This is a genomic window from Streptomyces sp. HUAS 31 (assembly GCF_028198125.1).
Lineage (GTDB): Bacteria > Actinomycetota > Actinomycetes > Streptomycetales > Streptomycetaceae > Streptomyces > Streptomyces chartreusis.
In genome coordinates, this window is sequence record NZ_CP116353.1 from 1 (window position 1) to 57,671 (window position 57,671).

Annotated in this window: 47 protein-coding genes (1 of these 47 running past the window's edge); 23 read left to right on the forward strand and 24 right to left on the reverse strand. The window is 68.6% G+C overall.

Annotated elements, in window-relative coordinates; translation table 11 throughout:
- Both PGH47_RS00005 and PGH47_RS00010 read right to left on the reverse strand, forming a co-directional pair.
- The coding region (locus PGH47_RS00005) for an SRPBCC domain-containing protein (RefSeq protein ID WP_271661585.1) at window positions 1–346 on the reverse strand (346 nt) is incomplete at its 3' end.
- Window positions 347–829: 483 nt separating this feature from the next.
- Window positions 830–976, reverse strand: coding sequence for a hypothetical protein (locus tag PGH47_RS00010; RefSeq protein ID WP_271661586.1), 147 nt, complete (start codon window positions 974–976; stop codon window positions 830–832).
- Between PGH47_RS00010 and PGH47_RS00015 the strand changes: the two genes are divergently transcribed.
- From PGH47_RS00015 to PGH47_RS00040, 6 genes are all read left to right on the forward strand, one after another.
- Window positions 975–1,817, forward strand: coding sequence for a hypothetical protein (locus tag PGH47_RS00015; RefSeq protein ID WP_271661587.1), 843 nt, complete (start codon window positions 975–977; stop codon window positions 1,815–1,817). The two genes, PGH47_RS00010 and PGH47_RS00015, sit on opposite strands and share 2 nt — an antisense overlap.
- 620 nt (window positions 1,818–2,437) lie before the next feature.
- Window positions 2,438–3,277, forward strand: a complete 840-nt coding sequence (locus PGH47_RS00020; protein WP_271661588.1) for a DUF899 family protein — start codon at window positions 2,438–2,440, stop codon at window positions 3,275–3,277.
- 566 nt (window positions 3,278–3,843) lie between these two features.
- The gene (locus PGH47_RS00025) at window positions 3,844–4,779 is read left to right on the forward strand and encodes an SDR family NAD(P)-dependent oxidoreductase (protein WP_271661589.1); all 936 of its coding nucleotides are present in this window, start codon (window positions 3,844–3,846) and stop codon (window positions 4,777–4,779) included.
- A 73-nt stretch (window positions 4,780–4,852) separates the two neighbouring features.
- Window positions 4,853–5,479 carry a TetR/AcrR family transcriptional regulator gene (locus tag PGH47_RS00030; protein ID WP_271661590.1) on the forward strand — a complete coding sequence of 209 codons (627 nt, stop codon included), beginning with the start codon at window positions 4,853–4,855 and terminating at the stop codon, window positions 5,477–5,479.
- A gap of 276 nt (window positions 5,480–5,755) precedes the next feature.
- The gene (locus tag PGH47_RS00035; RefSeq protein WP_271661591.1) at window positions 5,756–7,672 is read left to right on the forward strand and encodes a hypothetical protein; all 1,917 of its coding nucleotides are present in this window, start codon (window positions 5,756–5,758) and stop codon (window positions 7,670–7,672) included.
- Window positions 7,673–8,244: 572 nt separating this feature from the next.
- Window positions 8,245–8,511, forward strand: a complete 267-nt coding sequence (locus PGH47_RS00040; RefSeq protein ID WP_271661592.1) for a hypothetical protein — start codon at window positions 8,245–8,247, stop codon at window positions 8,509–8,511.
- Window positions 8,512–8,586: 75 nt separating this feature from the next.
- On the opposite strand, the gene PGH47_RS00045 is transcribed toward PGH47_RS00040, so the two are convergent.
- The 11 genes from PGH47_RS00045 to PGH47_RS00100 form a co-directional block, all read right to left on the reverse strand.
- Window positions 8,587–8,832, reverse strand: coding sequence for a hypothetical protein (locus PGH47_RS00045; RefSeq protein WP_271661593.1), 246 nt, complete (start codon window positions 8,830–8,832; stop codon window positions 8,587–8,589).
- 162 nt (window positions 8,833–8,994) lie between these two features.
- Window positions 8,995–10,344 (reverse strand): glycoside hydrolase family 18 protein, encoded by a 1,350-nt coding sequence (locus PGH47_RS00050; RefSeq protein ID WP_271661594.1) that lies wholly within the window; start codon window positions 10,342–10,344, stop codon window positions 8,995–8,997.
- A 154-nt stretch (window positions 10,345–10,498) separates the two neighbouring features.
- On the reverse strand, window positions 10,499–10,723 hold the full coding sequence (locus tag PGH47_RS00055; RefSeq protein ID WP_271661595.1) for a hypothetical protein: 225 nt from the start codon (window positions 10,721–10,723) through the stop codon (window positions 10,499–10,501).
- 50 nt (window positions 10,724–10,773) lie between these two features.
- Window positions 10,774–12,711, reverse strand: a complete 1,938-nt coding sequence (locus tag PGH47_RS00060) for an RNA polymerase sigma factor (protein WP_271661596.1) — start codon at window positions 12,709–12,711, stop codon at window positions 10,774–10,776.
- A 293-nt stretch (window positions 12,712–13,004) separates the two neighbouring features.
- Window positions 13,005–14,504, reverse strand: a complete 1,500-nt coding sequence (locus tag PGH47_RS00065; RefSeq protein ID WP_271661597.1) for a caspase family protein — start codon at window positions 14,502–14,504, stop codon at window positions 13,005–13,007.
- Window positions 14,504–14,884, reverse strand: coding sequence for an effector-associated constant component EACC1 (locus PGH47_RS00070; protein WP_271661598.1), 381 nt, complete (start codon window positions 14,882–14,884; stop codon window positions 14,504–14,506). The genes PGH47_RS00065 and PGH47_RS00070 overlap by 1 nt, the downstream gene beginning before the upstream one ends.
- Before the next feature lie 701 nt (window positions 14,885–15,585).
- Entirely contained in the window at window positions 15,586–17,121 is a 1,536-nt protein-coding gene (locus PGH47_RS00075) for a DUF6056 family protein (RefSeq protein WP_443048453.1), read from the reverse strand.
- Between the two features lies 1 nt (window position 17,122).
- Window positions 17,123–17,557 (reverse strand): GtrA family protein, encoded by a 435-nt coding sequence (locus PGH47_RS00080; protein WP_271661600.1) that lies wholly within the window; start codon window positions 17,555–17,557, stop codon window positions 17,123–17,125.
- Window positions 17,554–18,555, reverse strand: a complete 1,002-nt coding sequence (locus tag PGH47_RS00085; protein WP_271667926.1) for a glycosyltransferase family 2 protein — start codon at window positions 18,553–18,555, stop codon at window positions 17,554–17,556. Before PGH47_RS00085 ends, PGH47_RS00080 begins: the two co-directional genes overlap by 4 nt.
- A gap of 992 nt (window positions 18,556–19,547) precedes the next feature.
- Window positions 19,548–20,033 (reverse strand): GntR family transcriptional regulator, encoded by a 486-nt coding sequence (locus PGH47_RS00095; RefSeq protein ID WP_271661601.1) that lies wholly within the window; start codon window positions 20,031–20,033, stop codon window positions 19,548–19,550.
- Window positions 20,026–20,835 (reverse strand): hypothetical protein, encoded by an 810-nt coding sequence (locus PGH47_RS00100; protein ID WP_271661602.1) that lies wholly within the window; start codon window positions 20,833–20,835, stop codon window positions 20,026–20,028. Before PGH47_RS00100 ends, PGH47_RS00095 begins: the two co-directional genes overlap by 8 nt.
- A 412-nt stretch (window positions 20,836–21,247) precedes the next feature.
- On the opposite strand from PGH47_RS00100, the gene PGH47_RS43180 reads away from it, so the two are divergent.
- Window positions 21,248–21,745, forward strand: a complete 498-nt coding sequence (locus tag PGH47_RS43180; protein WP_443048454.1) for a hypothetical protein — start codon at window positions 21,248–21,250, stop codon at window positions 21,743–21,745.
- A 20-nt stretch (window positions 21,746–21,765) separates the two neighbouring features.
- Here the strand turns inward: PGH47_RS43180 and PGH47_RS00110 are convergent, their stop codons facing one another.
- On the reverse strand, window positions 21,766–22,806 hold the full coding sequence (locus PGH47_RS00110; RefSeq protein WP_271661603.1) for a hypothetical protein: 1,041 nt from the start codon (window positions 22,804–22,806) through the stop codon (window positions 21,766–21,768).
- A 590-nt stretch (window positions 22,807–23,396) separates the two neighbouring features.
- Between PGH47_RS00110 and PGH47_RS00115 the strand changes: the two genes are divergently transcribed.
- The 8 genes from PGH47_RS00115 to PGH47_RS00150 all read left to right on the forward strand — a co-directional run bounded on the left by PGH47_RS00115 (window position 23,397) and on the right by PGH47_RS00150 (window position 32,710).
- A complete protein-coding gene (locus tag PGH47_RS00115) occupies window positions 23,397–24,146 on the forward strand; it encodes a hypothetical protein (protein ID WP_271661604.1) in 750 nt (249 codons plus the stop codon).
- 203 nt (window positions 24,147–24,349) lie between these two features.
- Entirely contained in the window at window positions 24,350–25,045 is a 696-nt protein-coding gene (locus tag PGH47_RS00120) for an AfsR/SARP family transcriptional regulator (protein ID WP_271667927.1), read from the forward strand.
- A gap of 334 nt (window positions 25,046–25,379) precedes the next feature.
- Window positions 25,380–26,096 (forward strand): peptidoglycan-binding protein, encoded by a 717-nt coding sequence (locus tag PGH47_RS00125; RefSeq protein ID WP_271661605.1) that lies wholly within the window; start codon window positions 25,380–25,382, stop codon window positions 26,094–26,096.
- An 8-nt stretch (window positions 26,097–26,104) separates the two neighbouring features.
- On the forward strand, window positions 26,105–26,788 hold the full coding sequence (locus tag PGH47_RS00130; RefSeq protein ID WP_271661606.1) for a M23 family metallopeptidase: 684 nt from the start codon (window positions 26,105–26,107) through the stop codon (window positions 26,786–26,788).
- A 13-nt stretch (window positions 26,789–26,801) separates the two neighbouring features.
- Window positions 26,802–27,503 carry a hypothetical protein gene (locus PGH47_RS00135; RefSeq protein WP_271661607.1) on the forward strand — a complete coding sequence of 234 codons (702 nt, stop codon included), beginning with the start codon at window positions 26,802–26,804 and terminating at the stop codon, window positions 27,501–27,503.
- 297 nt (window positions 27,504–27,800) lie between these two features.
- A complete protein-coding gene (locus PGH47_RS00140) occupies window positions 27,801–29,864 on the forward strand; it encodes an endonuclease (RefSeq protein ID WP_271661608.1) in 2,064 nt (687 codons plus the stop codon).
- 855 nt (window positions 29,865–30,719) lie between these two features.
- The gene (locus PGH47_RS00145) at window positions 30,720–31,895 is read left to right on the forward strand and encodes a hypothetical protein (protein ID WP_271661609.1); all 1,176 of its coding nucleotides are present in this window, start codon (window positions 30,720–30,722) and stop codon (window positions 31,893–31,895) included.
- A 152-nt stretch (window positions 31,896–32,047) separates the two neighbouring features.
- Entirely contained in the window at window positions 32,048–32,710 is a 663-nt protein-coding gene (locus tag PGH47_RS00150; RefSeq protein WP_271661610.1) for a pyridoxamine 5'-phosphate oxidase family protein, read from the forward strand.
- A gap of 115 nt (window positions 32,711–32,825) precedes the next feature.
- Here the strand turns inward: PGH47_RS00150 and PGH47_RS00155 are convergent, their stop codons facing one another.
- From PGH47_RS00155 to PGH47_RS00170, 4 genes are all read right to left on the reverse strand, one after another.
- Window positions 32,826–34,544, reverse strand: coding sequence for an acyl-CoA dehydrogenase family protein (locus tag PGH47_RS00155; RefSeq protein WP_271661611.1), 1,719 nt, complete (start codon window positions 34,542–34,544; stop codon window positions 32,826–32,828).
- Between the two features lie 107 nt (window positions 34,545–34,651).
- Window positions 34,652–35,218, reverse strand: coding sequence for a PadR family transcriptional regulator (locus tag PGH47_RS00160; protein ID WP_271661612.1), 567 nt, complete (start codon window positions 35,216–35,218; stop codon window positions 34,652–34,654).
- Between the two features lie 152 nt (window positions 35,219–35,370).
- Window positions 35,371–35,592 carry a helix-turn-helix domain-containing protein gene (locus tag PGH47_RS00165; RefSeq protein ID WP_271661613.1) on the reverse strand — a complete coding sequence of 74 codons (222 nt, stop codon included), beginning with the start codon at window positions 35,590–35,592 and terminating at the stop codon, window positions 35,371–35,373.
- A complete protein-coding gene (locus PGH47_RS00170; RefSeq protein ID WP_125524142.1) occupies window positions 35,592–36,083 on the reverse strand; it encodes a DUF2975 domain-containing protein in 492 nt (163 codons plus the stop codon). The genes PGH47_RS00165 and PGH47_RS00170 overlap by 1 nt, the downstream gene beginning before the upstream one ends.
- Before the next feature lie 223 nt (window positions 36,084–36,306).
- Here PGH47_RS00170 and PGH47_RS00175 point away from each other — a divergent pair, with 223 nt between their 5' ends.
- On the forward strand, window positions 36,307–37,077 hold the full coding sequence (locus PGH47_RS00175) for an SDR family oxidoreductase (RefSeq protein WP_271661614.1): 771 nt from the start codon (window positions 36,307–36,309) through the stop codon (window positions 37,075–37,077).
- A gap of 70 nt (window positions 37,078–37,147) precedes the next feature.
- Here PGH47_RS00175 and PGH47_RS00180 read toward each other — a convergent pair whose 3' ends face one another.
- The 4 genes from PGH47_RS00180 to PGH47_RS00195 form a co-directional block, all read right to left on the reverse strand.
- Window positions 37,148–38,044 carry a LysR family transcriptional regulator gene (locus PGH47_RS00180; protein ID WP_271661615.1) on the reverse strand — a complete coding sequence of 299 codons (897 nt, stop codon included), beginning with the start codon at window positions 38,042–38,044 and terminating at the stop codon, window positions 37,148–37,150.
- A 133-nt stretch (window positions 38,045–38,177) separates the two neighbouring features.
- Window positions 38,178–39,818 carry a TlrC/CarA/OleB/SrmB family ABC-F type ribosomal protection protein gene (locus PGH47_RS00185; RefSeq protein WP_271661616.1) on the reverse strand — a complete coding sequence of 547 codons (1,641 nt, stop codon included), beginning with the start codon at window positions 39,816–39,818 and terminating at the stop codon, window positions 38,178–38,180.
- Between the two features lie 274 nt (window positions 39,819–40,092).
- Complete coding sequence (locus PGH47_RS00190; RefSeq protein ID WP_271661617.1) at window positions 40,093–43,431, reverse strand: S8 family peptidase; 3,339 nt, start codon at window positions 43,429–43,431, stop codon at window positions 40,093–40,095.
- A 188-nt stretch (window positions 43,432–43,619) separates the two neighbouring features.
- A complete protein-coding gene (locus PGH47_RS00195) occupies window positions 43,620–44,501 on the reverse strand; it encodes a helix-turn-helix domain-containing protein (protein WP_271661618.1) in 882 nt (293 codons plus the stop codon).
- Between the two features lie 87 nt (window positions 44,502–44,588).
- Between PGH47_RS00195 and PGH47_RS00200 the strand changes: the two genes are divergently transcribed.
- Complete coding sequence (locus PGH47_RS00200) at window positions 44,589–44,978, forward strand: nuclear transport factor 2 family protein (protein ID WP_271661619.1); 390 nt, start codon at window positions 44,589–44,591, stop codon at window positions 44,976–44,978.
- Between the two features lie 17 nt (window positions 44,979–44,995).
- Here the strand turns inward: PGH47_RS00200 and PGH47_RS00205 are convergent, their stop codons facing one another.
- Complete coding sequence (locus tag PGH47_RS00205) at window positions 44,996–45,838, reverse strand: GntR family transcriptional regulator (protein ID WP_271661620.1); 843 nt, start codon at window positions 45,836–45,838, stop codon at window positions 44,996–44,998.
- Between the two features lie 267 nt (window positions 45,839–46,105).
- On the opposite strand from PGH47_RS00205, the gene PGH47_RS00210 reads away from it, so the two are divergent.
- From PGH47_RS00210 to PGH47_RS00230, 5 genes are all read left to right on the forward strand, one after another.
- Complete coding sequence (locus PGH47_RS00210; protein WP_443048455.1) at window positions 46,106–47,374, forward strand: extracellular solute-binding protein; 1,269 nt, start codon at window positions 46,106–46,108, stop codon at window positions 47,372–47,374.
- A 126-nt stretch (window positions 47,375–47,500) separates the two neighbouring features.
- Window positions 47,501–48,484 (forward strand): carbohydrate ABC transporter permease, encoded by a 984-nt coding sequence (locus PGH47_RS00215; RefSeq protein WP_271661622.1) that lies wholly within the window; start codon window positions 47,501–47,503, stop codon window positions 48,482–48,484.
- Complete coding sequence (locus PGH47_RS00220) at window positions 48,481–49,344, forward strand: carbohydrate ABC transporter permease (RefSeq protein ID WP_271661623.1); 864 nt, start codon at window positions 48,481–48,483, stop codon at window positions 49,342–49,344. Before PGH47_RS00215 ends, PGH47_RS00220 begins: the two co-directional genes overlap by 4 nt.
- Before the next feature lie 122 nt (window positions 49,345–49,466).
- Window positions 49,467–50,999 (forward strand): beta-N-acetylhexosaminidase, encoded by a 1,533-nt coding sequence (locus tag PGH47_RS00225; RefSeq protein WP_271661624.1) that lies wholly within the window; start codon window positions 49,467–49,469, stop codon window positions 50,997–50,999.
- 46 nt (window positions 51,000–51,045) lie between these two features.
- A complete protein-coding gene (locus PGH47_RS00230; protein WP_271661625.1) occupies window positions 51,046–52,479 on the forward strand; it encodes a cellulose binding domain-containing protein in 1,434 nt (477 codons plus the stop codon).
- 129 nt (window positions 52,480–52,608) lie between these two features.
- On the opposite strand, the gene PGH47_RS00235 is transcribed toward PGH47_RS00230, so the two are convergent.
- A complete protein-coding gene (locus PGH47_RS00235) occupies window positions 52,609–57,048 on the reverse strand; it encodes a SecDF P1 head subdomain-containing protein (protein ID WP_271661626.1) in 4,440 nt (1,479 codons plus the stop codon).
- 113 nt (window positions 57,049–57,161) lie between these two features.
- Here PGH47_RS00235 and PGH47_RS00240 point away from each other — a divergent pair, with 113 nt between their 5' ends.
- A protein-coding gene (locus tag PGH47_RS00240) for a hypothetical protein (RefSeq protein ID WP_271661627.1) crosses the window boundary here: on the forward strand, window positions 57,162–57,671 show its 5' portion. It continues 6 nt past the right edge of the window; only the first 510 of its 516 coding nucleotides appear in the window; the start codon lies at window positions 57,162–57,164; the stop codon falls past the right edge of the window.

A 57,671-nucleotide genomic window follows, 5' to 3' on the forward strand; every position in this document is an offset into this window, starting at 1 on the left:
CGCGGAACCCGGTCTCGGTCATCCGCACCAGGGTCCCCTGGTCCCTCGCCGTCAGATCGAAGGTGACCAGCAGCGAGTGCCCGGCGCGGTCGGCACCGGAATAGCACCACCTGAAGGAGAACCGCGACGGCGGGTCGACCTCGACGACGGTGAGCGCGACCGTCATCGTCTCGCCGGTCGCCTCGTCGCGCCAGAAGAGCTCACCGGGCGCCCCTGCCACGGGTTCGAACCTGGCCTCGTCCGGCCACCACTCCCGCATGTGTTCCGGGCGGCTGATGACCTCGAAGACCACCTCGGGTGTCGCGTCGACGTGGATGTCGCGCTCGATACTGCCGTACTCCTCCATGACACGACCCTTTCGCAACCTTTGGTTGCATGTCAGCGTACGCCGCGGGACACCAATGCGCAACAAAAGGTTGCGGATCGCGGAGTGTCCGACCTCGGCCGTAACGGCGCACGAAGGGCAGCCGGCTGCGGTCCAGTGCATACACCCCGACCCGAGACGACCCTGCCAGGACCACCGCTTGCCATGGACCTGGTCGAACAAGGGGCCGGTGCGCGAAGGTCGCGCCCGCACCCGCGCCACTTCCACGCCATCCGCAACGGGAGGATGTACATGGCTCTCCGCACACCCCGCGCTCTGCTCGCCATAGCCACCGCCACCGTGGCCCTGATCGTCACAACCGGCTCGGCCTCCGCCACGGGCGCCGCCCCCGCCCTGGCCGGCCCGCAGGCCCGGCTCTTCATGGTCAACCCGGTTCAGTCCCGTCCTCAGGCCATCAGTCCCTCACCGACGGCAAAGACGCTGCCGCCGCGGCCCCGCCACCGCCTACGCCACCGTCGCGCCGCGCAACCTGGACAGCAGCAGTGGGCCCTCCCGCCGCTGGGCCCCGGTCCGCTCCGACACCGGCACCTGCGCGCGGATCGCCGACACCACCTCGTACAACCGGCACGACGACCAGTTCGAACAGGTCATGGCGTACTTCTGGGTCAACGAAGCGCAGCAGTACCTGCAGGGCCCCGGCTTCGGCAGCGAGCTGCCCGGCGCCAACCACCGCATGCAGCCGGTTCGCATCAACCAGTGGGCCGCCGACAACTCCTTCCTCACCGACAAGAAGGCCGAGATCCGCCTCGGCAAAGGAGGCGTGGACAACGCCGAGGACACCGAGGACACCGAGGACACCGAGGTCGTCGTGCACGAGTACGGCCATGCCGTGCACCACGCCCAGGCGCCCGGCTTCGCCAGCTCCATGGAGACCGGCTCCATCGGCGAAGCCCTCGGCGACTACCCGGCCGTCGCCGTCGACGAACACGCCGCCCCACCCTACGGCCGGCCTCTGAAAGCCGACGTCGCCTGTGTCGCCTGTGCCGCCGACTGGGACTCCGTCACCCACAGCAACGCCCCGCACTGTCTGCACCGGATCAACTCCGACCAAACACACGCCGACCGGATCAGCAAGGTCCACACGGACAGCGAGATCTGGTCCCGCGCACCGCCCGACATCCACACCACCCCCGGCCCCCGCATCGCCGACCAGATCACCGTCAACGCCCAATTCGGTTTCTCCCCCGACACCAGCTTCACGGCTGCCGCGCAAACCACGGTCGCAACAACGCAGAAAAAGCACGGCAAGACCACGGCAAACCCGGCCCGCACCGCACTCCAAACTCAAGCAATCCCCCGCCCCACCCGACACCCCGCCCTCACCTCACACACCGCCCTCAACTCACACACCACCACCCGGAGCCGACCGGCCCACTGCCCCCAAAACCGCGGCCGTCCCGGCCGCCGCCCACAAAACGGTCGGGGGGAGTGATGGAGGCGTTTCGGGGCCTGCGGTGCACGGGTTCCGCAGGGAACCTTCACGCCGAGGTCAGCGACAGGCCAACCCCCGCCTGAGGACGACCGGCAGCCGAGGGGCACACATCGTGGTACCTAGCCGTGGTCCAGCAGGAGCACCTCGATCCACTCGTACGCGTTGCCGTCCACCGACAGCGTGTGATTCCGACCGTTGGCCATGTGGGCGGGCAGCATCCGCAACTGGCGCACGGTGCCTTTGGCCTGGCGCCGTGAAACGGGGCGGCTGGCCCTCAATGCCAGGGCTGACGTTGCTGGACCGCGAGTTGCGCCGCCATCGCCCGTCGTCGCTGGACCACTGACGCCAAGGAATAGTCAAGACATGTGGATCGGCGTGTCTTACGACTTTGTGTTCTCCTCTGGTTTCCCGGGCCGCTCGACGAGTGTCGGCTTCTCGTACTTCGCGCCAGCCCGAACCGCGGGACCGGGGGGCGTTGGTACGCCGGCCCGCCCAGCGGTCGCTGGCATGTTCGGAGACGATAGAGCCAGGTCGGATTGCGCATGACGGCGATCCCGACCTGTGACTACGTTGCTGAGGAATGGTCCGTAGTCGCAACTGAGCGATCCCAGGAGCCTCCGATGTCCGAGAACTCGAGCAGGGCGCAACCGCCGGTCGTCGACCGTGCGACCTTCGAGCAGCAGTTGGAAGGGTTGCGGGCGAGGGAGAAGGCCCACACCCGTGAAGGCGACGCGATCGCCGCCTCACGCCGCAGGCTCCCGATGGTCGAGGTGGCCGCGGACAGCCCGTTGCTGGGGCCGGGCGGTCCCATGACGCTCCTGGATGCATTCGAAGGGCGACGTCAGATGATCGCCTACTACTTCATGTGGTGGCCCGGTCGGCCAGCCGCTGAGCAGTGTGAAGGCTGTACCTGGGTGATGAGCCACGTGGGCGAGCTGGCTTATCTGCACTCCCGCGACATCACCTTCGCCGTGTTCTGTCAGGGGCGGAACACGGCCTACGGCTTCGGAGATGCGCAGACGTCGTACGAGGAGAGCCTGCGCTACCGCGCCTTCATGGGCTGGGCGATGCCGTGGTACTCCGCCCAGCCCTCGCTCGAGTCGCTTCTTGTCGGCCGGGAGCTCGGCTTGTTCCACCTGGTGTGTTACCTGCGCGACGGCGACCGTGTCTTCGAGACGTTCTGGACCAAGCGTCGCGGGGCCGAGGCGGTGGACTACAACTACGCGCTCATGGATCTTACGGCGTTCGGGCGTCAGGAGGACTGGGAGGACTCACCGGCAGGCTGGCCGCGCCTCGGGCAGGCCACGCGGACCCTGGGCGGGGCTCCCGACTGGCCGCCGCTGTGGGAGTGGCCGGGTGGACGTCCCACAGCACAGTGGCCGCGTGTCGACGCCGACCACTCCGATGACCTGGGCGCCACCGGCACCGGCCCGGCGACCGAGCCCGGTCACTGCCACTGATCGCGTGACGCGTGATCAGGCAGCAGCGGCCTCCTCGCTTTCGACCGGGGCCTCGTTCTCATGCCGCGCGCATCCCGGCTGAAACCACCACCTGCATAGGAGACGGACGGCTCCGGAAGTCATCGCGGGCCGCTCCAAGACGAGCCGGGACGAACCGGTCAACGCGCCCTCTCCCAGATCGGCGGGCGCAAGAAGGGCGACTGGCCCTGCCTCGGCGACATACAGACATGAAAGCCCAGCTCAGAGCCCGGTGATCGATCTACGCCGACGCCAGTCGTCTCTGGACGAGCGCCAGGACTTCCGTCCACATCGCAGCCGGCACCTCGGCGCCCCTCACAAAGCGGGCTCTCGGCATCGACCAGCCAGAAAACCGTGGCACCGGCCACTGCCTGCCTGACGCCGCACGGCAGGCCACTCCGTCCTACGCCGCCTGCCTCCAGCTCCGACCTCAACGTACATCATGTCTGAACACACTGTATGGTTACTCGCGCGAAGGTCCTCCGGCAGCAGCCCGTCGGACACCAACGCCCGACAACCAGCCACCCCTTCAAGGCAGGACACAGGCCATGACGCTGACAACCACTCCGTTCGGGATGCGTGCCACCGCCGCGGAGGTCCTCGACGGCCTCGATCTGAGCGGACGCCGGATGATCGTCACCGGCGGGTCCTCCGGACTAGGCGTCGAAACGGTGCGCGCACTCGCCGGTGCCGGAGCGCAGGTGACCATAGCCACGCGGAACCCCGAGGACGCCAAGCCACTGCTCGACGAATTCCCGGAAACCCGCGCGGTCGCGCTCGACCTTGCCGACCTGGATTCCGTCCGCGGCTTCTGCGACGCCTGGAGCGGACCGGTCGACGCCGTCATCGCCAACGCCGGCGTGATGATGCTCCCCACACGGCAGGTCACCGCACAGGGCTGGGAGATGCAGCTCGCCACCAACTACCTCGGCCACTTCGCTCTGGCCCAGGGCCTGCACTCCGCCCTGCGGGAAGCCGAGAACCCGCGCGTCGTCGTGGTCAGCTCCGGCGCGCAGCTGCGCGCGGGATTCGACTTCGACGACCCGCAGTTCGAACGGCACCCCTACGACCCGTTCCTCGCCTACGCACAGTCGAAGACCGCCGACGTACTGCTCGCCGTCGGCATCAGCCGCCGATGGGCCAAGGACGGCATCACCGCCAACGCCTGCGCGCCCGGCTGGATCCACACAAACCTGGCCCGCCACCTCGACAAGGCCACCTTGCAGTCCCTCGGCGCCATGGACCCGGACGGCAACCTCATCACCCCCGACTACTACAAGACCCCCGCACAGGGCGCCGCCACCACAGTGCTGCTGGCCGCATCCCCCCTCCTCGACGGCGTCACCGGACGCTACTTCGAGGACAACCAGGAATCCGAAACCGTCGACGGCGGCCCCGACGTCATGGCCGGCGTCGCCAAGTGGGCGGTCGACCCCGCCGCCGCCGACCGGCTGTGGGACTACGCTCTGCCCGTAATACGTTGATCCACTGCTCCCGCAGGCCGCACCCCACGAGCCGTGGACCGGACGAGAACGAAGACACACCAGAAGGTTCCCGATGAGACCCGTGACCCGACGCCAGGCCGACCACCACGCCGCACGCTCGGCCGCAACCGTGGCCCAGGTCATGTCCACCCTTCAGCGGCTCCTCGATTCCGGCGAAGCCTTCTCCGAGATCAGCGTCCAGCGCATCCTGGAGCAGGCCGGGATCTCCCGAGCCACGTTCTACGCCCACTTCCCCAGCAAGTCCGACGTCCTGATACGGCTCACCAACGACCTGCGGGAGTCTCTGCTGGCACTCGCCCAGCAGTGGAATCCCTCCGCCGGCCCCGACAAGCTCGCCCGGTTCTTCGAAAAAGTGATCACCATCCACCGGGCCCACCAGAGCGTGATCACCGCAGTCCGCGAGGCCGCCGCCTACGACCCCACGATCGACGACTTCTACACCGCCGACCTCGAAGGCTTCGACGAAACGGCCCTCCAGTCCCTCCTGGCCGACCAGGCCGCGGGCCTCACCCCGACCGACCTCGACGCCGTCTGCGCCAGCCGCATCATCGTCTGGGGAGGCGCCCAGGCCATCGCCCACCACATCCGCGTCGACAACGGCACCGGCGACGCCACCTTCGCCCGTGAACTCGCACAGATCTGGTGGCACGGGGCCTACCGCCGCCCCAACAGCACCTGATCGCCCCGGGACGGGTGCATCCGTCCCGTCCACCCACCCTTCGAGGTCTTGCCAGGACGGCCGGCCGGCAGAGCTCACATGTCCCCCAAGACGTCTGCGGTGCGGCAAGCCCATGAGCAGCGAGGGCCAGCCGGGCCTGGAGCGGCATACCGACTCGACATCGACCACCTGAACCCCGGAAGGCGCATTTCGCCGCTTCCCCCGACACGAGTGGGGGCCGGTCGGGCCCGGACTCAGGGCCTTGTACCCCTGGGAGCCGACGGGGATCATGATCGCGTGCAACGCCGAGAAAGACTCCACGACCTCCTCACACGTGCCGGACTCACGGTCATCGAGGAGGTACGCCCGGGCAACCTCTTCCCGCCGGAGGCCGGCTGGCGGATCGCGCGAGGAATCGCGACACCGGACGGCGCGGCCCCGCAAGAACTCGACGCCGCGTGGTGGCGCCGACTTAGCGATGCCGACGGCGAGTTCCTGGTGGCCGTCCACAGGCACCGGATCGGCGGCAACGACGCATGGTGGACCCGGGTCCGGCATGCCGGGAGCTGTGTGCCGGAGTTGACCGGCGACCCCGGGTTCGTGGCGCTCTCCCCCGACGGGCAGGTACTGCTGGCAGCCGTGCCCGGCACGGACGGAACCCGGGTAACGGCCCTCGATCGCCTGCCGGAGCGGCTGGAGGAGGCCGCCGCGGCCGCCGTGCACGAGACGGAGGCCGAGCGCGCCGAGGTGTGGGCGGCGGTGCCCGGCCGACCTGCATGGCCTCTGCACTGGACGGAGGGGCTCGGGTTCAACCCCGCCGCGACGGACGAACTGCTGATCCGGCTGCTGGATGTGGACGAGGGCTTCCTGCACGGATGCGACCGGCCCACCGTCCTCGACGCCGCCGTGGCACACCCCGATCCGCGCGTGCGGTCAACGCTCGCCGACACCTTCCGACCCAAGCTCACACCCGATCAGTGGACACACCTGATCCGCGCCGAGCCGTCCCCCGCACGACGCGTCCTGTGGGCGGAACGCGCCCGCGCCCGGGGCGCCGCACTCCCCGAGGTCCTGTACGACGACCTCCTCACCGGCCCCTCCCGCGCCCAAGCCGCCCAGCTCCCCGGCCTCCCCGCCCGGCACCTCCCCGGCCTCGCGAGCGACGCCGATCCCCGGCTACGGGCGGCCGCCTGCGCCCGGTGGGAGGAACTCGCTACGGCGCTGCGGGAGCGGCTGCTGGCCGACGCCGACAACACGGTGCGAACGGCCGCGCTCCTCGCCCACCACACCGGAGCACCCATGCCCGCCGAGGTCTTCGCCGCCCTGCCCGACCCACAACGGGCGATCGAACAGTGCCGCCTCGCACCCGAGCTGGAAGCCGAGCTGGTCCGGAACGCCGACGCGAACGTACGCCGGACACTGGCCGCCAACCCGGCCCTGAGCGCGCACAGCGTCGCCATCCTGACACAGGACCCGCACGACGACGTCCGTTCCGAAGTGGCGCTGCGCCCCGACCTCACCGAGAAACAACGTGCCGCGATCCGCCACGACTTCGACCCGACACTGATGTCGCACACCCTGCCCTGGGTCGAGGACCTGCACGGCGACGCCGACGCCATGCGCCGCCTCGCCGCGTCGTCCCACCCGCTGATCCGCCGCAGCGTGGCCCGAGCCCGGCACCTCCCGCCGGATGTCGTGGCGCGCCTGGCGCAGGACGGGGACCGGGTGGTCCGCCTGTTCCTCGCCGAATCATGCGAGGACGCCCCGGCCGACATGCTCCTGGAGGTCTGGCGCTGGTGGGACGGCAGCTTCAGCCACCCCGGCCGCCCCCGCAGCCACCCCAACTTCCCCCGCTCCGGCCTGCTCCGCTACGCCACCGACCCCAGCGGGCGCATGCGCCGCCTGGCCCTCGACGACCCGCAGTCCACACCGGCCCACGTCGCACGCCTGGCCCGGGATCCCGAAGCCGAAGTACGCCGCCGCGCGGCCGAGGACCCCCGGCTCTCACCCGCCGACGCAGTACGGCTCCTGAACGACCCCGAAGCCCACGTCCGCGACACCGTAGTCCGCAATCCCAGGCTGCCCGCCCGCGTCCTGGCCGGGCTGCTACACGACCGCGACACAGCAAACACCGCCGTCACCAACCCAGCAATCCCCCTCCCCGTCCTCCACCGCATCCTCAACACAGCCGCCACAGCCACGGCCACACGCTGAACACCAACACCCCACACGACACCAGTAGTAGTCCGACACCACCCTCACGGCACTGGGGCATCGGTCCAACTCGTTTTGGAGTCCCGCCCGGGCGTGCACAGGTTCGGGTGGGCCACCGTGCCCGGCTCGAGATCGAGGTCCGCGGCAAGCCGGCACCCCGTCGCCACGCCATCCCCAACGACCAGACCGCCCCTCTGCCCCCACCGACCTCTCCGCCGCACGAGCCAGCCGCATCATCGTGGAGATGCACCCAAGCCACCGCCCACCACATCCGCACCGACAACGGCAAAGTGACCGAGGAGCAGGGCCTGACCCCCGTCAGGAGGCACGGGACGACCATGACGGACCAGCTGACGACTCACCCCGGCTGGATCTGCGAACAGCCGGGGTGCCGGACTTCGATCAGGAAATCCGGGAGCTGAGGACCACATCACGATGACGGAGCCGCGCCGGGAGCTGCTGAGGGGCGTCATGTGCCCCTCGTGGGCGGGCACTTGGACCGCGCCCGGCGACAAGGAGCTGACCCTCACCCTCTCGCGCGAGGAGCGGCTCAGGCGGCGCCGGGAGGAGGGGTGCCCGAGTTTCCGGAGCCCGTCCGCACGGACGCGGCGTACCAGTACGAGCTGGGCTCCTGCTCCCGGTGCCGCCGCAACGGCACACAGGTGACCCGGATCGGCGACATCACGAGCGGGGACGGCGAGACCCCGCTGTGGCCCTCCCGGGAGTGCGTACAGGAGCTGCTGACCAGGCACGAGCGCACCATGGAGCGGATGGACACCAGGCCGCGCGTAGTACAGCTCGCACGCATCCAAGCCCCTCGCGGAGTCGAGGCCGACTGATCACAAAAAGCTGCCCCAAACCAACCCGCGAGGATGAGCGCCCCGGTCGGCCCACCGACCGGGGCTCTTCGCGTCTCAGCCCTGCTCGTCCCGCGTGAAGAGGACCTCGGGCTCCCCGATCCAGCGGTATGACCAGTCCAGCTCGGCCGTGACCTCTTTGATGCTCCCCTCGGGAAGCTGCTCGGTGGCTGCCGCCAGGGCCGCTTCGGCGGCTGCCCTGTAGGCCGCCCTAACCCTGGCCTCGCTCACCGTGGAGTTGGCAGTCTGGAGGTCGAAGTCGAGGGTGATTGTCAGGTGCTTCGGCGCGGGATCCTGTGCCATGGTCCCTCCCCCTGGATGACGTACAGGATCGTCAGTATCGGCTCGGTGCCCGATCACCGCTATCGAACAACCTGAATACCTCCGTGTAGAGGTGCTCTGGCAAGAATATGGTGCGGGCCCGGCGCGCATCGTGTGTGCCGGGCCCGGTGGGTGGGTGGTGGGTCAGCGCTGGCCGTTGAGCCCCTTGTCCACTGCTGCTGTCAGCTCACCGTCCGCTGTGTCGCCGTCCATCGACCAGAACATCGCGCCGCCCAGCCCGAGCTTGCGGATGTACGCCGACTTGGTCTTCAGCACCTTTGGGTCGTCGTACGTCCACATCGTGGTGCCGTCGAAGATCCACGCGCTGCCGTTCCAGCGGTCCCGGTACACGGTGTACGCCCCCGAGGCGGCCAGACCCTTGAGGACCTTGTAGTCCTCGTAACCGTCCGCGTACGTACCCTTCGCCGGACCCACGGCAGGCTGGCCAAGGCCATCCCCACCGCCGCTCACACCGGTCCAGCCCTGCCCGTAGAACGGCATGCCGACCACCAGCTTGCGCGGCTGGGCACCCCTGCGCACCCAGTCACGGACCGTCTGGTCCACACTGAAATCGCCCGGGGCGAAAAGCGCCGACTGCTGGGCCGTCGTGGCCTGGCCCGACACGTGGTAGTCGTACCCCTGGGGGTTGACGAAGTCGAAGTCCCGCATGATCCGCGGGATGTCGAACCCCGCGTCGATCGCGTTCGGCGCGGCCGGCACGAACGCCGTGAGGTCGTAGTGCCTGGCCTTCTTGCCACGCGACGCCTGACTCTTCGCGTAGGCGTCGAGCTGAGTACGGAACTCGTGCACCAGGGCGGTGAAGTTCTTCTTGTCCTCGGGCCGGTAGACAGTGTCCGTGTCACCCTGCGAACCGGGCCACTCCCAGTCCAGGTCCACGCCGTCGAACAACCCGGCGGCCGAGCCCGCGCCACCCCGTGCGCCGTCGACCGGCAGGTTGCCCTTGATGTACAGGTCGATGCAGGACGATACGAACTTCTTGCGCGACTGCGCGGTCAGCGCGGCGTCGGAGAAGTGCGTGGACCAGCTCCAACCGCCCAGCGAGATCATTACCTTGAGACCCGGGTGCTTCGCCTTGAGTTCACGCAGCTGGTTGAAGTTGCCGGCGAGCGCCTGCGTGTCGGTGTCGGCGACGCCGTCCACGGAGTTCTCGGCGTCGAGCGGGCGCGCGTAGTCGGCCCAGGCATCAGCCTCGCCCGGCACGTTCCCGGTGAAGCACTCTCCCTCGGCGTTCACATTGCCGAAGGCGTAGTTGAGGTGCGTCAGCTTGGCTGCCTGACCGCTCGTGTCCAGGTCCTTGACCTGGAAGTCGCGACCGTAGACGCCCCACTGCGTGAAGTAGCCCACCCGCTTTCCGTACTTGGCCGTGGCGGAGTACGACTCGGTCGCGAGAGCCGTTCCCGCCGCAGGAGCGAGCACAGCGAGCATGGACATCGAGCAGGTGGCAACAGCCAGTCTTCTCAGGGGTATTCGCATGCCCGGAAACGTATTGGTATGGACCATTGCCGTCAAGTGCGGTCCGCCATGGGCGAGTTACAGAGCCACTCCCGACCGCACGCCGGTTGCGCACACTCGGCGTACTCCTGAGGGCGGGCCACCTCATGCCGGCGACCCGCCCCCGTGGTGTGCCTCAGCGGATGAGGGTCCGCAGTACCGGAACGCTGCCTCCGGCACTCAGGGCGCCGGCGAGGACGGCGCCCGCGGCCGGTGTGCCGTTGAGGAAGGTGAGGCCCGCGACGATCAGGCCGATGACCAGCGCCGTCAGAAGGACGAGGGCGGTGTGCTGGGTGATGAACGGGCCGGGCGGGGAGTTCTCGGGTGGGATCGGTGGCTCGGGAGAGGGTACGGACGTCACGTGCTGCTCCGGGGTGGTGGATCTGGATGGGTGTCTGGGCAGACGGGTGGTCAGCCGGGTTCGCCGCACTCGTAGAGCGGCAGGGTGCCGAGGTCGGCGTCGGTACGGTTGCCGTTCGTGTCCTTCGCCCAGGCGGTGAGCCGCAACTGCACTGTTTCCAGGGCTTTGGGGCCGGTGCGGTAGGCGGGGATGTCGAACCGGACTGCGTCGCCGTCGGCTACACCCGTGCTGGATTCGTAGGTGCCGTCGGTGGGGTGCTCAATGGACAGGACGAGGCGGTAGACGCCCGACGGGTCGGATGCGGCCACCCACACGCTGTAGGTGGTGGGGGTGCCGCCGGGACCGCAGGTCTGCATGAGCGAGCCGTGATGGTCCACAACTTCCTGGCCGACGGCACTCGCGCTGATACCGGCCAGGCTGACGCTGGGGCCGGTGACGTCCTCCGGCGGGGCGACGACCCCGCCCTCTTCCAGACGGATTTCGCCGTCCCCGCCGTCTTCATCACCGCTGATCCCGTCGCCGCCGTTCTCATCGCTGCTGTCACCGCTGTCCCCGTCGCCGCCATCACCGTGGCGGCCGCTGCCGGGGTCGCCGCTGCTGCGGTCGCCGTCCTCACGGCGGTCGTTTCCGCCGCCAGCGCCGCCGTCCTGGCCCCGGTCCCGGCCGCTGTCGTCGTCACCCTTGGCCCTGCCGGCGTTGCCGCCCTCAGCGGCAGTACCGTTCGAGTCGCCGCCCAAGTCGTCACCGTCGGCCTGCTCATGGCCACCGGGGCCGGCGAACGCTCCCACTCCGGGAACCTGTCGAAGGCTCGGCAGGCTGATGCCCGCACCGCTTTGATCGGTGAGGACAAGGGTGATGAGTGAGGCCAACAGAGCCGCCCCGGCCGCCTTGGCCACACGGCGCGCCGGCCGGCGCCGCGGCACTGCACGGGGGCCGCCGACGAACGCTCCCCTGGAAGGGGGCGGGGTGTACCGGCGGGTGACCGTCCGCCGGGAGCCGCCAGCCGGGGCGTCGGTGTTCTGCCGCGTCTGCGTCTTCTTCTGGTGTCCCAGGCGTACTTCGGCGCAGACCTGCCGCATCCGCTCACGCAGCTCCGGCGAGGGCGCAAAGATCACCAGACCCTCATAGGGAAGCCGCAAGGACGCGTGCTGCTCCTCCTGGCGCTCGCAGTGGCGGCACCTGCTCCGCCCCTCCTTCTCCAGGTGCAGGGTCACCTTGTCCACGACGCTCTGGGTGAGCCACTCCTGCTTCGTGACCGCCCTCTTCTCCGCTTCGGTGAAGATGCGTTCCAGGTCGGCGCACCGGCGTTCCTGCGGCCACATCCGCAACACCCGCAGCACGGCCCGCGCCCTCCGGCAGGCCCGCTGCCGGCGCTTTTCGTACGCGTGCACGGACACGCCCAGCCCCGCCGCCTCATCGCTTGCACTCGCCCCGTCAGCCAGGCGGGTGATGAGCAGCTGCTCCTCCGGCGTCAGTAAACGCTTGACGTCCTGCCAGGTCCTTCGCGCCGCCAGCTCGCCCTCGGCCGGCTCAGTGGACGAACCCGGTGGCACGGCCATCAGCTCGTACGGGTCGGCCGCCCATACCTCGCGCCACGTACGGCGGTAGGCCGACACCGCACGGCGGTCGACGTAGGTCCGCAGCCAGCCACGTACGCTTTCGATCTCCTTTCCGGCCATCGCCAGTTCGTAGAACGCCTCGACGACGACGTCCTCGGCCGGCTGGCGTCGCCCCAGCCGCTGCCATGCCACGGACATCAGCCCGTTCCCGAAGTGCCTCAGCAGCGTGTTCCAGGCCAGCCAGTCCCCCTGACGAACGCACGCCACCAGGACCCGTTCGGCTTCCAGACGGTCGGCGCGGTCCGGGCCGTCAAGCTGGTCGACGACCCGCGTCCGGACTTCCTGGTCCCCTCGCATGAACTGCTGGACCAGACTGCGTTGGGCATCGTTCAACGCCATCACTTCACTTTCCCGCCCACCCGGCGGCATCGTGCACGGCCGGCCCCTCCGTCGAGGCCCTTCACTAAGAAGTCGCACCGGCGGGTCAACCCCGGACACCCGACTTTTCCGCCGCCGCTCCCGGCCTCGCCCCACTCCCCGGCGCCCATCATCGCGGCCCGCCCCATCCCCAGGGCGCCACTATCCGCAATCGCGATACTGCAGAGAGCAAGGACACGTATGAGGGCACACACCCATCCACGTCCACCGGTCAGAACCCCCACCCACACCCACCAGCCGCATCCAGCGCAGACAGTTGCTGGTCGGCGGTTCCTACCGGAAGATCACGACGAGCGCGGGTAGTCCGAGGCCGGTCGTCCTGTCCTCAGCGTCGGATCGAGAATCTCGTGAGGCGCAAACCGGCGGAGCACGGAGAGCAGTTCGGCACTCTCGTAGCCGAACCAGCCATAGGGACACAGGGGAAGCAGCTCGGGCGTTCTGCGCGCCGCGCGGGGCAGCACGATCCGTACATGCCTGCTCGCGAGCGACGAGTCGAGGAGCAGTTCGAGATAGTGCCCGTCCTGGGTCGGGTGAACCGAGCGGATGGCCGACCAGGGCACGTGGATCCATAGCCCGAGGCGCTCGATGTAGATCTCCCGAGGACCGATGCACACAGCATTGGGCGGATGCCGTAGCCGCCGTTCATGGCGCGCCATCGTCACGAGATAGCCGATGGCCAGGATCGACGTGAAAATGCCCAGAAACGGCCAGGTGTCAGGCACCGCCATCGCTTCCACGCACGCCGCCGAGACCAGGTACGCGCACAGTACGTACAACAGCGTCTTCAGGCAGCCACGTGCAAGGGGACGCCTGCCCAGGGGCTCCTCGCTTCGCAGCACGACCGCGTTCTGCGCCGCCAGTTCACGCTGCAGGACGGCGAGCCGCACCTTCCGCAGCGGCTTGCCCGCGACGGCGCTCAGCACACCAACCCGACGCCTGCCGGCCTTGTCCGAAACAGCAAGAGGTACCGGGGCCGGCGGCTGCAGCACGGGCGCTGGAGCTTGATGCCGCCCGCTACCACGGTCATCCCCCTCGTTGGCCGGGTCCGTTCTGCGCACCGCGCGGTTGTGGGCCAGCACGATGCCGTGTCCGGCATTGCGCGCACGCTGCTGCGGGACCGGACGTCCCTTGGCAGACAGTTCACGCCGTACCTGCCAAAAAAGCGCGTCCATGGTCAGTAGCGGACCAGCACCAGGAACCCCTTCGGCGAGCACCTTCACCAATTCGCCCGTGAACGCCGTGTACCGCTCCCCTGCGGGAGCCCAGGCGAGCTTGGTCTCAGCCGAGGCCGTCATCAGATAAGTGCCGTCGGCCCTCGCCTGATCTGCCAGGTCGGGTACCGCCCCCATGTGCCCCTGCAGCGCACGCCCGCTGTAACAGCAGTCCAAGATCGCCACACGGCTGGTGGCGGAGCACGTGTCCACCAACTCATGCCGGAGAAGGCCGTAATCGACCGCCCGGTACAACCTCCCGGGATCCGATCCAGGCAGGGCCAGGTGCAGATCCGCGTGTGCGGAGATCAGCCCGTGGCCCGCGAAGTAGACAACAAAGGCGTCCCGCGCCAGGGCAGCAGCCTCATTGACCACGTCGAGGACCTCATGACTGGTCCGGGGGTTGTACAGCACCGCACAGTGATCAACGGGCAGCCCCCACACTGTGGTGTCTTTCAGCAACTCAGCCAGTTGAGCAAGGTTGTTACGGACCGCCGGCAGCGACTCCAGGACCTCGTAGTCACCCACCCCGATCAGCACAGCACGGGAACTGAGCGGGTCCGGCAACCCCATCACTCAGTCCCGGGGTCGTGTTGCACGGGAGGCTCCGCCGACGGCAGGGAACGCAGCACGCTCACAATGCGCTGCACCGACTCCTCAGAACCATCCTGAACCGTGACCGACACACCGTCGACCGAGACAGTCACCGGCGGGGCCCCAGGGCGGGCGCTGCGCCATGCGGCATACGCCAAGGCGAGATTCAGGGCCGCGATTCCCTGTCCGAGAACCAGATCGATGACCTCGATCGCTCCCATGGTCCCGCTCACGCGCTCAGCGGGCACCAACTGCACCTCTCCATGGCGACGGACGTCATCGTCCAGCCGCAGCCATCGGTAAAGGTCGCGGACCGTCACGCCGCTCTCGTCCGCCGGGACACTGATCCGAATCTGCACGACACGCTCCCCCAGTTGGACTGGCCCAGCTGCATGGAGAACGACATCGCGACGGTCACGCAACGGCGAAGAGCCCTGCGGAGAGTGTCCTGAAGAAAGAATCAGTCAGGGCAGCAGCTGAGAGCCCACCCCGAGTCGCCCCGATTTGGGGCTTCCCGTGGCAAGGCAGCCGAACTGCTGAAGGAGGCCCGCCAGCAAGCCGACCGGCCCTCCCCCCAACAGCGAGATGGCGGTGAGCGGTCCCTGTTAGAAGCTGCCCGTACCACCGCAGCAGGCAATCGTCGCGGTCTGGTCAGCGCCGGCGAACGGCGCCACCGCGAACACAACCGCCACTGCCACAAACAAGCCCACCAAGCACCCTCTGGGCACCGTGCTGGCGGCCGGCACGGAGACGAGGAGCGCGAGCGCGCCGAAGGTGGCGCCGCCGGTTCCTTCCTCGCGGAGAACGGGCTCGTTACCGACGGCTGAACGCCGGCCGCCGGAAACGGGGCCAGAACCGGCTCCTCGCTGCTGGAATCCCAGGCTGCCATGGAGTCTGCCTCTGGCAGGGCTGGACGCTGCTCATCGGGCCCAAGCGATCATTGATTTCCGCGCCACCGGGCTGGGCATCGGCGCGCCGAGGATCTGACGCGCGAGACGTACACGGGCGCAGTTGCCGCTGCGCGTCCCCTGAAGCACTTCGCAGCCGGTCACGTTGAGCATCATCGGGTGCCCCGACCTGTGGATGCGGCTCCGCGGCCGGGCAGGTCGGCGGAGTGGGTGACCTTCTCCAGGTGGTAGTAGTCGGCGACGCACTGCGCCGGCCACACCCTGCGCCCCCCGTTACTGAACGGCTCCAGCATCTTGGACACCGGGAGCGGCTTGTACGGTGCCACGCTCGCGCCCCGCTCCGCCTGCTCGCGCAGGTAGCGGTCCTGTTGGTCCCAGTTCGCGGCCCGCACCCGCATGTCTTCGCCGAGCCCGTGCAACGGAACGAACAGGGCCAGTACGGCGGCGGTGCACAGGGCTGCGGCTGCGGTCGCGCTCACGGTGACTCCGGTGCGGCGGCCACGGCGGCGCACCGCTCGGCCCGCAAAGGCGCCGGCTGCGGTCAACACGAAAATGTAGGGCAGGAGATAGTCGTTCCAGGTGCGCTCCGTGGTCACCACCCTCGCCCCGAAGACCGGATACGTGATGACGGTGCAGAGGTATCCGGACACCAGGACAGTGAGGGCCCCGAGGGCCGTGAGCAGCATCGGCCGGTACGGCAGGAACACGCCGTGCCGATCGGTCCGGCCTCGGACGAGCAGGCCGATCAGCACACCGACCGCGATCGCAGCGAGGTACTGCCACGTGGTGAGGACGGTCTCCAAGATGCGTACGTATCCACGCAGGGAGTTCATGAGGCTGTCGGGGGCGAGCATGGATGTCCGGTCGGCGTCGTAGCGGGTGCGGCGGGTGCGGAATCCGGGAGAGGTCACCAGCAGGAGTGTGCCGATGCCGATACCGGCCATCGCCGTCAGCGACCAGGCTCGGACGAAGCGCCGTAGCCTCGGCACGACGATGTGGTGGGCGCACAGCACCAGAACCGACGACGTCACGAGGGCGACAACCGAGGCCTCCTCGGAGAGCGTGCCCATGAAGACGCCGGCCGCCAGCACGGTGCCCAGGGCGATGCAGCGGCCACGGCTGCCACGGGCCCGCAACAGCGGGATCACGGCCGCGCACGCCAGCACGGGCGCCAGGGTGTGCGAGACGGAGGCCGCGGGCCAGTAGAACGTCTTGTACGTGTTCGGAGTCGCGAAGAGGAAGACCGCTGTCATCGTGGAGGCGGCCAGGAGTGCCGTGCCCGGGGGTGCCTCCACAGCCGCGGCGCGCAAGAGTTGGGCGGTCACCGCCCACAGCAGCGCCAGCATGACAACGCCGCTGACGGTCGCGAACCATTGGTGTCCGGCGACCGGGAATTGGGCGTACAGGCCGACGAGCAGTCCATTGCCGAGGCGCCCGTTGTCGGTGAAGTAGAAGGTGCCGATCAGGCCTGCGATGCCGTGGTCGCGAATATTGGGGATGAAGCACCATTCGTCCGCGCTGGGGCGGACGTAGCGGCCTGACCATGACGCCATGGCGAGGAGAGCGAGCGGTGGCAGGGACAGTGCCGGCAGGCGGAGTGTGCGCCACAGGGGCATCGGAGTCCGTCGGGAGCTAGCGGGGTCGGTGGATGGCTCTGTACGGGGTGCGCTGGTCGCCTCGGTGGTCATGTCACCGCTGCCCTTCGTGCATGTGCGGTCGGATGGTCCCAGCCGCGGGCGGCGTGGAGGGCCGACCTGCGGTGATGGCCCAGCGGGCCACGAGAAAGGAGAGCGGTGTGGTCAGCAGGCCGGCGACCAGAGCGGCAACGTTCTCGTCCATGCCCAGTGCTCTCACCGCCAGATGAAGCACGAGGCCGCTCGCCACGACATTGACCGCACCCGAAAGGGGATACCGGGCGAAGCCCCTCCAGGTCGGCTTGGTGCGCAGGGTGATCCAGGAGTTGAGCAGGAAGGAAGCGCTCATGGCGACGGCGTAGCCCAAGGCATGGGCAGCCAGATAGGGCAGCCGGAGGTTCACGGTGATGTACACGGCGTAGTAGATGGCCGTGTTGACGACACCGATCGCGGCGAAGGATGCGAATTGCCTGAGTCCGCGTGCGTTCATGAATGCGAGGGCGCCTGTGCGACCGGTTCGAGGCCATGGGCGAGGGCAGGGGTGGGGGCGGGAGTGGGCGCCTCGTCGGATTCGTCGGTCTCGCTCACGACATAGTGCGGTCGTCGTTTGGACTCGTGGTAGATGCGGCCCACGTATTCGCCGACAACGCCGAGGGTGGCCAGCTGAAGTCCGCTGAGTCCTACGATGACCGTGACCAGCGTCGCGTAGCCAGGGGTGTCCACACCGTGGAGTACGACGTTCGCGATGATCCACAGTGCGTAGCCCAGCGCGGCCAGGAATAGCCAAAGGCCGGTATGGATCGCCATACGCAAGGGCCGGCTGTTGAAGGAGAGCAGGCCGTCGATGCCGTAGTTGAGCAACCGACGCCCTCCCCATTTGGACTGCCCGGCCGCCCTCTGCACGTTGGTGTAGGTGAAACTGACGGCCTCAAAGCCGATCCAGGAGAACAGCCCCTTGGAGAAACGGTTGCTCTCAGGTAAGGAGAGCACGGCATTCACGGCGCGGCGTGACAGCAGCCGGAAGTCGCCGGCGCCGTCTGCCACCTCGACTTCCATGAAGCGCCGGACCATGCGGTAGTAGGCGCGGCTGAACACCGTGCGGACAGCTCCTTCTCCGGTGCGATCGCGCTGGGCCACCACCTGGTCGCTGCCGCTCTCGTACAAGTCCAGCATCTGAGGGACGAGCTCGGGCGGATGCTGGAGGTCCGCGTCCATCAGCACCACCGCATCACCGCGGGTCATACGGAGACCGGCCAGCATCGCCGCCTCCTTGCCGAAGTTGCGGCTGAAGGATGTGTAGCGCACGCGGGAGTCCGCTGCAGCGAGGAATCGCAGGCGCGCCCCTGTCACATCGCTGCTGCCGTCATCGACGTAGCAGATCTCGAAGGGTCTCCCGGTCGGCTCCAGAGCCTCGACCAAGGCCGTGTGAAAGGCGTTGATCACCTCGCTTTCGTTGTAGCAGGGGACGACGACGGAGACTTGGGGCACTTTCACGCTGGTGGTTCCTTTTCGCTTCAACCGGCGCTGTCGGCCATCTGGCGATGCGCGTCAGCGCCGTCGGGTTTGGCTTTCAGTTCCTGCCGCTTCGAACAGCACGTCGCAGGCGAACTCCCACTGCGGGGCGAATGTGGCCGGCCGTGTACAAAGCCGGTCGGATCACGCCGCCCGCCCGGATCCGTCATGGCGCGGGTCCGGGATCGCGGTCCAACTCGGCCTTGCACGTGCTCAATTCCTCAACTCAGGCGTGGCGACGGCCATTCGTACGATGAAGGTGGCCGCAAGTGCGCAGCCGGGCCAGGAGCGGTCGGCGGGGCCCCGCGTTGCGGCGGTTCGGCTGCGCGCAGCCCGCGTCGTAGCCACTGCGTCCGCCAGCGGTAGACCTGGTGCCGGTACATGATCTGGCGGACGTAGGACTCTGGTTCGTCGCGGTCCAAGCGGCCAGCTGCCTTGGTCAACGCGTTCTGCAACAGGTCTTCGCCCGCGTGGGTGTCGCCACAACTCGGCAGGACCGAAGTCGTCACCAGTGCTGGCGACCGGTGCGGCGCCAACTTGCGGAATACGTCATGCGCCTCGGCATCCATCGTCACCTTGCTTCCACGGGCCGATCCTGCGCGTCGGCTCCTCCATTCCTAATGACAAGCGTGGAGGTACTCCGCTATGCCGCTGAACGACTGAAATCTCAGAAATGATCTGGCGGCATTGCGCCAAGGATGTCGCCGGGAGACTTGGTGCCGGTAACGCACGGCCCGCACCGGGATTGCGGCGCCCGGCGAGAAGGAGCGCCTCGCCGCAGTTCACCCGCCGTTGGCCAGTGAGACAGTCGCGGGAGCGCGGCCCTGCGGGTTCAGCCTGAAACCGAGCGCACCACTGCTCTTTCCTCGGTGACGACGTCCGGCAGCCGCTCGACTCAGGCACTGGGCAGGGTACGGAGGTCTGCGTGTCGCTGAAGCTGCCTGCGTTTCGGCTCGCGCCTCCGACGACTACATCTGCTGCTCAGGCCCGTACCGCACACCTGTGACCTTCACCGACGCTCCAGCAGCCCTCGGGCCATCGGCTGCGCTGTCGAGCCTCGCCGGAGAGTCGGCCGGATCCGAGTTCAGGGCGTTGCGCACGGCCGTCAGGATGTCCTCCGTGCCGGCGCCCAGCGCCCGGGCGGCAGAGGTGAAATCGCGGGCCAGAGTGCCGAGTTGGTGGGCATCATGCGCATACGGTCCGGACGGAAGCGCTGCCACCCGAGTGCCCGCGCCGCGGCGAGTGCGGATCAGCTCGGCGGCCTCCAGCTCGCGGTAGGCGCGGGCCACGGTGCCCGGAGCCAGATCGAGGTCGGCGGCGAGCTGACGCACGGTCGGCAGGCGCTCGCCCTCGCTCAGCCGGCCGGTGCGGATCAGTGCGGCCAGCTGGGCACGGATCTGCTCGTACGGTGGCACCTGGCTGGTGGTGTCGACACGGACTGCGCGCTCACTCATCGTCGAAGATCCCATCGTCCGCAGCCTCGTCGTCAACCGCCCGTGGTGCCACCACAGTCACCAGGGACCATCCGAACGTGAACACGCTCAGCAGGCCCAGGGGGCAGATCGCCACGATGGTGACGGCGCCCAGCGGGCCGGCGCAGGCCCCGTCCGTGAGCGCGATGAGGAGCATCAGGACGACGAGGATCACCTGACTCGACACCAGCAGCCCCCAGGCTCCCATGATCGCCCATGCGCGATCGCGGCGCTGCTGGTGGTCGCCGGGCCCGAAGGCGATGCGGCGCAGGGCCCAGACGCAGGCAGGGGTTCCGACCGCCAGGGCTGCGAACATAGGGCCGCTGTAGTGCAGGCCGGGCCAGGGGCCGAGGGATGTACTGACCCCTTCGCAGGCGACGACCATGACACGTCCCGCGCCATCTATCCGGTCGGGGCCGGAGGAAGCCGTTGCGGCACCCATGAACAGGAGGACCACGAGGGAGGCTGCCTGCAGAAGCAACAGGGGTGCCATGCGGGGCGGCACATGGTCACGGATCAGACGCGGGGCGAGACTCGCGGTGCGGACCGCTTCCTGGGGACGCAGCGTCAGGGCGTCGCCGAGCAGGACACCTCCCACCGCGCACAAGCCGAATGCCGTGATGGCCAGCACCAGGGGGGTTGTGATGTCGTCGCTCTCCATCGTGACCAACTGCTGTGCGAGCACGATTCCGATGGCCAGGCCGGACCATCTGGCGTAGTGGTCGGCGTGGTCGAGCAGCCGGGACTGGAGCGGGACGGTGTCGAGCACGTGGAGATCCCCCATCGTCATCTTGTACCAAGCAGTGGGTACAAGATGCCCCTGTCGGAATCTTGTGTCAAACCCTCGACACAAGTCACCGAACTCCTCGAACACCGAGCCGGCACAGGCCAATTCGCCAAGCACCCCGTCCGAACAGAACGGCCGCGGGCTGACCAATCTCACCGGCCAGCCGCGGGTGTCTTCGCCCAATGGCCGATCAAGCCTGGCCGTGCCGCCCGGTCGGGCCGTGGGCCTGTGCGACCGGATCGCGTGCGCATCAGCATCGAGGGCCGAAGACGTAGCGGACCTCACCAGTCGTCAGCTACCGAGCGTTTGCAATGCATTGACGGTGCATTGCGTAGGCTCTACCGGCCATCTGATGCGCTCTCAGACTCCACTTCTGTCCGCTGTGGGGGCACGCACCCTGACCCTGCTATTGGGGGAGAGAGACCCGCACGCGTCGCGTACGCGGAGCCGTCCAGGCCAGGCGCCGCATCGCAGCCGAGATGCCTCGCTCATCGCCGGCGGCGAGAGTGTCTTCCTCGACAGCGGCACGACCTGTCTGGAGGTCGCCCGCCCGCTGCGCCGGCGGCCGGCCACGATGATGCCCCTGTCCTTGCAGGCCATCCATGGACTCGGCGAGGGCTCGAGCCGGGCCACCACACGTCGTCTCCTCCTGTGGAACCTGACCGGCCGCGCCGCCTCGGTCGCCACCGGGATCGCGCTCGGACTCATCTGCGTCACCTGGCTCCAAGCCAGGGCATCCCGCCGATACCTGATCTTCCTGTGCTGCACACCTCGACGCCTGCCCTGGCGCCTGGGAGCCTTCCTGCACTGGGCATACGAAGCCGGACTCCTACGCATCTCGGGAATGGCCTACCAATACCGCCACCGAGAGCTCCAGGACTGGCTCACCGCACACCGACACCTCTAGTACGGGATCTCAATCGGTGATCAGGGCTCGAATCCCCGGTTGGGAGCCCTGACATTGTCCAGGACGAGCTGGCCCTGCTTGTCGACCGCGCGGGTCACCGTCTCCTGGAGTATTCCGAACGCCGCCGCCCAGGCGACGATCTGGGCCTCGCTGTCCAGGCTGCTCAAACCCGGCAGGAACTCACCGCTGATCAGCAGAATGCCCAGCGCTGCACTCAGCGCACCCACCGGCAGGCGCAGCACGAGCAGCAGCACCGCGATGCGGTACGGCCCGGACGTGCCGCGCATGGAGCGCAGTGACACGGCACCCGCGAGCGCAGCCGCGAGCGCGCCGATGAACAGCACCAGAAGCAGATCGCTGCCCTGGGCGGAGTGGCCGATGGGACAGACCATCCCCTCCGGCGGTGTGAAGCAGAATTTCTCCGCGACTGCGGGGACGACGTAGCCCCACGCAGCGAATAGCGCGACGATGACCGTCATGATCACGATGGATGCGGCGATGATCTGGCTGAAACTGCACGCCCTCGCCCGCTCCGCCTCTTCGGCCTGTTGCGCCGCGTGGAGGGTGCTCACGGCCAGCTCCCGCAGGTCGGGGGTGAGGACGTTGTTGTTGCGCTTCAGCGCGGCCTCCAGGTTCACCAGGCGCTCGTCGTCCGCGGCGAGGTGCAGGCGGGCCTGGGTGATTATGCGCGACCCACGCCACCCCAGTTCGTCGGCCGGCAGCAGCCGCAGTATCGCGACCTCCGCCTCATGGACGTTGGCCAGCGCTGCATCCGCGTACAGTCCGGTGATCCGTTTGACGAATCTGTGCTTCTTGCCCAGGACGCGCCGGGCCGCCGCGAGTTGTTCACCGGCCTTCGCCGCCAATTCGGCATCGGCGGGCGCGAGTCCGAGCTTCACTATCCGGTTGATCTGTGACTGGAGTTCCGCGATATGGGCGCCCAACCGCGCGCACCAGGCGGACTTCATCTGTCCGGCCACGTCCCCGTCGTCGTCCATCGCGATGACCCTTTCGCCGGAAAAGGGCAGTCCGCTATCGCTGCCCGTCGCCTCGGGCCTCATTGACACGGGTGGTTTTTCGGCACTGGTGGCTTCCTGGGCAATGCAGCTGGTGTTCGCCCTTCTCGAAGTCCCGCAGTACTGGCGGAGTGCTGGTGAAGGGGACGCTTCCCGGTCGATCGGCCGACGCGGAGTCGTCGTGTGCGGCGCCTTCGGCAGCTCTCACTGGCACTGTGGTCAGAGGTGCTGCTGACATATGACTGCCACCTCTTGAAGCGTATGCCGCTGGGATGGCGATCGCATCTCGGCGTCGGCTGACGTCACATCAGGGATCTGCTGCTCAAGGGCGCATTCGTCGCACCTTCGACCTCACGCTCAATCACGATCCGCGACACGTGTTCACTCTTCGCAGGACGGCCAAAGGACCAGCCGGGTCGTCGGTATCCCGGGCTGCAGCGGCAGCATCGTGTGGATAGCCTGAGGTGAGACGGAGGACGGGCATCGCTGAAAAGCTGACAGATGCCTGTTGAGAGCCACCTTTTGAGGGTCCGCTGCGTTTATCAAGGGTCCGCTGCGTTCGGACCGACGCGAGTGACCCCGAGTTCAGGGCGATGTGGGCCCAATCGGCGGCCATTAGGCACGTAGGAGCAACGATGGACTTGTTGCCGGTCGAGATAAAGATGAATGTCGAGGGTGACGTGGCAGCAGCGCTGTCCGCCCTTGGCGCGTCGGGGCGCGCGACGACCGTGCGTCACATCTGGTTCGCTGAGGACCGTGACGGCGTCGCCGAGGGGCAGGTGCTCCTCTTGGAGAGCGGCGTGATCCTGCGTTTCAGGATCGGTGGCGATCCGGACGACCTGACGGTCAAGTTGCGTCCGTGCCGCCGGTCGCAGCTTGTGGGCCGGTTCTCCGCTCCGTTCGAGGCGAAGCCGTTCACGTACAAGATCGAGCAGGACTGGTCAGCGAACGGGCGTGTGCTGGCCGCCTCTCTGGTGCATGGTCATGCGCCTGGGGTGCTGTCCGGCGCGGTGGCGCCCGGCGGCGATCCAGCGACGGTGGTCGACGCCTTGGAGGACCAGTTCCTGCACGCATGCACTCCCTCCGTCCAACTCGATGGACTGGTCGCCCTGGGGCCGGTTCGCTCGACGAAGATCGACGACGTTCCGCTCGACGACATGGATGTGGACCTGGAAGCGTGGTCCGCCGCCGGGCTCGACTTCTTGGAGGCGTCGATCCGGGTCAAGCCCAAGGATGAGGATGACGCCGAGAAGCTCGCGGAGCGGGCCGAGCGCAAGCAGAGAAAACTCAACGAGGCCGTGCGGGCGCGTGGGGTGGTGCCCTCCGAACACCCCGAGAACAAGACTCAACGCATCCTCACTGCACTTGCGAAGGCCGACGCGTAGAGCCGGCACGGGGCCGTCGGCGCGATGTCCCGCGAACCCACCTGCGCCGGAGTTGCACCGCTTGTTCGAACGCCTGAAACTGGTAATGGCGCGCCTTCTCGAAGCGCGTGTCCGAACCTCGAAGTGCACACCGCACGATTCCACGCTGCCATGCGCCCGCGCGCGAGGCGATCACATTGGTGTCACCACCCCCTCAGTTGCGGCTGCTCGGCCAGTTCCGACTGGAATTCGGGTCCGAGGCGGTCGAGCTGTGCCGCAATGGCCAGCGGTTGATGGCGTTCGCGGGGCTCCGGGGGCGAGCGTCACGCACAGTCCTGGCCGGGACATTGTGGCCGGAGGTTTCCGAAGAGCATGCAAGGGGCAGCCTGCGCACCACCCTGTGGAAACTACCCCGCGGCGACGCGGCGCCCCTCGTCCACTGCTGCGGTGACTACCTCGCACCCGCGGCGGACCTTTCCGTGGACGTGCACGCCCTCGCCGAAACCGCACTCGATCTCATACAAGAGTGCGATCGGCCGCTCAACGGCAGCCCGACGCTGGCCATGCTCTCCGGCGAGGACCTACTGCCAGGCTGGGACGAGGACTGGGTACTTCTGGAACGTGAACGACTGCGCCAGTTGCGCCTGCACGCGCTCGATGCGCTCGCCGAGTCCCTGACCCGGCAGGGGAAGCCCGCGCTGGCGCTGGAGGCCGCATGGGCGAGTGTCCGCAGTGAGCCCCTCCGCGAAAGCGCCCATCGTGCGGTCGTCTCGGCTCATCTCGCCGAGGACAATCTCGCCGAGGCGGTGCGTCACTATCACGCGTTCCGGTGCCTGTTGCATGACGAGTTGGGCGTCGAGCCCTCTCCCGCGTTCGCTCGAATGCTCCCGCCCCGGGCGCGCGGGGTGACGCCAGGATGACGCGGGGCTGACGGCGGTTCCGTAGCGTCGAATTGACCGTCTTCGGCGCTGACGGAAGGACAACGCGTGCAAACGAGTACGAGCGCCACAGCGCCATCGAAGCGGTCGTGTGCCAACGCCGCGGCGAAACCGACACGGAACGCCAGGTCTGGCACGCAGAGATCGAACCGCCGATGCTCCGCACGCCGATCATGATGCACCGACGAGTGGGCTTGCGCTGGTGCCCGGTCCGAATTCAGGACGGTCCTGATCGTCGACGTCTGTCTTTCGGCCGGAACACGCGGTTATCGCGCTCTTGAACCCCGCAGGGCATGACGAGAGAAGGCGAATTCTCATGGTGGCCCTGTCCAACGTCCAGTTCGGCAAACGCAACGAGGACGTACGCACCGTACAGAAAGCGCTCATAGCCCGCGGCCGCAAGATCCCCGACGGCCCCACCGGCCTCTTCGGTGCCCAGACCAAAGCCGCCTACCGCGCCGAACAACTCGCCCAGGGCTTCAAGGGAGCCGACGCCGACGGCAACCCCGGCTGCACCTCACTCACCACCCTCGGCCGCCACGCCCACTTCAAAGTCAACTGCGCAGGCGTCCCGGCCACCGCCAACGGAAAACTCCCCCTGGCCAAGGTGACCTATTTCGATCCCGACGACGACGCCGGGGAAGCAGCTATGCGGCGTTATGCCAAGAAGGCGTGCGCACTGACGGGAATGGACCCACGGTTCGGAGTTTCGGCTCTGGCCACCATCGCCAAACGCGAGTCCGCGTCGAATCATCCGAAGTTCCGGGTGAACCGGACGGATGTGAACGCGCACGGCCCCATCATGTCCGACGGCCATCCGCGGAACTGTTCCAGAGGCGCCACGCAGTGCATTCCTCCCACGTTCGCCACCCATCATCAAGCGGATACGGCGACTACGCCCTACGACGTGGTCGCGGACATGTGCGCCACGGTCAACTACGTGCGCGCCCGCTACCACGTGAACAAGTCCGGATCGAACTTCGCCGCCCGCGTCCAGCAGGCCGATCCGCACCGGCCCGCCCACCCGTACTAGGAGCCGTCATGGTGGCCCTGTCCAACGTCCAGTTCGGCAAACGCAACGAGGACGTACGCACCGTACAGAAAGCGCTCATAGCCCGCGGCCGCAAGATCCCCGACGGCCCCACCGGTCTCTTCGGCGCCCAGACCAAAGCCGCCTACCGCGCCGAACAACTCGCCCAGGGCTTCAAGGGAGCCGACGCCGACGGCAACCCCGGCTGCACCTCACTCACCACCCTCGGCCGCCACGCCCACTTCAAAGTCAACTGCAAGGGCGCACCCGCTGCATCCCATCCCAGGAAGCGGGTCCCGTCGCCTGTGCCCGGGCACAAAGTGACCTTCGGCTTCTACGCGCGCGGTCCGTATGCCTGGAAACCGGAGCCGGACGGGATCGGCCGCCACACAGGCCAGGACTTCGCCGCCAAGCCCGGCACACCGGTGGTCGCCGTGCGCAACGGCACCATCGCGTGGTCGAACAAGGCCGGCGGAGCGTACGGGCAATGGATCGGGCTGCGCGCGGACAACGGCCACATGTACACCTACTGCCATCTCTCACAACGGCAGGTGAGGACCGGTCAGAGGGTCAGCGCCGGCAAGCAGCTCGGGCTGGTCGGCAGCACGGGCAACTCCACAGGACCGCATCTGCACTTCGAGATGTCGAAGAGCCCCACCTGGTCCTACGGCAATGTCGCCAGGCCCAATTGGTAAAGGGAGATCGGTGATGACTCAGCACAATCCGCATTCGGTACCGACCGAGCCCGGCGTGTTCGTGCCGGTCGGTGTCGAAGGCTGGCAGGACGGCTACGACGAGGCCATAAGCTCGCCGCCGAATGTGCCCAGGACTCCGCTCGTGCGTGACCCCGATTACGCGGATGCCTGGGCACAGGGCGCTCTGGCCGGCAATGCCGACGGGCGGACCGAGGGCTGGCGCTGGGCATACTTCGACGGCAAGGTGCGCCCCGAGCCCAAGGGCGAGACCGACGGCCGGTACGGACCGCGGGACAGCGGCGAACCGGAGGAGGCTCCCTTCTCCCTGCCTCAAGCCTGGCCGTGCGTCGGCGAGGGGCCGCTATTGGTGATGCTGGAACAGTTCGCTCCCGGCGAGAGAGGCGGCGACGGTCTCACCGGTCGGCTGCTTGCGAAGGCCTGCGCGGACAAAGGCGTCCGGCAGCTGTACCTGCCGGTCAGCCTGTCCCCCTCGCCGCCCCCGGAAGAGCCGACGGGCGACCCGCTGCGCGACAGGGGTTATTGGCACGGAACAGTGGCCGAGACCCTGGAGGACGTCGTTCGCCAGGCGGTGGCACAGGTGACGGTCCCCGCCCCCGACAACACGGGCCTCGTACGGTACGCGCCCGCGGCTGAACACAATTTCATTGATCTGCTGCCGGTGGGCGGAAGGCTGCCGCCGGAGCGGGTGGGCTGAGGCGCGGAGCGTTGGAGATTCGGAGATTCGGAACGTCGAGTCGCGGCCCCCGGCACGCGGCTGCGTAAAGCCTGTAAGCAGCAACAGGAAGGAGAACCGGACGAATCCAAACGTGCAGACGTGTGTTGAACACCACCGCCACCATCACCAGGCGCCTGGAGGCGAATCATGGCCACGGCGGAACTCGCATCCGAACGTCAATCAGACTACCTGTCACAACTGACGATGGCCGCAGCCCGCTATGCGAATCGCACCGAACGGCGTGAGGGGAATCAGTCCGTTCTGGAGTCGCGTGGCGTGTTGTATGCAGACACCCCCGAGCGGGTCGAGAAGCGGCTGGCACGTCTCGGCGCGGACTGGGCCATGGCGCGGGCGATCGAGCGGACGCAGACGCAACCGGCCAGCAGTGCGGGAAGCACTCTGGGGCTGCCCCCGGAGGGTTTCACCAGTGACGCACTGGGGCTGGAGCGCCTGATCGGACGCAACAACCTCACCCCGGTCGCGTTCCTGGAAGAGGGTGTCCAGGTCTCGCGTTCTGTCGGCCGGATCACCATCAGCGGACCCGGGGGTGGGCATGGAACCGGATTCATGGTCTCGCCATCCCTGTTGCTCACCAACAACCACGTACTGCGTGACAAGGAAGACGCGACTCGCAGCAAGGTCGCCTTCGCGTTCCAGGACAGCGTCGACGGCAGCCCACTCGTTCCGGCGGTCTTCCAACTGGAGCCACTTCGGTTCTTCGTCACCGACCGGGCGCTCGACTACAGCCTCGTCGCCGTGGCTCCGCGTGGCGCGCAGGGAGAGGCGCTGTCGTCGTTCGGCCGGTTGGTCCTCAGCGAAGCCCAGGGGAAAATCCTTATCGGGGAGTTCGTCAACATCATTCAGCACCCCAGGGGCGAGCCGAAGCAGATCGCTCTGCGCGAGAACCAGATAGTCGACGTTCTGGAGCGGTTCCTGCACTACGAGTGCGACACCCGTGAGGGTTCTTCGGGCTCTCCCGTCTTCAACGACCAATGGGAAGTCGTCGCCCTGCACCACTCCGCCGTCCCGAAGACCGACGCCGAGGGCCGGCCCCTCAGTGTCGACGGAGCGGTGTGGCAGCCCGAGCTGGGCGACCAGCAACTGGCCTGGCGGGCCAACGAAGGGGTGCGGATCAGCCGTGTGCTGGGGGCACTGCACGAGATACCCCTGACCGGAGAGGCGGCACGGCTGCGTGACGAGGTGTTCACCGCCGAACTCACCCCCTCTCCCGTGCCGAGCGCCCCAAAGCTGGCCTCCATCAACGGCAAGCCCCCTGTGCCGGGTACCAACGGCTCCCAAGCCCTGACGGCCCAGGAGACCGCCAACGCAACGCAGTTCCTGCTTCCCCTGCGGATCAGCATCGGATTCGATGCCCCGTCGTTCTCGTCGGCCGCCGTCCTTACCCCGCCGCCCGCTCCCGCATCGGTTCCGCAGGCCACGCCGCAGCCGCCAGCGAGGGCTCCGGACGTCGTGTCGGCGGTCGAGAAGGAGGTCGACGCGGCCCTGACCAACCATCGGGTCGCACGGGACCGTCCGTACTACGACCGCGTCGCGGACGCAGCCGCGCGGGAGGCGTACTACGCGAACATCCGCACTGAAACCGGCGACGCGCTGCGCCGCGCCCTGACAGGACTACTGGCGGACAGCCACGAGCCCCAACCGAGGTACAAGCCGATGAGGCTGGTCTATCCCTGGGTCGACCTGCACAAGGACGGACGCCTGCGCAGCATCTACTCGGGCAAGGACTTCTCCGCCGAGGAGCTCATACGGGCCGACGCGGCCGTGGCCCAGGCCCGCCTGGCTCGCGTGCAGGAACTCCTGCTGCTGGAGAGCACGGCGGGACCGGCCGAGTTTGAACAGGAGTTCGATGCGCTGGAGGCATCGATGCCGTTCAACTGTGAGCACGTGGTGCCGCAGTCGTGGTTCGACAAGCAGGAACCGATGCGAGGCGATCTGCATCATCTGTTCGCCTGCGAGGTCGGCTGCAACAGCTTCCGCGGCAACTTCCCGTACTTCGACTTCCCCAACTTCGAGGAAGCGGTAAGGGAGGCGTGCGGGATGCGAGAAAGTGTGGGATTCGAGCCGGAGGAGGGCAAGGGCGTGGTCGCCCGTGCCACCCTGTACTTCCTGCTCCGCTATCCCGGGCAGGTCGGCGACGTCGCGCGCGAGTTCCCCGAGGATCGGCTGCCCGTCCTGCTGCGCTGGCACGAGAGCGAGGCGGTCAGCGAGTACGAACTGCACCGCAACGCGGCCATCGCGGAGATCCAGGGCAATCGGAACCCGCTGATAGACCATCCCGAGTGGGCCCGTGAGATCGACTTCTCCGGTGTCTGGTCCTGAGCCGCTCGGCGGGCATCGGCTCAGGCTTAACGTCAGCAGACCGCTGCGGGCATCACATAGCGCTCCTCGCCGGACCTGTCGCTTCGCCCGCGACGCGCGTCCGTGGTGCGAGGGAACTGGGGGCGGGCGGAGCGACGCCGAAGCGAACGAGTGTCGCCGCCTCGGCGTCGCTCCGCCCGCCCGCAGGGCCTGCCCTGGATCGGGCCGACGAGATACTCGCGGCGAGCTGACCCGCCGCTGAGCAGCCCGACGCAGTGAGCCTCAGCCGCGCACTGACGGAGTCCGTCTACGACGGCCTGAGCTTGGGCCGCGAGATCATAGCCGCACCGGCGCAAGGGGCGCGGTGAGGCCATTCTCCCCGCGACCGGTTCGAACGACTGCTGAATGCGCGCGAGCAGCCGGCCGTCGAGAAAGGACTGGGGCAAGTGGACGCCGGAGCGTGAGCGTGCACAAGCCCAACGAATCTGGCTACAGCCATTCGGACGCCTACGTGATCGACGACTGGCGCTGAGTCACCACCACACTCTGCTGGCCGGCTGCCACCGTCCTATTGACCACACTTTATCGGCGCACTCGCGATTGCCTTCGAGTTCCTCTGCAAGCTGCGTCCCGGTTTCCTATGACCGAGGATGGAGGGAGTGACTGGGGCCGGCGCCGGCTTCACAGTCACCGCCCCCCTGGGCGCACAGCGGCGGAGGGAGGTTCGCCGTGGACCCACCCGCCTCCTCCGGTCCGGAGGAGAATGGGCGAGGTGAGCAGAGCGGACCGCTGGACGATGCCGAACGAGCTGAGTACGAGCGACTACGGCGCACTCTCGGCCAGCGACACAGGCGCCTGCGGCTCTGTGGAGCATCCTTGCTTCTCACGCTGGCCGTTCTGCTCGCGCCTGTCAGCGTCATAGCCACATGGGTAAATTCCGAGGTCAGCGACGTTGATCGGTATGTGCAGACCGTGTCGCCCCTCGCCAGGGACCCCGCCGTCCAAAAGCTGGTCGTCGATCGTGTCACTGACGAAGTGATTGAGAACATTGACGCTCGCAAGATCACCGACGCGGTCGCGGACACTCTCGCCGACCACGACGCACCCCGCTTCCTTGTCGATGCGGCAAGGTCGCTCGATGAAGAGCTAAAGGGCGGACTGACGACCGCCGTGCGCTTCGTGGTCGAGAAGGTGGTGAAAAGCGAGGCCTTCGCTGACGCATGGGACAGCATCCACCGCGGTGCACACACGGTCGCGACGAATGCCCTCACGGGTGACGGAAGCGGGGCGCTTGCCGTGAAGGGCGACACCGTCACGCTGAACGTCGGCATTGTGGCTGAAGAATTGCAGAAGCAGCTGATCGGCGTGACGCTTGTCAAGGCAGAAGACATTCCCGGTGCCGACAAGCCGATCGTCCTGGTTCGGAACGAGAATCTCAGTGAGGCCCGGCAGGGTGCCCGCTGGCTCGCCGCTGTCGCCCCGTGGCTGCCTCTGACGGTAGTCGTGCTCGGCGGGCTGGGCATTTGGGCGGCACCTTCACACCGGGTGGCGCTGATGGCCGGCGGGATCGGCACGGGCGTGATGATGTGCGGGCTCCTCGTCGGACTGGCCATCATGCGCCAGATCTGTCTGGACGCGGTGACTCAGACGACCCAGTCGCAGGATGCCGCAGCAGCCGCCTACGACATCCTCGTGAGGTTCCTCCGGCAGACCACCCTCACGGTCCTCGTCATGGCTCTGATCACTGTGATCGCGGGGTATCTGTACGGACCGGGCCGCGGTGCGGCCGCTGTGCGCAATGGCGCGGCCCGAAGTACCGAAGCCGCCGGGCATGCGCTGACCCGGACCGGGCTGACGACAGGGGCGGTCGGGCAGTGGCTGCGCAGGAACCAGCCCCGCACCTCGGGCGCCGTCATCGGCGCCGGGGGCCTCGCTCTCCTCCTGTGGAACTACCCCACACCTGCCTCAGTGGCTCTGCTGCTCCTGCTCGTCGTGGTGGTCATGGTGATCCTGGGCGTCCTTGCGGCTGCGGATGAACCGGCGCGACGTTGAAGAGGCTTCGTGTGCATTGAGGTCGAGTAACGACCTATACCTTCGTCGTCAGTCGCTCACGTGTACCGAGTACGACACCGTGCTCCATCCAGCGTTAGAGTGCCGTCGCTCCCCCACGCCCAGCCGAAGGCCATAGGAAGGCAGCGCATTCCGTGACTCACCCCCACAAGTCCACCGGATCCGCCGGCGAGCGCCGCCTGCAGCATCTTCTCGGCACCGCCGATCAGGCCGCCACCTTCTACGACCGTCAGGTACAGGACCGTCTGACCCCGCAGATGGCGGACTTCATAGGGCGGCAGACCATGGCGTTCCTGTCGACGGCGGACGCCGGCGGAGCCTGTGATGTCACGTTCCGTGCCGGTCCCCCGGGATTCGTCACCGTGCTGGACGACGGCACCCTCACCTATCCCGAGTACCGCGGGAACGGGGTCCTCGCCAGTGCGGGAAACATCACCGAGAATCCGCATATAGGCCTGCTCTTCGTCGACTTCGGCCAGGACCACATAGGCCTGCACGTCAATGGAGCCGCTCGGCTCCACCGGGACGACGAGCAGCGGCGGGCCTACCCCGGCCTTCCCGTGGATACCGCTCCGGGGCGCCGGCCCGAATTCTGGGTGCACATCACGGTGGAGGAGGCGTATGTGCACTGCTCCAAGCACATCCCCCATCTCGAGCCCGCGCCGCGTCCACGTCCTGCGGCCCAGCGGCCGAAGGACGCCGACTACTTCGTCTCCCGCGCCGAGCACCAGTCACCGTTGTACGAGAGCGAGCAGACTGCGGGAACTCACACGGGATCGCTGCCGGGCAGGGGTTGACCACTGACTACCGTCGTGGCCTCCGCGCGGCAGGTCGCGCGGAGGCCACGGTGCAGGCGTCACTGAACTCGGAGGTCATCGCCGGCACGTGTCGGTCAGTCCCTGGGGCGTGGTGTCAGGGCGCCATCTCGTACGCCCCGGACAGCGCCTCGACCCGCTCCCAGACACGCCCCGAACGTGCTTCGTCCACGACGGGACGCCGGACCGTGCCGAGTGCCCAGTTCTGCTGAGCCTCGGTGGCGGAGTCCTTGCCGTGCAGTTCGATGGCGTAGGCGGAGAAGTCGCGAACGAGGACGGAGAAGAGTTCGTCGAGGACGTCCTCGTCGAGGTCGGTCAGGCGGGCCTGCTCAAGGATCAGCTGGCCGTGCACCACCAGGGCGAAGAGCTGGCCGACGGCGAGGAGGAGGTCGAGGTCTCGGCTCTGCTTCTCGTCGGGGGCAGCGGTGGTGACGAACTCGCACAGGGCGTCGGCCTGTTCGCGGAAGCGGGCGACGTTCGGTACGGCCGCGTATGCGTCGTAGGCGGGGCGCCAGTCGTGGAAGCGTACGGAGCCGAGGCCGCGGGCGGGTCCCTGCTCGAAGAGGAAGGTGTCGTCGGCCGCGTCGAGGCGGGTCGGTACGGGCGCGAACTCGGCCGGGTTCAGGAGGTGGTTGCGCATGAACTTGAGGATCAGCGCGAGGTTGACGTGGACCGTGCCCTCGAGCTTGGGCAGTCCCCGGATCTCGACGGCGGCCTGGGCGAAGTAGGTGTCCTTCTCGAAGCCCTTGGCGGCGATCACGTCCCACATCAGGTCGATGACCTTCTCGCCCTCCGTGGTCACCTTCATCTTCGTCATCGGGTTGAAGAGCAGGTAGCGGCGGTCGTCCGGCGAGGCGGAGCGGAAGTAGTCGACGGCCCGGTCGCTGAACAGCTTCATGCCGACGAGCCGGACGTAGGCGTCGGCGAGCTCGCGGCGCACGTGCGGGAAGGCGGTGACGGGGCGGCCGTACAGGATGCGGTTGTGCGCGTGGGTGATCGCCTCGTACATCGCGTGCTCGCAGATGCCGATCGAGGCGGTGCAGAGGTTGAACTTGCCGACGTTGACGGTGTTGAGGGCGGCGTCGAACGCGGCGCGGCCCGTGTGCAGGACGTCGTCCGGGCCGACCGGGTAGTCCTCGAGGCGGAACTCGCTGACGTACTTGGAGGAGTCGACGACGTTCTTCACGAGCCGGTACGCCGAGTGACGGCTGTCGGCGGCGAAGAAGACGTAGCCGTCCGGACCCTCGATGTCGGTGCGTCGGCCGAAGACCGAGACGAGCCCGGCGGCATTGCCGTTGCCGATGTAGTACTTGGATCCCGTGGCGCTGAAGCCGCCGTTGCCGTCCGGCGTGAGCAGCATGTCGGTGGAGTAGATGTCGGCGCCGTGGGTCTTCTCGGAGAGGCCGAAGGCGAACACATCACCCTGTGCCAGGAGTTCCGCGGCGCGGGTGCGGGCCGCGGTGTTGTCGCTCTGCCAGACCGGTCCGAGGCCGAGGATGGTGACCTGCCATGCGTACCAGTAGTCGAGACCGTAGAAGCCGAAGATCTCGTTGAGGGCGGCGATCCGGGCCGTGTCCCAGCGCTGGTCCTCGTGGCCGGCGGCGGACGCCGGGGTGAGGAAGGTGGCGAACAGGCCCTCCTTGGCGGCGAAGGCGAGGAAGTCCGCGAGCCAGGCGCGGGTGCGGTAGTCCTCGATGAGCCTGCGCTTGCCGCGGTCCTCGAACCAGTCGACGGTGGCACGCAGCAGCCTGCGGGTCTCGGGGTCGAACTGCGCCGGGTCGTATGTGCGCGGGTTGAGGAGCAGGGAGTCGGCCATGGAGGTCGCCTTCCGTGGGTTGAGGGTGAGGGTGCGGGAAAGAAGGTCGCGGAGCGCGGGCTGGGGTGGCCCGGCGGCGTGGCGCGCGGGCGGCCGGGGCCGGCGGCTCAGGGGTGCGGGTGCGGCGTGCCGAGTCTGTGGAGGGTGGCGAGTACGTCGTCGAGCCAGGCGATCGTCATCCGCTCGTAGGCGATGCCGCCGCGCAGCACGACGTGCTGGAGCTCCTGACCGGCGTCGAGCGGGGTGGGGGCCGTCGGGCCGGTGAAGTCACGGAGCTCTCCCGCGAGGTAGTGCGCGAGGCGGTCGCTGTGCACCTGGTGGTGGCGTTCGACCTCGCGGATCAGCGCGGAAGGGGCGTCGAAGGCCGCGCCACGGATCTTCACGGCGAGCTCGTGCCGAATGCTCTCGGGCTCGATCGGTTCGTGCAGCCACTCAGAGAGGGCGGCGCGGCCGGGGCCGACGACGGAGTACTCCTTCTTGTCCGGCCGGCTCTGCTGCGGCATTCCGCGGACGGCGAGCAGGCCGTCGCTCTCCATGCGCTTGAGCACGCGGTAGATCTGCTGGTGCGTGGCGGTCCAGAAGTATCCGATGGACCGGTCGAACCGCCGGGCCAGCTCATAGCCGGAGCCGGGCCTTTCCAGCAGGGAGACGAGGATCGCGTGCTCGAGCGCCATGCCTCGATCTTCTTATGCAACTCGTTGCATAGCCAAGGGGTGCCGGGCGGGTGAGACAGGGGTCACGCGGGGGGCGAACCATTCGGTCCGCCCCCCCCCCCCGTGTCACGGCCGCTGGTGCCGACCGTTTTTCCCGCTCATCTCGGGGCCCGTCAGTCGCCCGCCGCGTCCTCGGCCTCCCAGCGCAGCAGGTCGCCCGGCTGGCATTTGAGTACGTCGCAGAGTGCGGCAAGTGTCGCGAAGCGGACCGCTTTGGCGCGGCCGTTCTTGAGTACCGCCAGGTTGGCGGGTGTGATGCCCACGCGGTCCGCGAGGTCGCCCACGGACATCTTCCGCCTCGCCAGCATCACGTCGATGTCGACGACGATCGGCATCAGATCACCTCGTCCAACTCGGCCTGCATCTGGGTCGCTTCGACGTCGCGCGCGACGGCCTGGGCGAGCAGCATCCGCAGCACGAGCACGATGAGCGCGACCCCGAGGATGGCCAGGCCGACCCCGCCCATGATGACGGTCACGCCCGGGTCGTCCCGCTGGCCCGGTGCGTTGATGGCCGTGACCGCGAACCACAGGAGGGCAGCCGCCACGATCGCGCCGATCACGGCGTCCACGTACCGGAAGGCGGCGTGGGAGAACACGGTTCCGCGTCGGACCATCGACACCAGCCGCCAGACACTGACCAGGGCGACCTGGGCCGCCACCATGCCCAGGATCGTGATCACGCGCAACGGGGTCAGCGGGAGCGACCCGTCCTCCGGATCGTTTCCACTGGCCAACACCCAGACCATCGACGCCTGTACGAACACCGTGCCGGTGAGCACCACTACGAGCACGGCACGCAGCGCACGCACTGTCAGCTTTCCCATGCCCCCTCCTTCCATCGAGTTGCGATGGGAATCTATCGAGTTTCGATAGATTCGGCAAGGGCTGGGCTGGCTGGCTGGGCTGCAGGTGACCCTGGGGTGCCATAGGAACCCCCTATAGCAGGTGCTGTCTTTTCGTCTTTGCCTCTTCCTCTTTTCCGCTCGTACCTTGAAATAGCGCGCCGTGGGCACGTAAATCGCCTATTCAATTGAGAGGAACAGCGGCATGACGACAATCGAGAACAGCTCAGGAACACGAGAATTCACGGGGAAGCGTGCCCTCGTCACGGGCGGCACTCGCGGAATCGGGGCTGCCGTCGTGCGCCAGCTCGTGGACGCCGGTGCCGAGGTACTCACGACCGCCAGGTCGGCGACGGGCTCCGTGCCGGAGGGAGCCCGCTTCGTGGCGGCCGACGTGCGGACGCGGGCCGGCGCGGAAGCGCTCGCCACGGCCGCGCACGAGATGCTCGGCGGGGTGGACGTCCTGGTCCACAACGCGGGCGGTGCACAGCCGTACAAGGGAGCCTTCGCCATCCCCGACGACATCTGGCAGGACGCGTTGGAACTGAACTTCCTGTCATCCGTGCGGCTGGACTCGCTGCTGGCACCGGGGATGCGGGACCGGCGTTCCGGAGCGATCGTGCATGTCTCCTCGGCGGCGGTTCCGCCCACGCCGCCTCCGTTCCTGCATTACACGGCGGCCAAGGCGGCACTGGAGAACTACAGCCGGGGACTGGCGGCGGAGCTGGCCCCCTTCGGAGTCCGGGTCAACACCGTGTCTCCCGGCAGGACCGCCACCCCCGGCGGCGAGGCGACGCGGGAGCAGTGGGCGCGCCTGGACGACGGGCCCGGCCAGGCCACCAACACCCCGCCGCTGGGACGTGAGGGACAGCCCGACGACATCGCCCACGCGGTCCTGTTCCTCGTGTCCGACCGCACGAGCTGGCTCACCGCGAGCAATCTCGTCGTGGACGGTGGCGAATTCCCCAGGGGATGACGCCCACGGAATTCAGAAAATGTCGGCTCCGATAGAGAAGAATTCCGCAGCGCCGCTTCCTTCTCGGCCGTCAGGAAATCGGTGAGAGGGAGGCGGACGCGGACCAGGTCTCCTGGCGGAGGAGTTCGAGCAGAGCCGTCTCCGCCGGACCCGCGCCGTGTCGGACCACGGCGAGGACGGGCTGGGGCACGGCCGGGGAGACCGGGCGGGCGAGGTGCTCGTGACCGTGGGGAACCGCGGAGGCCGGAACGAGGGTCACCCCCAGGCCGTGGGTCGCCCAGCGTACGGCCGTAGCCGTCTGGGACACGCGTGCGGCCGTTCTCGGGGTCAGGTCGTTCTCCCGCAGCACGTTCAGCAGTACGGCGTCGAGCGCGCTGTCGCGGTCGAACCTCACCCACGACTCCCCCGCCAGCTCGCGCAGGTCGACCCGGTCGGCGGCGAGCAGCCTGTGCCCGGCGCCCAGCACCACGACGAACTCCTCGTCGCCGAGGTGGTGGGCGTCGGCGGGGCTGCGCTCGCACGCCGCCATCAGGGCGAGGTTCAGCAGGCCCCGGCGGCAGAGCCGCTCCAGCTCGGCGTGGCTCGGCTCCTCGAAGACGGTGACCTCCAGCCGGGGAAAGCGGCGACGCAGCGCGCTCAACGCGCCCGGCAGCTGCCGAGCGGCAAAGCCCATCTGGACCGCGACCACCAACTCGCCCACCAGCTCATCGGCGCCGGCCCGCGCTGTCGCCCTCGCGCGCCGTGCCGCGCTCACCGCGATCTCCGCCTCCCGCAGGAACGCGCGGCCGACCACCGTGGGCACCAGGCCGGTCGGCGTGCGGTCGAACAGCTGCACGCCGAGTTCCCGCTCCAGCCCTCGGATCTGCTGGGACACCGACGGTTGAGCAACCCGCAGCAGCTCCGCCGCCGCCGTCACCGAGCCCTCCTCGGCAACGGCCAGGGCGTACTCGTACTGACGAAGGCTCATCGGATCCCGTTTCCTCCCTGCGGGGGCCGCGGTCCCCCATTGACATCGTCGTAAGGGCAACTCGGGTCCGCCGACGAAGATTCCCGTGGGTGCGGCCGGGTCGCCCGCGCCCCCGCGGCGCACCCCCCTGACGTCAGCCCGAGCAGACCCAGGCAGCCTCCGGCAGGTGCAGGTGCTCGCCCCGGAACACCCTGCGCAACGCGCGATCATGCGTGACGAGCACGACCGCGCCTGCGTAGTGAACCAGCGCGGTCTGTAGTTCCTCCACCAGCGCTGGGGAGAGGTGATTGGTCGGTTCGTCGAGGAGCAGGAGATCAGCGGGCTCGGACACCAGCCGTGCGAGGTCCACGCGGCGGCGCTGGCCGTACGACAGCTCGCCGACGGGCAGCCCGAGCTCCCCCGGGCGGAAGAGACCCAGGGACAGCAGGGCGTGCGTGTGCTCGTCAGCGGAGCCCACACGGCCCAGTGCGTACGCCTCCGCCACCGTCAGGTCCGGCGGCCACGGCGTCTCGTCCTGTCGCAGGTGCCCCACCCTTCCCGGTACCCGCACCGAGCCCTCGTCGGGACGCAACTCGCCCGCGAGCAGCTTCAGCAGCGTGGTCTTACCGGCGCCGTTGGGGCCGGTGACCAGCAGCCGACCGGAAGGGCCCAGGGTGAGGGAGTCCAGGTGGAGGCGGTCTCCCACGCGTACTCCCGACACCTGTACCGAGGGGAGCTCCGTCCCTGTCAGGGCGGCGCCGCCTCCCGCCGTCCCGACGCGCGCGGTGAAGGTCAGTGGCTGTGGCGGCGGCGTCACCGGGTCCGCCGTCAGCCGGTCGACCCGCTCGCGGGCATTGCGGATTCGGGCCATCGCGCCGTGCGCCCGGCCGCGGGCCCGGAAGCCGCCGTGGCCGAAGTTGGCCAGCGGGGCCTTGCGCGGGATGCCGCCGAGACGGACAGCCTGGCCGGCGGCGAGCCGCTCGTTCCGTGCCAGCTCGGCTCGCCACTCCTCGTACTCCTGGAGCCTGCTGCGGCGCTGCGCGGCCTTGGCAGTGCGGTACCCGGCGTAGCCGTCTCCGTATCGGGTGATCTTTCCCGCCTCGGCTTCCAGGACCGTGGTGGTCAGTCGGTCCAGGAAGACACGGTCGTGGGTGACCGCGAGCACCGTGCCGCGGTGTGCGCGCAACTGCTCCTCCAGCCACCGCACGGCCTGGTCGTCCAAGTCGTTCGTGGGCTCGTCCAGGAGCAGCAGTTCCGGGCGGCCGGCGAGGACGGCGGCCAGGGCCAGCCGGGAGCGTTCGCCGCCGGAGAGGGTGCCGAGTCGGCGGTCGCGGCGGAGGTCGGGGAGGCCGAGGTGATGCAGGGCTTGGTCCACTCGATGGTCGGCGGCGTAGCCATCGCGTGCCTCGTATCGCTGTAGGAGGGCGGCGTACTCGGCGAGTGCCTCGGGGTCCGTGGCGTCGCCGAGTGTCTGCTCGGCCCGGCGCATCTGCGCCTCAAGTGCGCGCAGGTCCGCGAGGGCCAGGTCCACGGCGTCCTGGACGGTGGCCGTTGGGGGCAGCGGGATGGTCTGCGGCAGGTAGCCGATGCCGCCGGCGGCGGTCACGGTCAACTCGCCGCTGTCCGGGCGTTCCTGGCCCGCGATGAGTCGCAGCAGGGTCGACTTGCCGGAACCGTTCTCACCGATGAGTCCTGCCTTCTCGCCCGGCTTGAGAGTGAAGGAGACCTGGTCGAGGACGGTGCGGCCGGGGTAGCGCTTGGTGACGTGGTGAAGGGTGAGTTGTGAGGTGCGCATGCGCGGGTCCCTCCTGGCCGCGGGCTTCTGCCCTGGCCGGATCGGGTGGATGAGAGGGCGCGGTGGGGCGCGGCGATGGCGGAGCGGTGCTCTACGCGATCGGCGCCGGCAGTCTCACATGGGACCCATGCGGAGGACCGTACGGCATGAGGGATGCTTTGACAAGACGATACGTCTCGTTCCGATGTGCGGAAGTGGATCCGGCCTGGCCTCCACAGGTGCTGAGGCCAGGCCGGAGGGTTCATCAGGGCGGTGTGACTTTCGGACGGTCAGCTCACGGAGCGAGCCGGTACGCGTTCATGATCGTCTCGCGTACGGTGTTGCCACCCCTGTCCTTCAGGTCCACCCGGAACGACACGGCCTTGGCGGTCGCCGGGTGCTTCACGGTCACCGAGCGTGCGCCCTGGGGGTTGGTCGTCACCGTGAGCGGCTTCCAGGTTCGGCCGCCGTCGTAGGAGACGTTCACCTTCAGGGTGGCGACCTGTCCGGCCACGGCGGCCGCTCCGCTCAGCTTCAGTGGCACCGTCAGCGTGCTGCCCGCCGGTGCCGTTCCGCGCAGGCTCAGCTTCGGCGCGAGTCGTACCGTCGAGAGTGGGAGCCTGGTTGCGCGGTCTGCCGTAGGTCGGGCCGAAGTGAAGGTCCAGACGCCTGTCACCTTCGTGCTGGTGGTGGTGTCCTGCGTGGAGCGGCTCGCCTCGACCGTCAGGCGGTACGAGGCGGAGGCGGCGGGGACTTCCGTGTTCAGCCAGTCGGTGGCAGGGCCCTCGCCGAGGACGCGGCCGCCGGATTCGAGGCGGGCGATGCCACTCGTGACGATCGAGGATCCCAGGTTGCCGCTGCCGTCGTTGAAGAGCGGAATCCTGGCGCTGATGAGGTCTCCGGTCCGCTCGGCGCCCTGCTCCTCCCGGCTCCCTGCCGCGAGGTCCGGGCCGACCACGCCGGTGTTGAACTTCAGCGTGTGGGTGGAGCCCGGCTTGTAGGTCACCAGGTTCTTCCAGTACATCATGCGCACCTCACTGCGGGAGTTGAGCTGCGCGGCCGTCCAAGACCAGCGCACACCGGCCGTGGTGAGGTAGTGCGTGGTGGACTGCGGCAGGTTCTGTTCCTGTGGGTCCTGAATGCCGATGTTCATGCCGCGTTCGTCGAGCGGCGTGATGTGGACCTGGCCCTTGGCGCCGGTGACGGAGGCGCCGAAGCCGAGCTTGACCTCGGCGACGTCGGCCCGGGTGACGGTGCGGGTCAGGCCGGTGAAGAAGCTGCCCTTGCGGTTGAAGGCGAGTCGGTAGTCGACGTTCTTTCCGGCCGCGCCGGGTGTCTTCCACACTCCGTTGAACTGGGCTCGCATCGTGGCCGATGCCGGGCCGAGAGCGGCGGTGCGCATCGGCGGGATCCCGTTGCTGGACCAGGTGTTGGACACGCCTATGGCTTCGTCGTAGTAGCCGACGATGGACGTGACGAGCTTCGCGGCCGGATCCGGGGCCTTCACGGCGAACGGCTTGGCCTTGCGGGAGTCGAGGGTGACGGTGACGTCCCGGGTCACGTCCAGCAGCGGCTGGACGAAGAAGCCCACCTCGTTGTCCTTGGCGAAGACGAGGCTCTCCAGTTGGTAGGAGCCCTTGGGCAGCCGCTGGACCACCGTGCCGTTCTCGCTGTACGGCAGCTCCACGAACTTGCCGAGTCCGTCGCCGGGGTTGATCGTCGTCGCGTAGGTGGGCGGGTTCGCGCCGTCGGCGTCGATGTGCCGCACCGTGACGTCGTACGACTCCACTTCCCGCTCTACCACCAGTCCGGTGCGTACCTGTTGGCCGTCTCCCGATGCCAGCACGGTGCCGCCGAAGACGCCGTCGACGCTGCCCTTGCGCGTGTCGGCGGTGACGGTGGTCCTCGCGGTGCCTCCGGCCGGAACGGTGAGCTGGGTGTCCTTGACGGTGAACATGCCGTCGGGGGCGGGGCGGCCCGAGGAGTCGGTGCCGGTGGCGGTCAGTCGCAGGGTGACGGCCTGGGTGCCGTAGTTGCGGTAGGTGAGGGTCTTGGCGGCCGGCTTGTCGTCGGCGTGCGGCCAGGCCTGTGTGCCGAAGCCGACGGAGCCGGGTTCGGAGACGACCGAGGCCGTGGCGGCGCGCGCCAGGTCCACCCGGCCCGCGCCCTGCTGATGGGCGTTGAGCAGCGGGTTGGGCTTGGCCGAACCGGTCAGGAGCGCCTTCAGCCGGGCTCCGCTCCAGTCCGGGTGCTGCTGGAGCACCAGGGCGGCGGCGCCCGCGACGTGCGGGGAGGCCATCGACGTGCCGGATTGCGATACGTAGCCCTCGCCCGAGGGCTCTTCGCTCTGCGTGGTCAGGGCGGCGGTGATGTCCACACCCGGGCCGGTGATGTCCGGCTTGGGCGTGCCGTCGAGGTTCGGGCCGCGGCTGGAGAAGTCGGCGATCTGGTCCTGCTTGTCGACCGCGCCGACGGTGAGTGCCGCGGGGGCACTGCCGGGTGACCCGAGCGTGCGGGGTTCGTCGCCCTCATTGCCCGCGGCCACCACGAACAGAGCCTTGCCGGAGAGCCGGGCGATAGCCGCCTCCATCGGGTCGACGCCCGGGGAGTCTGGAGAGCCCAGGCTCATGTTGACGATCTGCGCGCCCTGGTCGACGGCCCACTGCATGCCGGCGACGATGTTCGAGACCTGTCCGAAGCCGTCATCGGCCAGGACCTTGCCGTCCAGCAGCTTCGCGCCGGGCGCCACGCCCTTGTAGCGGCCGCCCGCCTTCGCGCCGCTTCCGGCGAGGATGGAGGCGACGTGCGTGCCGTGCCCGAAGCGATCGTTGGCGTCGGGTGCTTCGCTGAAGTTCTTCTGTGCGATCTCGACGCCGTTGAGGTCGGGGTGGGTCTGGTCGACGCCCGTGTCCAGTACGGCGACCTTGACGCCCTTGCCCGTGTAGCCCGACTCCCACATGATGGGCGCACCGATCTGCGGCACGCTCTCCGCCAGGGAAGCCTTGACCTTCGCGTCCAGCCAGACATGGTCGACGGGGCGTTCGGAAGTGGCCGTACTGCTTGGCATACGGGCCGAAGAGCGGCCTGTGAGCGCCGCCCACAGCTCCGAGGCACCGGACTTGGGCGCCTTGAAGGCCTCACCGCCAACCGCGGGCAGCGCGCGACGCTCCCGGACGGAAACGCCCGCGAACGGGTCACCGCCGGCCAGGTCCCGCGAGTCGGCGCGGTCCTTCCCATAGCCGACGATCAGCGGCAACGTGGCGCGATGCGCGTCGTCGTACCTGTCCCTCACCAGCTGGGCGACGTCGAAAAGCCGCCGGTCGAGCACGCCGTCCGCGACCAGGCGCAGGGCGTCCTGTGGGACGACGTAGGTGTGGTCTGCCTCGCGTCGCACCGAGAAGCCGATGCTCTGGCGACCCTTGCCGCGCACGAGTTGGACCACTTGGCCGTCGGAGCCGACGACCACTCGGTCGCCGGTGATCAGCGTGACGTTCGCCGGGGGCTTCGCCTTCGTCGGGCTCTTGGTCCCGCCCGGCGCGGCGGAGCCGGCGGCTTGCGCCTGTTGGCCGCTCGCCGATAACGCCCCCGTGACCAGCGCTCCGGCCACCAACGCGGTCAGTGCCGCCGTTCTCACGCGTGCTGTGGATCCCACTCGCGTTTCCCCCGCTCTCGTGTGCATGCCAACGCGTTCTCCGGTATCACGCGCAGGGGGTGCGTTCGGTTCTCAGGGGCCATTGCGAAATAAGTAGAAGGGAGCGGTTGGCCTGTTCGTGTGCCGCGCTCAGTGCTCAGTGCTCAGTGCTCAGTGCTCCGCAGGGTGATTCATGTGTGGTCGGCGCAGGGCGGGCGGTAGTCGATGCCGGGGAGGTGACGGGACCACTGGGCGCGGCTGATGGGGGCGCGGACGTGTGCGCAGGCGTGGGCGAGTGCCACCTCGCTGTTGGGCTCCTCGAAGTAGGCGGCGGTCTCGGCGTCCGCCGGGTAGTACGACTCGATCGCGACCTCGTCCAGGGTGATGTCCATAGGGGTGCCGAATGTCGTGATAGTTGAGAACAGTCGGAGTTCGCGTCCGGCGAAACGAAGAATCATCGGGATCACGACATCGGATTCGACCGATCTTTTCGACGTCTCCTCGGTGTTGGGTTCCAGCAGTTCCTCGTAGAGCGCGGTGAGTTCGGTGTCGGGAGCAATGGCGAGTTGGCGTCTGATTCGGGATCGGAACATCGCTCGTACGTCGTCCAGGTTGACGACCAGAGGGGCGAACCCGCGTGGGTCGAGTCCCAGTCTCACCAGGTTCATCGGGGGTCGCAGAAGGTCGGGATGGACGTCGGTGAAGAACGGCTCGAGCGCGCGGTTGGTCATCACGATGTTCCATCGGCGGTCGAACGCCACCGCGGGGTACGGCTCATGTGCGCGTAGCACCCTCGCGACCGCCTCCCGGGCGGCTGACAGGGCGCCGTCGTCCAGTGGCCTCTCGGCGTACCGGGGTGCGAAGCCGGCTGCGAGCAGCAGGCGGTTGCGCTCACGCAGCGGCACGTCGAGCTGGTCAGCGAGGCGGAGGACCATTTCGGCGCTCGGGTTGCTCTTACCCGTCTCGACCAGGCTGACGTGGCGAGCCGAGACGTCGGCGGCGATCGCGAGGTCGAGTTGGCTGAGTCGTCGGCGATGCCGCCACTGCCGTAGAAGGTCTCCGACTGTCTGCATGGTCATCGAGGCTACTCAATTCGGAGCCGTGCGCCATGAAATGCGATTTCATCGACATTCGTCATCGGCGCGGAAAACACTGCGTCCATGACCACAGACAGCAAGAACATGATTCAGCGGGCACTGGCGGAACTTCTTGAGACGGGCAGCGTCGAGGCGCTCGAACCGTTGCTGAGCGACGGGTTCGTCCATCACCGGCCGGACTCGACGTCCTCGACCAAAGCGGAGTGGCTCGCCGCCGTACAGGCGGCGCTCGTCCCGCTCACCGATATGCAGGTCGAGGTCCATCACCTGCTGGCCGACGGCGATCACGTCGTGCTGCACTCGCGGCGACGGCTCCCCGATGGTGGACCCGAGATTGTCGTCGTCGATATTTGGCGGATCGACGGCGGGCTGGTCGCCGAGTGCTGGGAGATCATCGAGCCGGTGGCTCAGGCGGCCGCCAATCTGGTGTGGTGGGAGGCCGCACAGCGCTGACGGTCGTGTCTCTGCCGTCATCGGTCGGCGTGGACGTCGCCCTGAGCTGTGAGCACGACCGCCTCGCGCTGCGGAAAGGCGCCCGGCGGGATGCCCGGGATTGACTCAGTCGGGGTCGTCTGTTCGTCGCCGGTCGGTAGGCCCAAGGTCAGGCGGGTGACTATGCGGTAGCGGTCACCGCGGTAGATGGAGTGGACGTATTCGACGGCCTGGCCCTCGGTGTCGGTGGTGAGGCGTTCGAAGAGGAGCGCCGGTGACAGGTGCGGCACGTCGAGGATCTTGGCCTCGGCCTGGCTGACGACGGTGGGCTCGATGGTCTGGACGGCTTCGCTGACCTGGACCCCGTGGCGGTCGTGGAGGTGCTCGTACAGGTCGCCCGCCTCCAGTTCCTGGGCGGTCAGCGCGGGGACCAGGCTTGCGGGGATGTGCAGGTGCTCTATGGCCATGGGGACGCCGTCGACGAGCCGTAGCCGCGCGACGTAGACGATGTCGGCGGCGGGTGACAGGTGCAGTTTGCGGCCGACTCGGGCGCCGGCGGCGATGGTGGTGAACTCCAGCAGGCGGCTCGTCCATGCGCCGGACGCCCGGGGAACCACCATGGCCTGGTGGTCCGACACCAGTTCCTGCGTGATCTTCTCCGGTGCCACGAACATGCCTCGGCCGTGTTCACGCACGAGGAGTCCCGCGGCGACCAGTTCGTCGACGGCTGCGCGCAGGGTCGGCCTGGAGACGTGCAGGGTCGCGCACAGGGAGCGCTCGGACGGGATGGCGTCGCCGGGGTTGAGCGATTCCATGAGTTCGAGGATGTGGTCCCGGACGCGTTCTCGCTTCAGAACCGTCCCCGACTCGCCAGCTTTCATGCTGCTGCTCCCGCCCCACCCGTTCGTGACTTCACCTGACCAGCTCTCGCCACTTCTTACCACTGGTCGAGTACTGGTCAGGTGGAGTGTAGCCATCAACCGTGCAGCAGGGCACGGTTCCGCATGAATCGTGCAACCAAAACCCAAGCCGGCGTGGAGGGTTGACGCCTCGATTGGTCTATGCCACCTTCATCGACCAACAAGAGGTCACCTGACCAGTCGTCGAACTGGTCAGGTGGCGTGGCGCTCTCCTCTCAGGGGTGAACTGTGAAGCTCCGCATGCTTGCTGGTGTTTCCGCGATGGTGCTCGCCGGCGGCCTCAGTGGCTGCGGCGCCGATTCGGGGTCGTCCGGCGATTCGGCCGACGGCCGGACGACGATCGACGTCTGGCTCATGCGCGACAGCGTCTCGGCCCAGTTCCAGAAGGAGTTCGTCGCGGGCTTCGAGGCGGCCCACCCGGACATCGACGTGAAGGTGCAGATCCAGGAGTGGGACGGGATCGGCGAGAAGGTGACCGCCGCACTCGCGAGCAATGACGCCCCGGACGTGATCGAGACGGGGAACACCCAGGTCGCCCAGTTCGCGCAGAGCGGCGGACTGCTCGATCTCAGCGACAAGGTCGACGAGCTCGGGGGCGGCGACTGGCTCAAAGGGCTCGCCGAGCCGGGGGCGTACGAGGGCAAGCAGTACGGCATCCCGTACTACGCGGCCAACCGCGTCGTGATCTACCGGACCGATCTGTTCAAGAAGGCCGGTGTCGACGCCTCGGCCATCAAGACCCGCGATCAGTGGATCGCCGCGACCGAGAAGCTCAACAAGGGCGGGACTCAGGGCATCTACCTGCCGGGGCAGATGTGGTACGCGCTGGCCGGGTTCATCTGGGACGAGGGCGGCGACCTCGCCACGGGGTCCGGCGACAGCTGGAAGGGCGCGCTCGACAGCCCGGAGGCCGTACGCGGGATGAAGTTCTACGAGCAGCTCCAGGCTCTCGGCGAAGGCCCCAAGGACGCCGACGAGGCGCAGCCGCCGCAGGCCGAGGTGATGGCCAAGGGGCAGGTGGCGCAGGTCATTTCGACGCCCGGCGGCGCCAATGTCGTCGTCGCGAGCAATCCCGACCTCAAGGGCAAGCTCGGCTTCTTCCCGATTCCCGGCAAGACCGCCGAACGGCCCGGCTCGGTTTTCATCGGCGGTTCCGACCTCGTCATCCCGGCGGCGTCGGGCAAGCCTGACGCCGCTTTCACGTTCATCAAGGAACTCACCGGTGACGACTGGCAGCGCAAGCTCGCCGCCGCCATGAGCTACGTGCCGAACAAGACGACCCTGGCCGACGCGGTCGCCGCCGACCCGGGTGCCGCCGCGATGGCAGTGGGTGCCGCCGTCGGCCGGGCGACGCCCAACACCCCCGGCTGGGCCGCCGTAGAGGCGAAGAACCCCATCAAGGACTACATGACCGCCGTGCTCGCCGGCGCCGATGCCCAGGCCGAGGCCGAGAAGGCGTCCGCGTCGATCACAGCGGCCATGGCGTCGGGGTCCTGAGCCGTCGTCGACGTCGCGTCCGGCGCGCCCGTGCCGCACACAGCACGAAGCGAACAGTGCGCTCGCGACCGTGCCGCACAGCACGAAGCGAACGGTGCGCGCCGTACACCGAGAGGAGAGGACATCGTGACGGTCGTCCGTGAAGCCGGCGCGCCACCCACCGCCCCGCTCCCCCGGCCGCCGGGCGGCTCCACCCGGCCGGGCCTCGGGGGCGGGCCCGTCGGGAGCGGAGTCTGGCCCTATCTCCTGATCGCCCCGGCGATCCTGGGCATGCTGTATCTGCTGGCGTACCCCATGGTCCGCACGGTGCTGATATCGCTCCAGGACTTCCAGCTGCGTCAACTCATCCAGGGTGACGCCCGGTTCGTGGGTCTGCGGAACTACGAGACCCTGCTGACGGACGCCCAGTTCTGGCAGGTCGTGCGTCGCACGTTCCTCTTCATGGCCGTGAACGTCAGCCTGATCATGCTGCTCGCCACCCTGGTCGCCCTGGTGATCGAGCGGCTGGGCCGGGTGGGCCGTATCGCCGTGCTCAGTGCGCTCGTGCTGACCTGGGCCATGCCGGTGATCGCCGCCACGACGGTCTTCCAGTGGCTGTTCCACTCGGAGTTCGGCATCGTCAACTGGGCCTTGCAGCAGCTGGGGTTCACGTCCTTCGACCGCTATCCATGGTTCGCCCACGGTACGGCCGCCTTCACGATCCTGGTCGTGCTGATCGTCTGGCAGTCGGTGCCGTTCGCGGCCATCACCCTGTACTCGGCGCTGGTCACGGTGCCGACGGAGCTGTACGAGTCGGCACGCATCGACGGCGCCTCGGCGCGGCGCATCTTCCGCGCGATCACGTTCCCCATGATCCGGCCGATCTTCATGCTGGTGTTCTCTCTGGAGGTCATCTGGACCTTCAAGGCGTTCGTGCAGATCTGGGTGATGACCAACGGCGGCCCCGGCGACGCCACCACCATCCTGCCCGTCTACGCCGTGCAGACCGCCCTGTCGAGTCAGCGCTACGACCTCGGATCGGCGGCCTCGATGGTCACCGTGCTGATGCTGGCCGGCGTGCTCGTCTTCTACTTCCGCCAGATGTTCCGCCAGGAGGGCGAGGCCCTATGAGCGTCCCGCGAGACGTCACCGTGAGCACGGCACGCCTGCGGCTTCGGCGTCTGCCGCTGCACATCGCCGCCGCAGTGATCGTCGTGGTGTGTCTCTTCCCCGTCTACTGGATGGTCGCGACCGCGTTCAAGCCCAACCGGGACATCCAGTCCGACAGTCCGCAACTACTGCCCCGGACATGGACGTTGGACCACTTCCGTGCCGCTGTCGACGCCGACGGGTTCGGGCTGTTCTGGCGCAACAGCATCCTCGTGACCCTGGCCGCTGTCCTGCTCTCCCTGCTCGTCGCACTGGGTGCGTCGTTCGCCGTGGCGCGGATGCGGTGGCGCGGCAGACGGCAGTTCATGCTGATGGTCTTCATCGCGCAGATGGCGCCCTGGGAGGCGCTGATCATCCCGGTGTACATCATCTCCCGCGACACCGGAATGCTCGACCGGCTGCCCACCCTGACACTGGTCTACTTCATGATGACGCTGCCGTTCACCATCGTGGTGCTGCGCGGGTTCATCGCCGCCATCCCGCCGGAACTGGAGGAGGCGGCACAGGTCGACGGCTGTACGCGCCTCAGCGCATTTCGGCACATCGCGTTCCCGCTGCTCGCCCCGGGGCTGATGGCCACCTCGCTGTTCGGCTACATCACCGCCTGGAACGAGTTCACCTACGCCAACTTCCTGATCATCAAGCACCAGGACAGCCGCACGCTGCCCGTGTGGCTGTCGTCCTTCCAGAACGTCTTCGGCACGGACTGGGGCGCCACCATGGCCGCCTCCACGCTCTTCGCACTCCCCGCGCTGGCCGTGTTCCTGCTGCTCCAGCGCCATGTGACGGCCGGCTTCGCCGCCGGCGCCGTCAAGGGCTGACACTCCCGTCCGGCCCCGCATCCGCCCCGGAGACTCCTGTCCTGCACTCGCCCCCGGAGACGTCCTGTCCCGCTGACCCCCCGGAGACGTCCCGTCCCGCACCCCGACCCCCGGAGACAGCTGTGCCCGCACCCCCGCCGGTGACCTTCTCCCTACTCCCCCGCCCCACCAAGGCCCACGCCAGAGCCGGCCGCTTCACCTTCGGCCCCGACACCTGCCTGCGCATCAGCAGCGGAGCCGAACCCGCCGCCCAGCTGCTGCGCACCCTGCTCGCCCCCGCCACCGGCCTGCCACTGCGCTCCGCCGAGGACGCGGCCGTGGTCCTGGCCCTCGACCCGGCCCTCACCGGGCTCGGCAGCGAAGGATACGGACTGACGGTCGGACCGCACTCCGTACTGCTGCGCGCCGCACAGACCACCGGCCTTCTGCGCGGAGTACAGACGATCCGTCAGCTCCTGCCCCCGCAGGCCCTGTCGGCAACACCGCACCGCGGGGTGCGCTGGTCACTGCCCTGCGTGGAGATCACGGACGTCCCTCGGCACCGCTGGCGCGGAGCGATGCTCGACGTGGCCCGGCACTTCCAGCCGGTGTCGTACCTGCGCCGCTACGTCGATCTCCTCGCCCTGCACAAGATCAACGTCTTCCATCTGCATCTGACCGACGACCAGGGCTGGCGCATGCCGGTCGCGGCCTTCCCCAAGCTCACCGAGATCGGCGCCCACCGCGCCCAGTCCGTGATCCGCGCCGGCAGCGACGACCACGACGGCGTGCCGCACGGCGGCGCCTACACCCGCGCCGAGTTGGCCGAGCTGGTGCGGTACGCGGCCGCACGAGGCATCACCGTGATGCCCGAGATCGAGATGCCGGGCCACGTCCGCGCGGCCTTGGCCGCGTATCCGCACCTCGGCAACCGACCCGACCGGGTGCTGAACGTGTGGACCAGGTGGGGCGTCTGCGACAACCTCCTCGGGGTTCACGAGGACGTCTTCGACTTCTGCCGCACCGTGCTGGAAGAGGTCATGGACGTTTTCCCCTCCCCCTACATCCACATCGGCGGGGACGAATGCCCCACCGTCGAGTGGGAGGAGAGCCCGGAAGCCAGAGCGCGCGCCCGGGAAGCGGGACTGAGCGGTCCTGCCGCATTGCACGGCTGGTTCCTCGGCCGCATTGGAGCGTTCCTCACCCGCAACGGGCGACGCCCGGTCGGCTGGGCCGAGACCGGCACCGAGCTGCCCGACGACTTCATCGTGATGGCCTGGCGCGACCCCGCGCATGCCCTTGCCGCCGCCGAACGCGGCCACGACGTCATCAACTCCCACCACCGCGCCACCTACTTCGACTACCCGCAGAGCGCCGGCCCCCAGGAGCACCCGGCGCAACCCGGAGCCGTCGTGGCACTGCGCGGCGTACACGCCCACGACCCCGTCCCCGAAGGGGCGTCCCCCGAGGCCGCCGCCCGCGTCCTGGGCACGCAGGCCCAGCTGTGGACCGAGTACGCCGCGACCCCGGACCGCCTCGAACACCTCACCTATCCCCGTCTGTCCGCCCTGGCGGACCTCGCCTGGAGCGGGCCCACGCAGTGGGCGGACTTCCGCTCCCGCCTGGACCGGCACGTCCCGCGCCTCGACGCCCTCGAGGTCAGCCGCCACCCCTGATCCCCCAAGCACGACGAACCCCACATCCCGTGTTGGAAGGAATCGCATGAAGTCCCGAACCGCTCCGAGCAGGCTGCGCATCGCCGCGGCCGCCTCCGTGGCCATGGCCATGGGCACCGTCGGCCTCACCGCACTGACCGGCACCGCCAGCGCCGCGACCGACGACGTGACGGTCCAGTACCGGACCAGCGCCACCGGCGTCACGGCCGACCAGGCCGAACCGTGGCTGAAGGTCCGGAACACCGGCTCCAGCACCCTGCCGCTCAGCTCCGTCAAGGTGCGCTATTACTTCAAGGCCGATTCGGCCGGCACCGCCTACCGCTTCGCCTGCTCCTGGGCGGTCAAGGGCTGCGCCAACATCACCGGCACCTTCGGCACCCTGACCAACCCCACGGCCACCGCGGACCGTTACCTGGACATCGGTTTCACCGCCGGGGCGGGCACCCTCGCTCCCGGCGCCGACACCGGGGACATGCAGCTGCGCTTCCACCGGGCGGACTGGCAGACACTCAACCAGGGCGACGACTACTCCTTCGGCCCGTCGCAGACGTCGTACGCGGACTGGTCGAAGGTCACCGCCCAGGTGTCCGGCAGCACGGTCTGGGGGACGGCCCCCGCGGGCAACGACCCGACGGATCCCCCCACCGACCCGCCCACCGATCCTCCGGCCGGCGGACAGAGCCTGTTCGACGACTTCAACTACACCAGCCACAGCGACCCGAAGATCTCGGCGAACGGCTGGAACGTGCGCGCCAACTCCGGCGGGCCGGGGGTGCCCGGTGCCACGTGGTCCCCGGAGAACGTCACCTTCGCCGGCTCCGGCGGCAACTCGATCATGAACCTGCGGACCTCGACCGCCGGCACGGCCGAGAGCACCAAGCACACCGAAGTCCTCACCAAGGCGACGAAGTTCAAGAACGGCACCTACGCCGCCCGGGTCAAGTTCGCCGACGCGCCTCTGTCGGGGCCCGACGGCGACCACCTCGTGCAGACGTTCTTCACCATCAACGACCTCAAGGCGCCCATGGCCGACGACTACGCGGAGTACGACTTCGAGTACCTGCCCAACGGCGGCTGGGGCGAGCCGGCCAACATCCTCTACACGACGTCCTGGGAGACCTACAACCCCGATCCCTGGCAGGCCGTCAACCAGCACACGGAGTCCCGGCAGAGCTACGCCGGCTGGCACGACCTGGTGCTCACCATCGACAACAGCAGCATCAAGTACTACGTCGACGGCCAGCTCTTCGGCACCCATGACGCCGCCTACCTGCCCGAGCGCCCCATGTCGATCAACTTCAACCAGTGGCTGATCGACCTCGCGGGCCAGACCAGCACCACCGCACGGTCCTACGACGAACAGGTCGACTACGTCCTCCACGTCAAGGACCAGGTCCTGACCCCGGCCCAGGTCGCCGCGAAGGTCAGCGCCTACCGCACGGCCGGTACCACGTTCGAGGACAAGGTTCCGAACAGCTAGCACACGGCACGGGGCCCCGCCGGTTCGGATCGGCGGGGCCCATCCGCTCCAGCAACATCGTTCTTCGTTCGCAGGAGTATGGGACGGTCGTTGGTTTCGCACTCGCCGAAGGAGTTGGCCCACTCGCGGTCAGCGGGTGGTCACCTCTACCACCCGGTACCGCGTCCGGCCGACCAACTCTGCGGCGAGATCGGCGGCTTGCCGTTGGCCGAAGCCTCCGTAGATCTCCAGGCTTCCGTCGGTGAGGGACTGATTCACCGAGGGTGCCGACACCACTTGGCCCCCGGCCGTGATTGCCAGCTGGTTCTGCGGTGGCACGAACGTGGCAAGCTGGGCTGTCAGTTGGGCGAATTTCTTGCCTCCGACGGAGCTTAGGGATACCTGGACGCTCCAGCCGCGGTCGGCGGCGTAAGAGGCTTCAGCCTTCGTCACGTCGTCGCCCGTGAGAGCCGCGGCGCCCAGCAGATACGTGATCGGGTCGCGGGCGTCGCACAGGACCACAGGCTCGGAGGGGACAGCCTCCTCGGTCGGGACGGCTGCCGAGGGGCACTCGGTTGCCATGAACCGCCCCTCCAGCGCCGCGACAGCGGGGTCGCCTCCGGCCGGTGGTGAGGCCGTGTTCTCGACCCCGAGTTGGGGCAGGGTGCTCGGCGTAGCGGTTCGCAGTTGGAGTACCGGCCGGAACTCCACGCCGGACTCCTCCTCGGCCAGCGCCACGAGGCGCTCGCGGTACCTGACAGGCGCGGTGACCGTGATCGTGTCGTCCGTGCCGGTGAACTCGGCTCCTTCGATGCCGGATTCGGCCGCGCGGTCGCGGAGTCGGGTCATGGCTTGGTCGGCATCGGCGGAACGTGCGTCGTCAGCGGGTGCGAAAGTCACCGTCACGGTGGTCGGGTTCGTGACCGGGTGCGGTGACGCGGGTGCGTTCGGTGCCCCGAGTAGTGCCGGCGCGCCAAGAATGAGCAGCCCGACCAAGAGGGCGACGGGCCAGTCGTACCTGTCCACTGCGCTGTCGTCCTGTCGCAGGTCCGCTCCGTCGATTCCGGTTCGGTGAAGTTCCCAGTCACCCGGCGTCGTTCCCAGCAGCCTGTCCGGATCCGGTTCGCCGCCCAACGGTTTGATGCACGTGTGGTCGGACCACTGCTCGCCACGTGGGCCGCACGCCAGTACCCAGCGGCCCACCGCGGATTCGTCGTCGAGCAGGGCCGCGGTGACGACATGGAGGGGAGTTGTCCGGTGGGCGGCCTCAGCCAGTCGCGCGCCGCGGCGCAGGGCGCGGGCGAGCGATGCGGTGATCAGGTGCGGCCGTTGTCCCGCTGGGGCGCTGAGCAGCACCCGGTCGCTTCTCCCCTCGGGAGGCATGTCGCGCATGTCCGTGGCCGGACTGCCGGGCAGTGGGTGCCAGGTTGCGGGGTCCGAGGTGAACGCGGCGATGGCGAAGTCCATGGTGCTGATCGGCCGTCCCTCGGGTGCCTGCGCCGCCGCGTCCAGCACGGCCCGGACGGATGAGGGAAGCGTCAGCGACAGCTGTCCCTGTGAGGTGACGTGTTCGAAGGACAGACCGCCTGCGTCCCAGAACACCGGGGTCGCGGGGCGGGAGCTCGAGCGGAGGGAAGGGGCGGCCGTGGACCAGGTGATGAGCCCTGTGGTCGTGGCGGCGTCGAGTTCGGAGAGGGGCATCTCCCGAACACGTTCGAGCGCCGCTGCACGGAGTACGGACAGGGGAGAGCGAATCTGTGGGACCGACGCGATGAGCCGGCGGACGTCCGCGCCGGCGGCCTCGTCCGGTACAGGTGCGGCGCCGCCGACCACGGTGTGCGCGCCGCCGAGGAAGCAGGCGAGCGGGAACCCGAACGGCTCCCTGCCCGTGTCGACGATCATCCCGTTGACCCAACAGGAACCCAGCACGACCGTCGACGGCCAGGGCAGCATCGCTGCGCTGGCTGCCGAGAGCGTCGACCCGTCGGCGAGCCAGAGCGACCGGTCCACGGCCGCGCCCGGGGAACCATGTGCCGAAATGATCGCCAGATCCGCCGCGGGTCGCATGTGCAGGGCGGCCTCAAGCTGAGCGCGATCAGCTGTGCGCCGCACGGTCGCCGACGTGGCGATGCGCTCCAGTGCCGCGGCCTCCGCCGCCGCGCTCTCGGGCGGGAGTCCGACGCCGATGTGGCTGACAACCGTCGGACCGCTCGCGGTCCGCGAGTCCGGATGCCTGGTGGTGGGCGGTCGGAGCATCGAGAGCGCCGGGGTGAGCGTGATCAGCGCGTATTCCAGCAGGGGGCGCCGATCGCGCACGGGGAGGGCGGCGAAGGGCAGCGCAGAGAGCGGTCCGTCGGGTACGACGACCACCTCACGAGCGGTTCCCCCGTTCTCGGGGCACAGCAGGTCCCACCACTCGGCAGGGACCAGCGCTTGACTCAGCCGCGTCCAGACCGGGTCGTCGAGCGGCGTGTAGTAGAGCATTGTCGTCTGCGCCTCGTCCGTCGCCGCCAGCGCGTCCAGGGCGCCCGCCGGGGTGAACGTGTCCGAGATGATCTCGCTCGCCTCGGCTTCCAACCGGGTCCGGTGGAGCCTGATTCCGTCCCCCGCAGAGACCATCGCACTCAGCACGGACCAGCCTCGCGCGTCACGTCGGCAGTGGTAGAGCAGAGCGACTCGCTCGCCGAGCCGGTCGAGAAGGTTCTGGACGTCAGTGGTGGCGGAGATCGCGGACTCGTCCTGGGCCGCGTCGGCATGGTCCGTGCCCGGGCTTTCGCCGCCCGTGGCCATGGCGGCGGGTTCCTGGGCCTCGCCCGCAGTGCCGTCGGCCATGTCCTTCCGTATTCCGGTCAACGGCGACGGTACGGTTCCGTCGCCCCGGCGGGCGGCGGCCAGGCGGTCGAGGAGGTGGCCGCGGGCACCGATCGCGCCGAGGTTTTGCTGGACGGCGGCGAACTCCTCGGCCGTAAGTGCCCGGGCTGTCGCCTCCAGCCGGACCAGACGCTGAAGTCGGGTGTCCTCCGCCGGATACCACGGGCTGTCGTCCGCGCCGATCAGTGCCTCGGTCAACGTGCGGTGCAGAGACTCCAACAGCCACAGGCCCAGTTCGGCGGCCTTGCCGGGGTGGGCGTGCGGTTCGCTCGACGCGAAGGCGAACACCCTTGCGTAGAGCTCCTGTTGTGCGGCCAGCCAGGCCGAGCGGTGTTCCTCACCGCGCAGGGCGCCACGGTCGGACTCCAGCATCTGCAGGCCCACCCGGATCATGTCGAGGGCCTGCTCCTCCTGATCCGGCTCGTCGTAGCCGGCCTCGACGGCGTTGAGGAAACCGAGCACGACGCACCGGGCCGCGCGGGTCCGCTCCACGGTTGCCTCGAACGCGCTCAACGCGTCGAGGTACGCGCCGGTCGCCGCGCCGTGGTTCCCCCTGGACTCATGGATCTCGGCGGCCAGTATCAGTGCCAGCCCTGTGGCCGTCCGACCCTGCTGGTAGGAGCGGAGCTGGGCGTCAGGGTCGCCGCCACGAGCGAGCGGCGCGACACGGTCCGGCAGTCGGCACACCCTGTACGCCAGCTCCAGCGCCCTGTCCGGGTCGCTCGCGGCGAGAGCGCGTGCCTCGACGACGAGATCCAGTAGGACCGCCCCGTACTCCTGTAGCCACACCAGCCCCGTGCGCCGCCCCGCTCCGTACGGAGCGACCGGGTCCGCACCCACTTCCAGGGCCACTTCGGCGATCAGCCCACGCAGCGCCGCCGGTACGCGTCCCGCGACGCAGGCCGCCTGCCGCAGCTCGGCCAATGACCGCTCCGACTCTCCCACCGCGCGCAGAAGCCCGGCCTCCGCCGCGAGCGCAGCGGGCTGTCGGGCGGTCTCTGGAGAGACAAGCATCGCGCGCAGCAGCCGTTCGGCCTGCGGCAGTTCGTTCTGAGCGATCATGTAGTCGATTCCGAGAGCCCAGCAGAACGCCTCCGAGACCGCGTCGCCCCGTTCTCTGAACACCGCCGCGGAGTCCTGCGCCTGGGTCTCGGCGAGGTTGGTCGAGAAGAGCGTGGACTGCGGGTAGGCGGTGATGACATTCCGCAGCGCGATGTAGGGGCGCAGCCCGAGCAGAGCACGGGACGAGGGACCGAAACCCGCGGCGGTTCTCCGGCGCCGCCAGGAATGGGTGCCTCGCCCTCGGGCTCGGCGCACGAGTATCGCAAGCAGGACGGCAACGGTGAGCGGACCGTAGCGCAGGACCGTTCCCCCGAGCCCGTCGTGGACCGCCCAGACACCGATGACCAAGGTCATCACACCGAGGAAGACCTTCTGGAGGACCAGCGGGAGCGGCGACTCCCCGTCCAGACGCGTCCCCAGCCGCAGCAGCGTCATCAGCACCAGGGCGGCGACGAGTACCGTTGCGCTTCCAGTCGGCAGCAGGTCCGTCAACCACCCGAGAGGGGCGTCCTGCCACCGCGCCCCGCCCGCCCCCAGGTCCTGAGTGACGGCGAGCCAGGCGAGGCCCGCCGCCACGAACACCGCGACCGGCATCGCGTCGGCCGCCGCGTACCGCAGCGTGAAGATCAGACGGTAGGTGATGGGTCTCGCGAACATGCCGCTCCCCGTTGAGGCATCCCTCTCTTCCCCCTCAACTCCGCAAATTCCACAGTGAATCGGGGCGAGAAGCCATATGGTGCAGGAGCGGGACGCGCCACGAGGGGGAAATGATGGAAGCCATACCGACCGAGCCACGTGGTACCGCACACCACAAGGCGGTGGACCTGGGCGCCGGGCAGTTGCTCCACTTCTTCGCCAACGACCCGGCCGACCTTCCGGGCGACGCGGTCACCCGCGAACTTCGCACCGCGGCGCGCATCGCCCGCACGCAAAACACCCGGGGCGTCCTCGACACCGGCCTCGAACAACTCGCCGCCGGCATCGTCGGCGGGGCCGGCTGGGCCGGTATGTCCGCCTCGCTCCGAGCCACGGCAGGCTACCTCCGGCGCCCCCGGCCGCCGGAGCCCGCCACGCTCCACCAAGTCGTCGCCCGCCTACGGGAGACCTGCCAGCTCGTCCTCGGCGCCGCACCCGCCACACTCGACGACGCGGACCTGCGCCGTCAGGACGACGGCACGTGGACAGTCCGCTTCACGCACCCCACGGGCACCTATGAAGCACATGTGGGCCAAGACGGCGGGATCGTGCACTGGGTGCGCCTGCCCCACCCCGACTCATCG

Coding starts and splice junctions, on each gene's coding strand:
- PGH47_RS00080 (WP_271661600.1), bottom strand. CDS start 17,557: ATGAACGCACGCGGACTCAGGCAATTCGCATCCTTCGCCGCGATCGGT.
- PGH47_RS00115 (WP_271661604.1), top strand. CDS start 23,397: ATGGACTTGTTGCCGGTCGAGATAAAGATGAATGTCGAGGGTGACGTG.
- PGH47_RS00185 (WP_271661616.1), bottom strand. CDS start 39,818: ATGCGCACCTCACAACTCACCCTTCACCACGTCACCAAGCGCTACCCC.
- PGH47_RS00135 (WP_271661607.1), top strand. CDS start 26,802: ATGACTCAGCACAATCCGCATTCGGTACCGACCGAGCCCGGCGTGTTC.
- PGH47_RS00025 (WP_271661589.1), top strand. CDS start 3,844: ATGACGCTGACAACCACTCCGTTCGGGATGCGTGCCACCGCCGCGGAG.
- PGH47_RS00175 (WP_271661614.1), top strand. CDS start 36,307: ATGACGACAATCGAGAACAGCTCAGGAACACGAGAATTCACGGGGAAG.
- PGH47_RS00195 (WP_271661618.1), bottom strand. CDS start 44,501: ATGCAGACAGTCGGAGACCTTCTACGGCAGTGGCGGCATCGCCGACGA.
- PGH47_RS00180 (WP_271661615.1), bottom strand. CDS start 38,044: ATGAGCCTTCGTCAGTACGAGTACGCCCTGGCCGTTGCCGAGGAGGGC.
- PGH47_RS00095 (WP_271661601.1), bottom strand. CDS start 20,033: ATGAGTGAGCGCGCAGTCCGTGTCGACACCACCAGCCAGGTGCCACCG.
- PGH47_RS00200 (WP_271661619.1), top strand. CDS start 44,589: ATGACCACAGACAGCAAGAACATGATTCAGCGGGCACTGGCGGAACTT.
- PGH47_RS00160 (WP_271661612.1), bottom strand. CDS start 35,218: ATGGCGCTCGAGCACGCGATCCTCGTCTCCCTGCTGGAAAGGCCCGGC.
- PGH47_RS00125 (WP_271661605.1), top strand. CDS start 25,380: ATGGTGGCCCTGTCCAACGTCCAGTTCGGCAAACGCAACGAGGACGTA.
- PGH47_RS00075 (WP_443048453.1), bottom strand. CDS start 17,121: ATGACCACCGAGGCGACCAGCGCACCCCGTACAGAGCCATCCACCGAC.
- PGH47_RS00015 (WP_271661587.1), top strand. CDS start 975: ATGGCGTACTTCTGGGTCAACGAAGCGCAGCAGTACCTGCAGGGCCCC.
- PGH47_RS00030 (WP_271661590.1), top strand. CDS start 4,853: ATGAGACCCGTGACCCGACGCCAGGCCGACCACCACGCCGCACGCTCG.
- PGH47_RS00130 (WP_271661606.1), top strand. CDS start 26,105: ATGGTGGCCCTGTCCAACGTCCAGTTCGGCAAACGCAACGAGGACGTA.
- PGH47_RS00235 (WP_271661626.1), bottom strand. CDS start 57,048: ATGTTCGCGAGACCCATCACCTACCGTCTGATCTTCACGCTGCGGTAC.
- PGH47_RS00010 (WP_271661586.1), bottom strand. CDS start 976: ATGACCTGTTCGAACTGGTCGTCGTGCCGGTTGTACGAGGTGGTGTCG.
- PGH47_RS00170 (WP_125524142.1), bottom strand. CDS start 36,083: ATGGGAAAGCTGACAGTGCGTGCGCTGCGTGCCGTGCTCGTAGTGGTG.
- PGH47_RS00205 (WP_271661620.1), bottom strand. CDS start 45,838: ATGAAAGCTGGCGAGTCGGGGACGGTTCTGAAGCGAGAACGCGTCCGG.
- PGH47_RS00220 (WP_271661623.1), top strand. CDS start 48,481: ATGAGCGTCCCGCGAGACGTCACCGTGAGCACGGCACGCCTGCGGCTT.
- PGH47_RS00050 (WP_271661594.1), bottom strand. CDS start 10,344: ATGCGAATACCCCTGAGAAGACTGGCTGTTGCCACCTGCTCGATGTCC.
- PGH47_RS00165 (WP_271661613.1), bottom strand. CDS start 35,592: ATGCCGATCGTCGTCGACATCGACGTGATGCTGGCGAGGCGGAAGATG.
- PGH47_RS00155 (WP_271661611.1), bottom strand. CDS start 34,544: ATGGCCGACTCCCTGCTCCTCAACCCGCGCACATACGACCCGGCGCAG.
- PGH47_RS00065 (WP_271661597.1), bottom strand. CDS start 14,504: ATGGGGTTGCCGGACCCGCTCAGTTCCCGTGCTGTGCTGATCGGGGTG.
- PGH47_RS00100 (WP_271661602.1), bottom strand. CDS start 20,835: ATGGGGGATCTCCACGTGCTCGACACCGTCCCGCTCCAGTCCCGGCTG.
- PGH47_RS00060 (WP_271661596.1), bottom strand. CDS start 12,711: ATGCCGCCGGGTGGGCGGGAAAGTGAAGTGATGGCGTTGAACGATGCC.
- PGH47_RS00110 (WP_271661603.1), bottom strand. CDS start 22,806: ATGAGGCCCGAGGCGACGGGCAGCGATAGCGGACTGCCCTTTTCCGGC.
- PGH47_RS00230 (WP_271661625.1), top strand. CDS start 51,046: ATGAAGTCCCGAACCGCTCCGAGCAGGCTGCGCATCGCCGCGGCCGCC.
- PGH47_RS00020 (WP_271661588.1), top strand. CDS start 2,438: ATGTCCGAGAACTCGAGCAGGGCGCAACCGCCGGTCGTCGACCGTGCG.
- PGH47_RS00045 (WP_271661593.1), bottom strand. CDS start 8,832: ATGGCACAGGATCCCGCGCCGAAGCACCTGACAATCACCCTCGACTTC.